The 57,671-nt window shown below is 64.2% G+C and carries 51 protein-coding genes and 1 pseudogene (1 of these 52 running past the window's edge); 22 read left to right on the top strand and 30 right to left on the bottom strand.

The features are described 5' to 3' along the window. On the bottom strand, window positions 1-5,561 hold a 5,561-nt coding region (locus IE88_RS0114580; protein ID WP_162178357.1), incomplete at its 3' end, for an RHS repeat protein. Between the two features lie 329 nt (window positions 5,562-5,890). Next, entirely contained in the window at window positions 5,891-8,170 is a 2,280-nt protein-coding gene (locus IE88_RS0114585) for a Calx-beta domain-containing protein (protein ID WP_238319322.1), read from the bottom strand. A gap of 674 nt (window positions 8,171-8,844) precedes the next feature. On the opposite strand from IE88_RS0114585, the gene IE88_RS0114595 reads away from it, so the two are divergent. The 10 genes from IE88_RS0114595 (at window position 8,845) to gspD (ending at window position 17,370) form a co-directional block, all read left to right on the top strand. Further along, entirely contained in the window at window positions 8,845-10,416 is a 1,572-nt protein-coding gene (locus tag IE88_RS0114595; RefSeq protein ID WP_162178359.1) for a GspE/PulE family protein, read from the top strand. After that, window positions 10,413-11,603 carry a type II secretion system F family protein gene (locus IE88_RS0114600; RefSeq protein WP_031555899.1) on the top strand — a complete coding sequence of 397 codons (1,191 nt, stop codon included), beginning with the start codon at window positions 10,413-10,415 and terminating at the stop codon, window positions 11,601-11,603. Before IE88_RS0114595 ends, IE88_RS0114600 begins: the two co-directional genes overlap by 4 nt. Next, on the top strand, window positions 11,587-12,039 hold the full coding sequence (gene gspG, locus IE88_RS0114605; protein ID WP_202900519.1) for a type II secretion system major pseudopilin GspG: 453 nt from the start codon (window positions 11,587-11,589) through the stop codon (window positions 12,037-12,039). The genes IE88_RS0114600 and gspG overlap by 17 nt, the downstream gene beginning before the upstream one ends. Beyond that, entirely contained in the window at window positions 12,017-12,439 is a 423-nt protein-coding gene (locus IE88_RS0114610; RefSeq protein ID WP_031555904.1) for a pilus assembly FimT family protein, read from the top strand. Before gspG ends, IE88_RS0114610 begins: the two co-directional genes overlap by 23 nt. After that, window positions 12,429-12,773, top strand: coding sequence for a prepilin-type N-terminal cleavage/methylation domain-containing protein (locus IE88_RS0114615; protein WP_031555906.1), 345 nt, complete (start codon window positions 12,429-12,431; stop codon window positions 12,771-12,773). Before IE88_RS0114610 ends, IE88_RS0114615 begins: the two co-directional genes overlap by 11 nt. Window positions 12,774-12,807: 34 nt before the next feature. Further along, window positions 12,808-13,374, top strand: coding sequence for a hypothetical protein (locus IE88_RS0114620; protein ID WP_156032632.1), 567 nt, complete (start codon window positions 12,808-12,810; stop codon window positions 13,372-13,374). Beyond that, the gene (locus tag IE88_RS0114625) at window positions 13,371-14,261 is read left to right on the top strand and encodes a hypothetical protein (protein WP_156032633.1); all 891 of its coding nucleotides are present in this window, start codon (window positions 13,371-13,373) and stop codon (window positions 14,259-14,261) included. The genes IE88_RS0114620 and IE88_RS0114625 overlap by 4 nt, the downstream gene beginning before the upstream one ends. Beyond that, window positions 14,251-14,799 carry a hypothetical protein gene (locus tag IE88_RS0114630; protein ID WP_156032634.1) on the top strand — a complete coding sequence of 183 codons (549 nt, stop codon included), beginning with the start codon at window positions 14,251-14,253 and terminating at the stop codon, window positions 14,797-14,799. Before IE88_RS0114625 ends, IE88_RS0114630 begins: the two co-directional genes overlap by 11 nt. A 7-nt stretch (window positions 14,800-14,806) precedes the next feature. Further along, window positions 14,807-15,250 carry a hypothetical protein gene (locus tag IE88_RS18425; protein WP_031555916.1) on the top strand — a complete coding sequence of 148 codons (444 nt, stop codon included), beginning with the start codon at window positions 14,807-14,809 and terminating at the stop codon, window positions 15,248-15,250. Between the two features lie 89 nt (window positions 15,251-15,339). Further along, window positions 15,340-17,370, top strand: coding sequence for a type II secretion system secretin GspD (gspD, locus tag IE88_RS0114640; protein WP_162178360.1), 2,031 nt, complete (start codon window positions 15,340-15,342; stop codon window positions 17,368-17,370). A 726-nt stretch (window positions 17,371-18,096) separates the two neighbouring features. On the opposite strand, the gene IE88_RS0114650 is transcribed toward gspD, so the two are convergent. After that, entirely contained in the window at window positions 18,097-19,011 is a 915-nt protein-coding gene (locus IE88_RS0114650; RefSeq protein WP_162178361.1) for a hypothetical protein, read from the bottom strand. 322 nt (window positions 19,012-19,333) lie between these two features. Continuing rightward, window positions 19,334-21,979 (bottom strand): hypothetical protein, encoded by a 2,646-nt coding sequence (locus tag IE88_RS0114655; RefSeq protein WP_031555929.1) that lies wholly within the window; start codon window positions 21,977-21,979, stop codon window positions 19,334-19,336. A 135-nt stretch (window positions 21,980-22,114) separates the two neighbouring features. On the opposite strand from IE88_RS0114655, the gene IE88_RS0114660 reads away from it, so the two are divergent. From IE88_RS0114660 to IE88_RS18285, 5 genes are all read left to right on the top strand, one after another. Further along, window positions 22,115-23,152: a DUF2235 domain-containing protein gene (locus tag IE88_RS0114660; RefSeq protein ID WP_031555931.1), complete on the top strand. Its 1,038-nt coding sequence runs from the start codon at window positions 22,115-22,117 to the stop codon at window positions 23,150-23,152. A 285-nt stretch (window positions 23,153-23,437) separates the two neighbouring features. Further along, window positions 23,438-24,205, top strand: a complete 768-nt coding sequence (locus IE88_RS0114665; protein ID WP_156032636.1) for an endonuclease/exonuclease/phosphatase family protein — start codon at window positions 23,438-23,440, stop codon at window positions 24,203-24,205. Between the two features lie 4 nt (window positions 24,206-24,209). Further along, on the top strand, window positions 24,210-24,785 hold the full coding sequence (locus IE88_RS16775; RefSeq protein ID WP_051882327.1) for a DNA cytosine methyltransferase: 576 nt from the start codon (window positions 24,210-24,212) through the stop codon (window positions 24,783-24,785). Window positions 24,786-25,379: 594 nt separating this feature from the next. Then, a complete protein-coding gene (locus tag IE88_RS0114680) occupies window positions 25,380-25,616 on the top strand; it encodes a DUF3892 domain-containing protein (RefSeq protein WP_031555933.1) in 237 nt (78 codons plus the stop codon). A 44-nt stretch (window positions 25,617-25,660) separates the two neighbouring features. Further along, complete coding sequence (locus IE88_RS18285; protein WP_156032637.1) at window positions 25,661-26,188, top strand: hypothetical protein; 528 nt, start codon at window positions 25,661-25,663, stop codon at window positions 26,186-26,188. Window positions 26,189-26,490: 302 nt separating this feature from the next. On the opposite strand, the gene IE88_RS0114690 is transcribed toward IE88_RS18285, so the two are convergent. The 23 genes from IE88_RS0114690 to IE88_RS0114805 form a co-directional block, all read right to left on the bottom strand. Further along, a complete protein-coding gene (locus tag IE88_RS0114690; RefSeq protein WP_156032638.1) occupies window positions 26,491-28,584 on the bottom strand; it encodes a hypothetical protein in 2,094 nt (697 codons plus the stop codon). Between the two features lie 293 nt (window positions 28,585-28,877). After that, window positions 28,878-29,321 (bottom strand): site-specific integrase, encoded by a 444-nt coding sequence (locus IE88_RS0114695; RefSeq protein WP_031555938.1) that lies wholly within the window; start codon window positions 29,319-29,321, stop codon window positions 28,878-28,880. Next, a complete protein-coding gene (locus tag IE88_RS0114700) occupies window positions 29,318-29,722 on the bottom strand; it encodes a DUF2513 domain-containing protein (RefSeq protein ID WP_051882328.1) in 405 nt (134 codons plus the stop codon). The genes IE88_RS0114695 and IE88_RS0114700 overlap by 4 nt, the downstream gene beginning before the upstream one ends. Window positions 29,723-30,035: 313 nt before the next feature. Further along, a complete protein-coding gene (locus IE88_RS0114710; RefSeq protein WP_031555947.1) occupies window positions 30,036-30,260 on the bottom strand; it encodes a DUF2274 domain-containing protein in 225 nt (74 codons plus the stop codon). Next, window positions 30,257-31,297: a TraB/TrbI/VirB10 family type IV secretion system protein gene (locus tag IE88_RS16780; RefSeq protein ID WP_162178362.1), complete on the bottom strand. Its 1,041-nt coding sequence runs from the start codon at window positions 31,295-31,297 to the stop codon at window positions 30,257-30,259. The genes IE88_RS0114710 and IE88_RS16780 overlap by 4 nt, the downstream gene beginning before the upstream one ends. Before the next feature lie 128 nt (window positions 31,298-31,425). Then, window positions 31,426-32,367 carry a P-type conjugative transfer protein TrbG gene (gene trbG / locus IE88_RS0114720; protein ID WP_238319320.1) on the bottom strand — a complete coding sequence of 314 codons (942 nt, stop codon included), beginning with the start codon at window positions 32,365-32,367 and terminating at the stop codon, window positions 31,426-31,428. A 41-nt stretch (window positions 32,368-32,408) separates the two neighbouring features. Further along, window positions 32,409-33,107: a conjugal transfer protein TrbF gene (gene trbF, locus IE88_RS0114725; protein WP_031555962.1), complete on the bottom strand. Its 699-nt coding sequence runs from the start codon at window positions 33,105-33,107 to the stop codon at window positions 32,409-32,411. A gap of 3 nt (window positions 33,108-33,110) precedes the next feature. Then, window positions 33,111-34,466, bottom strand: coding sequence for a P-type conjugative transfer protein TrbL (gene trbL, locus IE88_RS0114730; RefSeq protein ID WP_031555964.1), 1,356 nt, complete (start codon window positions 34,464-34,466; stop codon window positions 33,111-33,113). 125 nt (window positions 34,467-34,591) lie between these two features. Further along, window positions 34,592-35,323 carry a P-type conjugative transfer protein TrbJ gene (trbJ, locus tag IE88_RS0114735; RefSeq protein WP_031555966.1) on the bottom strand — a complete coding sequence of 244 codons (732 nt, stop codon included), beginning with the start codon at window positions 35,321-35,323 and terminating at the stop codon, window positions 34,592-34,594. Continuing rightward, complete coding sequence (gene trbE / locus IE88_RS0114740) at window positions 35,320-37,767, bottom strand: conjugal transfer protein TrbE (RefSeq protein WP_031555969.1); 2,448 nt, start codon at window positions 37,765-37,767, stop codon at window positions 35,320-35,322. Before trbE ends, trbJ begins: the two co-directional genes overlap by 4 nt. Continuing rightward, window positions 37,761-38,063, bottom strand: a complete 303-nt coding sequence (locus IE88_RS0114745) for a conjugal transfer protein TrbD (protein WP_420330141.1) — start codon at window positions 38,061-38,063, stop codon at window positions 37,761-37,763. Before IE88_RS0114745 ends, trbE begins: the two co-directional genes overlap by 7 nt. After that, window positions 38,060-38,386 (bottom strand): TrbC/VirB2 family type IV secretion system protein, encoded by a 327-nt coding sequence (locus IE88_RS0114750; protein ID WP_031555974.1) that lies wholly within the window; start codon window positions 38,384-38,386, stop codon window positions 38,060-38,062. Before IE88_RS0114750 ends, IE88_RS0114745 begins: the two co-directional genes overlap by 4 nt. A 121-nt stretch (window positions 38,387-38,507) precedes the next feature. Continuing rightward, window positions 38,508-39,479: a P-type conjugative transfer ATPase TrbB gene (trbB, locus tag IE88_RS0114755; RefSeq protein WP_051882330.1), complete on the bottom strand. Its 972-nt coding sequence runs from the start codon at window positions 39,477-39,479 to the stop codon at window positions 38,508-38,510. After that, window positions 39,476-39,922 carry a hypothetical protein gene (locus tag IE88_RS0114760; protein ID WP_036767450.1) on the bottom strand — a complete coding sequence of 149 codons (447 nt, stop codon included), beginning with the start codon at window positions 39,920-39,922 and terminating at the stop codon, window positions 39,476-39,478. The genes trbB and IE88_RS0114760 overlap by 4 nt, the downstream gene beginning before the upstream one ends. Next, window positions 39,919-41,964: an IncP-type conjugal transfer protein TraG gene (gene traG / locus IE88_RS0114765; RefSeq protein ID WP_081871714.1), complete on the bottom strand. Its 2,046-nt coding sequence runs from the start codon at window positions 41,962-41,964 to the stop codon at window positions 39,919-39,921. Before traG ends, IE88_RS0114760 begins: the two co-directional genes overlap by 4 nt. Window positions 41,965-42,265: 301 nt before the next feature. After that, window positions 42,266-43,882 carry a M1 aminopeptidase family protein gene (locus IE88_RS0114770; protein ID WP_031555983.1) on the bottom strand — a complete coding sequence of 539 codons (1,617 nt, stop codon included), beginning with the start codon at window positions 43,880-43,882 and terminating at the stop codon, window positions 42,266-42,268. 108 nt (window positions 43,883-43,990) lie between these two features. Beyond that, window positions 43,991-45,943, bottom strand: a complete 1,953-nt coding sequence (locus IE88_RS0114775; protein WP_031555986.1) for a DUF3363 domain-containing protein — start codon at window positions 45,941-45,943, stop codon at window positions 43,991-43,993. A 235-nt stretch (window positions 45,944-46,178) separates the two neighbouring features. Next, window positions 46,179-46,697 carry a S26 family signal peptidase gene (locus IE88_RS0114780; RefSeq protein WP_031555989.1) on the bottom strand — a complete coding sequence of 173 codons (519 nt, stop codon included), beginning with the start codon at window positions 46,695-46,697 and terminating at the stop codon, window positions 46,179-46,181. After that, window positions 46,694-47,182, bottom strand: a complete 489-nt coding sequence (locus IE88_RS17595; RefSeq protein ID WP_051882331.1) for a DUF2840 domain-containing protein — start codon at window positions 47,180-47,182, stop codon at window positions 46,694-46,696. Before IE88_RS17595 ends, IE88_RS0114780 begins: the two co-directional genes overlap by 4 nt. Then, a complete protein-coding gene (locus tag IE88_RS16785) occupies window positions 47,175-47,402 on the bottom strand; it encodes a helix-turn-helix domain-containing protein (protein ID WP_036767452.1) in 228 nt (75 codons plus the stop codon). The genes IE88_RS17595 and IE88_RS16785 overlap by 8 nt, the downstream gene beginning before the upstream one ends. A gap of 159 nt (window positions 47,403-47,561) precedes the next feature. After that, on the bottom strand, window positions 47,562-48,416 hold the full coding sequence (locus IE88_RS0114795; protein ID WP_031555995.1) for a hypothetical protein: 855 nt from the start codon (window positions 48,414-48,416) through the stop codon (window positions 47,562-47,564). Window positions 48,417-48,437: 21 nt separating this feature from the next. Continuing rightward, window positions 48,438-48,710, bottom strand: coding sequence for a hypothetical protein (locus IE88_RS0114800; RefSeq protein ID WP_031555998.1), 273 nt, complete (start codon window positions 48,708-48,710; stop codon window positions 48,438-48,440). 1 nt (window position 48,711) lies between these two features. Then, entirely contained in the window at window positions 48,712-49,206 is a 495-nt protein-coding gene (locus IE88_RS0114805) for a hypothetical protein (protein WP_031556000.1), read from the bottom strand. A gap of 211 nt (window positions 49,207-49,417) precedes the next feature. On the opposite strand from IE88_RS0114805, the gene tnpA reads away from it, so the two are divergent. The 3 genes and pseudogenes from tnpA (at window position 49,418) to tnpC (ending at window position 51,712) form a co-directional block, all read left to right on the top strand. After that, entirely contained in the window at window positions 49,418-49,786 is a 369-nt protein-coding gene (gene tnpA / locus IE88_RS0114810; RefSeq protein ID WP_051882332.1) for an IS66-like element accessory protein TnpA, read from the top strand. Next, the gene (tnpB, locus tag IE88_RS0114815) at window positions 49,783-50,142 is read left to right on the top strand and encodes an IS66 family insertion sequence element accessory protein TnpB (RefSeq protein WP_420330142.1); all 360 of its coding nucleotides are present in this window, start codon (window positions 49,783-49,785) and stop codon (window positions 50,140-50,142) included. The genes tnpA and tnpB overlap by 4 nt, the downstream gene beginning before the upstream one ends. Window positions 50,143-50,215: 73 nt before the next feature. Then, window positions 50,216-51,712: pseudogene (tnpC, locus tag IE88_RS16790) on the top strand (IS66 family transposase). Between the two features lie 653 nt (window positions 51,713-52,365). Here tnpC and IE88_RS0114830 read toward each other — a convergent pair. Further along, complete coding sequence (locus IE88_RS0114830) at window positions 52,366-52,785, bottom strand: hypothetical protein (protein ID WP_031556011.1); 420 nt, start codon at window positions 52,783-52,785, stop codon at window positions 52,366-52,368. Window positions 52,786-53,156: 371 nt separating this feature from the next. Between IE88_RS0114830 and IE88_RS0114835 the strand changes: the two genes are divergently transcribed. The 4 genes from IE88_RS0114835 (at window position 53,157) to IE88_RS0114855 (ending at window position 56,162) form a co-directional block, all read left to right on the top strand. Then, window positions 53,157-53,963: a hypothetical protein gene (locus IE88_RS0114835; RefSeq protein ID WP_156032640.1), complete on the top strand. Its 807-nt coding sequence runs from the start codon at window positions 53,157-53,159 to the stop codon at window positions 53,961-53,963. Window positions 53,964-54,586: 623 nt separating this feature from the next. Beyond that, window positions 54,587-55,366: a hypothetical protein gene (locus IE88_RS0114845; protein ID WP_031556020.1), complete on the top strand. Its 780-nt coding sequence runs from the start codon at window positions 54,587-54,589 to the stop codon at window positions 55,364-55,366. A gap of 78 nt (window positions 55,367-55,444) precedes the next feature. Next, window positions 55,445-55,861 (top strand): hypothetical protein, encoded by a 417-nt coding sequence (locus IE88_RS0114850; RefSeq protein WP_031556024.1) that lies wholly within the window; start codon window positions 55,445-55,447, stop codon window positions 55,859-55,861. A 121-nt stretch (window positions 55,862-55,982) separates the two neighbouring features. Then, a complete protein-coding gene (locus IE88_RS0114855; RefSeq protein WP_031556027.1) occupies window positions 55,983-56,162 on the top strand; it encodes a MucR family transcriptional regulator in 180 nt (59 codons plus the stop codon). 178 nt (window positions 56,163-56,340) lie between these two features. Here the strand turns inward: IE88_RS0114855 and IE88_RS0114860 are convergent, their stop codons facing one another. Together IE88_RS0114860 and IE88_RS0114865 are read right to left on the bottom strand one after the other, a co-directional pair. Then, window positions 56,341-56,976 (bottom strand): hypothetical protein, encoded by a 636-nt coding sequence (locus IE88_RS0114860; RefSeq protein WP_051882334.1) that lies wholly within the window; start codon window positions 56,974-56,976, stop codon window positions 56,341-56,343. 72 nt (window positions 56,977-57,048) lie between these two features. Beyond that, window positions 57,049-57,671, bottom strand: the 3' portion of a protein-coding gene (locus IE88_RS0114865; protein WP_031556033.1) for a DUF2285 domain-containing protein. The gene runs 208 nt beyond the window's last position; the window shows 623 of its 831 coding nt (coding positions 209-831); the start codon falls outside the window, past its right edge; its stop codon occupies window positions 57,049-57,051.

Genomic DNA, 57,671 nt, shown 5'->3' on the forward strand with positions numbered 1-57,671 from the left:
TTGCCGTTCGCGTCATAGGCCGGCGCTGCAGGGCCCACCTTGTCGTACTGGTTGAGCGCGTTCGCATCGTACTCCACCGAACCGAACGCCGCGCCGGCAGCCTGCGGCGTCCACAGCAGGGCGCTGCCGCCGGAGGGCAGGGCAGGCAGGTTGTCGTTCACCGCGCTCGTCAGCAGCTGACCCACCCCATTCGAGGTGAACGACCACGCAGCCGACTCGCCGCTGCCGAAGGCGACGCCGAGTCCCGAGAGCATGCCCCGATCCTCGTAGTCGAAGCTCGCGCTCACGCCATTGCCGTAGGACAGTGTCTTGCGCCGCGAAAGCACGTCGTAGTCGACCGACAGGAGCTCGCCGCGAGCGCCGTAGAGGGTAGATGGCACATCTGTCCCATCGACCCGATGGGGTGCCTCATTCGCCGCGATGATTCGGTTCAGGGCATCGTAGGCGAAGTCTACGCTCCAGTCGTCAGGGTAGGTCATCCTAGTGACGTTGCCCGCCGCATCGTAGGCGTAGGAGACGGACATCTCGCAGTCAGGGTCGTCGAGGCTCGAGAACGCAGTCGGCTTGTGGTGACATTTCTGCACCAGCCGTCCCGCTCCGTCATAGGCGTAGCGCTGCTGCACGCCGCGGTGCTCGTCGAAAACCTTTCGGTCGACTAGATCGTAGCCGAAGGTGAAGTTCTTACTGTCGCTATCATCTCGGACCGGAACGATGCGCTTCTCGAGCCGGTCTAGAGCGTCATAAACATATTCAATCTTATCATTCGCGCGGGTGCGCTTGATGTTGACATTGCCGTTTGCATCGTAGGTCAGCTCTTCGAAGCTGCTGTCAGGGAAAGTCGTTCGCTTGAGGCGATCATGGCCGTCATAGGCGTAGTCCGTCAGATTGCCGTTCGCATCGCGCACCCAGTCGACCTGGCCCGACAGCGTATGATCCTGCTCCCTGTAACAACTCTGCAGGATATCGGCCGCTGCGTTGTACTGGGTGCGCATGGCGGCGCAGTCCAGGGTGGCGCCCGTACCGCCGTCGTTCCCTCGCCAGCCTCTGATCACCTTCGTGACCTGATCGGCAGCATCGTAGACCGTTCGTGTTTTTCGTCCCTCCGCATCGATTGCCACGATGGCGCGGCCTTCCGCATCGTAACGCGTCTGCGATACGTAACCGTCAGCATCGGTCACCGAGGAGGGGCGGCCGACTTCGTCGTAGGAGAAGGTGGTGACGATCCAGAAGTTCTGGTTGGCATGGTTCGCGTTGCTGCAGGAGCCGACGAGATCGGCAGGCAGACTCGTGTCCCGCGCGCGCAGGCAGGTCTTGATGAGGAGGCCGTCCTCGTCAAAGACATTGACGGAGACCGGGGCTCCATGTGGACCGCTCCCGTCTGGGTCGGCGGTTCGCACGTAGATTGGACGGCGCAGGGCATCGAATTCGGCGACCGAAATGTCGACGACGTCGCTGCGGGGCCCGTCGATCTCGATGACGTTGCCGACCGCATCTTGATTGAAGGACGTGCGGTAAGAGAGGGCGGTATCCTGGCAGCCCAAGGTCACCGATCTCACGTCGAATTTCTTCGAAGAGCTGACGCCGCTCGCATGGGGGTTCCAGTACTCGTAGCAAGTCTCCTCGCCCTCCGCATTGATCATCCGCGTCGGCAGATGGAACTGGTGCGGCGAGTAGAGGAGCTGGACAAACGCATTATCCGGCGTGACGGACGAGTAGGCGGTGTAACGATATTCCGTCTCAGGACGCCGGCCGTCCACAGTCGGCCGCAGGATCGTCCTGATGCCGCCATGAGCGTAGTAGAAGATGTTGTAAACGCCCTGCCGCGCATCCGTGATCTGGCGCACGTCGCCATGGCGGCCGAAGGTCGTATCGTAAACTCTCGTGACTTCGATCCGGTCGCTCGGAGTGTCGCTGGCGATCCGCGTCTCGCGATCGACGTTGAAATAGGCATCGTAGCCGAACTCGATGATGCGACCGCCTGGTGATACTTCGCGGTCGGTCAGGCCCAGATGGTTGCGGTGTATCGTTTCCATACGGCCGAGGGCATCCATGTGCCTCGTAGTCCGTGCGCGGCGGTCTGTGATGACTGTGCTCTCGTGCCCCAGGGGATCGATCGAGACGGTTCGGATCCGGCTTTCTCCTGCGCCCACGCCATGGACTGCAGATCTCGTGACGGAGCCGAGCTCATCCTCGATTGAGACGGCCTGCCCGAGGTCGTTGAAGGCGATAGTTGAGGCCGGCGTCGTCGGCTCGCTCGGCTTGAACAGCTCGGTGACTGTCGGCACGTAGAGGAACTCGTCTGCCGTACCGGCGAGGGCGGGCGTGTAGGCCCACGACTCCCCGGCCGCATCCCGATAGGATGTGATCATCGACAGGTTCGTGATGTTGACCGTCGTTTGAATCATCTGGTCGCTGCGCTGGCCAGGCACCGTCTCCCGACTTGCCTCCAGCTTCTTGTCCGTCTCGTACGCAACGGTGCGCCCACTGTCGTCGGCAACATTGATGAAAGCGCCGTCTTCGCTAACGCTGACGGTGATCGATCGGCCGATGGAGTTCGCCATGTGGCGGAGAAGGCCGCCATTGTCCCAAGTGTAATAAACTTCCACTCCGGATCGGAACTTCCACCGGTCGCCGAAGAAGCGTCGTTCGGAGATGGGATAGGATTTCGACACATTGGTAAAGTCGATGATGTCGCCGCCTTTCGATTCAAGACGGAAGGAGATGTCAGTGTAGTCGAAGCTGTACTGCTGAGGCTGGAGAGGAAGCTTCGGCACACCGGTCTGCGTCAGGCGAGCAAGAGTCCCGACAGGCGGTTCGAAAGAGCCGTCCGGCAGTTTCAGATAACTTCCGGGAGCAGGGCCGCCAGTGACATTGACCGCGTTCTCGTAGAGGGCCCCGTCGAACCAGGCGGCGATTGCCATCGACAGAACCCGATCGGCGAAGTCCGGTGACCCCGTGTTCAGGTCGTTGAGCATGCGGATAGCGAGTGCAAGCCGAGCTGCGCCGATCGCGTCGCCACTCCCGAGGCCTCGCTGGGTATCGCTGGTGATGGTTGCAGACAGTTCGACGCTCTGCTTCACGCCTGCGAGCTTTGTCGTGGTGTTGGTTGTGGTGCTCGTAAATCCTGTCTCAACCGTACCTGTTTCCACGGTTTTGGACTTGTCGAAATCCAGAGTCGAGCGGGTCGGTCCGAGATCATAGGACAGGCCATAGGCCAGCGACATCGGAAACTCTCCGGATCCAGTGACCAACGGCGCACCTATAGGAAGGTTCAGGGCGCCGCTCGCAGGATCAATCTCGGCGCGGAAGTCGAACGCCTCCGGATCCTGCTGGAGTTCATGCGCCTCGAGGGCGGCCTTGGCAGGGTCGACGCCGCTCGGAACGCCGGCTCCTCCGCCCTTCCTGACCGCGAACGTGTTGTCGCTGGTGAGCCCGGCATTCATGTAGACGAGACTCGAGACTCGCGCTCCCGGCTCGTACACATAAGCCGGGATGTAGTGAAACTGGTAGTCGAACCCGTCCACGGACCGTCCCACCTCACCTGATCTCGGAACGATGACATCATAACCCGCGGAGAGGAGGTCGCTGAGGTACTGCCTGTGCAGAGAGGTGTAGCCGCTGCCGAGCTGCCCGAGATCGCTGCTCGTCCGAAGCCGAACCAGGCTCTGCCCCTTCGCCGTCGCCACCCGGAAAAGGCTGACGGCGGAGACCGCATCCGGCGCAGCATAGTGGCGCCGGATAGCTCCTCCCTCCAAGGCACTGGCCAACAAGCTGAGCGTCTCGAAGTTGGCGGCCTCTTTGGCTGCGTCACCCTCATGGTCGATAAGGCTGGTCCGACTGATCAGGGTGACAGGAGTGCCGCGCTGCTCCCCGCGGATGTCTTCGATGAAGCCGAACTGACCATGTTGGCGGATACTGACATTGGCGACGCCTTCTTGGAGGCGAAGAAGCGAGCCGGTCTCGCTGTGAAGTTTCTGAGCCGCCAGCGTAGAGTCACGGCCCTCCCAGAGCAGCATCCGGTTCCGGCAAGTGGCGGTGCTGCAACCGATTTGATGATCGCTCTCGGAAGAAAGCTGCTGCTGCAAATAGGTCTCGAGGCCAGTTCCGCCGCGCCCCGGCTGCGCGATCAGTGAAATGACCGTAGGAAAACGGAGGGGGAGCCCGTCACTTCCACGCTCCCAGTCCTGCTCTCCGCCATTGTATCTCTGGACCCAGACCCGAGGATGGAACGTCTGGACAAGGTCGCCGTATGCGCCGCCTCCTGCGGCGTAAGGGAAGTCGACAGCGTAGTGAAGGTAGCGGTTTCCGGCTATGGAGTAGTTGACCGCTGTTCCGTCCGCAATTTTCTTCGTCCCGACATAGAGGCTCGGAAGCTGGGAGGGGTTGCTTGCGCGATAATCGATCTCGGAGGCGGTGACGATGCGGAGCCGTTGGCCGTAGACTTCGTCAAGGAAGAGAGTTGCCGGCAGGACGCCTGCGAAATTCATGTGGATCTTGACTCGGAACTGATCCGGTATGTCTCCGACTGCGGCTGAAAAACCGCTCGCCTTGGTATAGATCCCTCCGGGGCCCGAACCTGGCTCCGCCCAAGCTGCGAAGGCCGCAGGGTCCGACCTTCGGCCGAAGGTTTCGGCAGCGGAACCCCAGTCGGGCTGACCTTTCAGGATGTCGATCAGTTCCATCGACTTCCCATTGAGGGCTGTGTCCACATCGGCGAAGGATACGTTGCGATATTCGGTCGACGAATAGGGGCTTCCAAGGGCCGCCTTGGCCGCACTTGCGCATTGTACGCCTTGTTCCATGCACGGATTGAAGGACTGCGAGCGGTCAGCGATCGTGAGGCTCGGATCCCATGAGGCGCTTCCGCCACCCGTCTCGACCCAGGCGTGGCCGACTTGAATTTGACTCGTGCCGGAAAGCAGCTGGGTCCTGTTGCAGTCTAGGGCAGCGCCCCCCTGCATGGCGATCGGAATGCCGCCATCGGCGAAGGCTCGGCAGAGCACATCCTCGCGGATCTGGAGCGAGGTATTGCCTGATGCGGGCGCAACCTCGAGACCTGCCCAATAGGCAGCGTTGGCGACAGAGACAGAGAGCATCCCGATCGCGATCTTGGCGTCGATGCCTTTCTCGATCAGCAGCTTCTGCAGGAGGTTCGCCTGGTCGAAGGCCGTCCCTGACTGGTCCAGAAGCGTCGCATTCGCCCCCTTCGCCAACCCGAAGCGAAACTCCGTCCCGACATTGTTCAGGACATAGGCATGGGCGTCGCGAATGAACGCCTCAGGCGTGTCGGCCGAGCGCCAGATGTTGTCGGCCAGCGTCGAGACATGCACATCGGCCTGTTCCGCCGCCGTCTGCCCATCCGTATGGGTGGTGCTGGAGCCGAGGCGAGAGTAGGCAGCCGACGGTGTCACGGGAGCCCCCTCCAGGCGCTCGAAGCCAGGCAGTTCCTGCGCGGCAGCCGAACCGGAGACCCCGGCTGCCAAGGCTGCAGACGCAAGAAGAGCGGCCAGCGTTGCGCCGGCGCAGGACAGTGAAGGTTTCGAACGTCTGGTGGCGGGCATCGGCATCTCGTCCTGCGGGGCGACAAGGTTTGGCGGGCGGGTAATGGCTGAGAACACTAACGGCCTCGATCAGCGGGCGGTGGTTCGTACGATGGACGAAGCGAGACCGAACACTTTGGCCGTCGCCGCTCCGGCGCTGCAACCGGACGAGAGTGTTTCGTCACGACCTGGAAGAGTACAATCCGACGTCTCGGCGTCCGTGCCACTGCTTTCCCACCACCGGGAAAGAGCGAGGTTTAGGGAGTCAGCGCCCAGCACCGCCCCTGAACGAAGGGAGGAACGGGAGCCTGCTTCCGACAAGCAGTCATACACGGTCATGGGCACTGCCCTCACTGGAGAACGATCGGAGGCTGACCACCACCACCACCACCACCACCGCCCCCAGAGGGAGGAGGAACCGTCAGTGTCACCGTGGCGGTGTCGGACTTTCCCTTGCCGTCGGTAATGGTGTAGCGGAAGGTTGAAACGCCGTATTCCCTCGCCCAGATCCAGATCGATCCGCTGCCGGAAGGTGCGACACTTCCGTTCGTTGGCTGCGTCACCGACGTGATGGTCAGGCTGTCTCCGTCCGGGTCCGAATCATTGCCGATGACATATCTGTAAGCCTCTTGGTAACGCGTCAGAGTCACCGAATCGTTCCTGGCGACCGGCGGGTCGTTTGGCGGCTGCTTGATTGTGCCCAAGCCACGGCTGTCGGCGATCGTCGCGCCGCCAGTGGCGTTGGAGAGGCGCAGCTCGAGAGTTTCGTTGCCCTCGCTCCAGTTGTTGTCGGGCTGAGTCGGAACCTCGACGACCCGGGAGGTGGTAGTCGGCGTGAAGCCCAAGCTGCCCGACCGCTGGGTGTAGTCGCTCCCGGCCGTGGCAGAGACGTTGGCGGTGGCGTAGCTGATGTGATGATCGCGCTGCGTCGCACCCGTTTTGGTGATGGTGAAGCGTAATCTGCCGCCTTCGGTGACTGACGGGTTGTTGACCGCGAACTTCGGCGCAGGGTCGTCGTTCTGGATCTGCCCCTCTCCGCGACTGTCGGCGATCGTCGCGCCGCCGGTTGCTGAGCTTAGGTTCAGACGGACAGTCTCATTGCCTTCGTAGACGCTATCCTCTCGCGTCTGCACCGTGACGTTACGAGAACTCGTGTGAGGGGGGAAGGTAATCGTCCCCGACTTTGCATCATAGTCGTCGGCGGTTGCGGATGCGTTCGCGGTGGCAAAGTTTACTTTGTGGCTCAATGCGCTGTCGCCGCTCAGCGTGATCTCGAAGGCGAGTTGTCCGCCTTCTGAGACCGACGGATCGCTGACGCGGAAGGCAGGTACACTTTCGTCATCGACGATCTCGCCGATCGCGCGGCTGTCCGAGATACCCAGTCCGTTGGTCGCGTTCGCCAGGTTGACGTTGAAGACTTCGGTAGCTTCATAGACGGTGTCTTGCCGGACATTTACAGCAAAAGTCTTTTCCGTTTCGCCTGGAGCGAAGGTGAGCGTTCCGTTCTCGGCGTCGTAGTCCGTACCAGCCTGCGCCGTCGAGTTGCTGGTTGCGAAGTCGATCTTGTGACTTTTCGAACTGGAGCGGTTTAGGGAGACCGTGAATTCGAGCGAGCCCCCCTCCTGAGCGCTATCGTCACCGACGCGCACCGACACCGGATCGTCATCCGCGATGCGGCCGTCTCCGTGATCATCTCCGATCATGGCGCCGTTGGTCGGAGAACCGATCATGAGGTAAACATACTCGACTCCCTCGTGGATCTCGTCTTGGGTGATAGCCACCCTGACTTCCTTTTCGGTCTGCCCGACCGGGAAGGTCAGAGTGCCCGAGGTCGCCGTATAGTCGTCGCTCGACACGGTCGGGTGGTTCTGAGTCTCGTAATCGACCCTGTGCTCTACCGAGCTGACACGGTCTAAGGTGACCGTGAATATCAACTCACCGCCTTCCGTCGCTCTCGGGTCGTCGACGAAGAAGCTTGGCGCCCCATCAGTGTTCCCGATCGCACCGATCGCAACGGTCTTCGCGCCACCCGGAACGCAATTGGGGGCTTGGTCCGTGAGCTCGATCTCCAGCGTGAGGTCATCCGCATAGACACCATCAACCTTTGTGGAGAGGCCGACGATGACACAGTTTGGCTCGTCGCACCCGATAAGCACGTCGTTCCCATCGGTACCAATGACTCGCCTGCCGGTCTCGGTGAATTCTATGCTGCCGGTCTTGGAGCCAAAATAGTTCGTCCCATGCTTGGCGCTGCCGTCGCTGATCGTGTAGTTCGCAGCGACGGGTGCCTCCTTGCCCCCTCGCTTGACGGCGAAGAGAAGCAACCCTCCTTCTGGAGTGTAAGCATTTTCGACAGTGAGATGGGGGCCCCCGACGACCGCCACTTCTTTCCGGTTGCCGGCCGCATCATAGCGGAAGCTCTTCGCCGGATCGCAGGCGTTACTCGTGCCGCCCTGAAGCCACTCGGTTGAGATTAACCGCCCTAGGGCATCATAGCCGTGGCTAACGACATCCTGCGCATGCGCCGCGCAGGCATGGAGCGACATCAGAGCCGTACCACTCATGACGCTGAAGCGCAGACGCGCCCGCAGCCGACCGCCCCCGCTCGAGCGGATCCACCGTCCGTTCACCAAGGATTTGCCCTCGCCCAATGTTCCCGGAAACAACCATCCGCGAATTCTAAACTGGTTGCAAGATGGAAATCGAAGAACCATAATTGTGCGTGGCAGGGATAGGGTGCGAGATGCGAAATCGAGTGATGGGTGCAGGGGTCATTTGCCTTGTGCTTGGCGCAGGCGGGCCGGCCGCGGCGCAAGCGGCCGGACAGCACGGCTGCGAGCGGCCGCGGGAGCTTGAGCTTTCCGAGCCAGTGGCGAACCAGTCGGAGCTAGAGCGCCTCGAGGCTGTTCACGTGCAGTACAGGAAGGAGAGCACGGCTTACATGAAGTGCTTGTCGGACTTCTTTGACGCAAACTACAGTGATCTGCCTCCGGAAGAACGTGAGGCGTTGGCTGCGGCCTTCCGGGCGGAGGCCGACCACCTAGACCGTAGCGTTCGTCACTGGAACATGCTCGTGCAGAACATTGTGGCGACTGACGAGGGGCAGCCTCGGGACGACTAGAGGAGGCGCTTTGGCAGTCCGGGGCCTGCCGCGATATCGGCGTTGGGAGCCATGCAACCCGTTCGAGAGCGGCAGGCCAAGGGCCCGCTTATGCTGCGCCCGGAGCACCTGATTGAGGGAGCGGCGACACGTCCGAGAGAGGCTTGGAGCACGCAGCGGAAGACTGATATTGTGCAAGAAGGCGTGACGGCATTCCTGAGCGGTTTGGTCGGGCAGGGCTTCCTCACGGACCCGGACCGGACGCGGGTGGAGGCCCTAATTGGATCCACGGACGAGCCTTGGGATCAGATCGTGTGCCGCCTGGGGTTGATGACCGAGGTCGCACTGACCGCTGCACTCGCGAAAGAGACCGGTTTGCCAATCGCTGAACCGCATTCTGAGGCCTATGCAGACGATCGGTGCAGCACCGCCTTCCTGCGCGCTGGCCGGGCCCTCCTCCTGCGAGAAAAAGGCGAGACAGTCATAGGGCTGGTCGATCCGTTCGAAAGCGGAGTCCAGGAGGGCGCATCCTTTGCGCTCGGAAGGGAGTTGATCATACGACTCCTGAGTGCATCCCGCTATGAAGCGCTGCTTCTTACTGTCGAGGCGATGGACAATTCGGAGGTGCTCTCTTCCGAGACGGCCGACGTGGCGTTCGATGCGGAGTGGCTTGCCGATATGGCGTCGAGCGAGCCGGTGGTTCGGCGCGTCAATGCTCTGATCGCCGAAGCCAGCGCAAGACGCGCATCTGACGTACACCTCGAGCCACACGAGGGCGGCTTCGCAATCCGGTCGCGGGTTGATGGCGTCTTGGGAACAGCGGGCCGCATGTCGCGATCGGAGGGGCTTGCGGTGGTCAGCCGGGTGAAGATCCTGGCTGACCTCGATATCGCCGAGCGCCGCCGTCCCCAGGACGGCCGCTTCACCTTCCCCGTTGCGGGACAGAAGATCGACCTGCGCGTCTCGACCGTACCGACCGACTACGGAGAGAGTGCCGTACTGCGCCTCCTCGACCGCTCCAGCGTTGCGCTGGACTACGCAAGTCTTGGCTACTCGGAAGCGCAAGCGACGACGATCCAGTCGTTCCTGCACAGGCCTTACGGCCTCGTCCTGCTGACTGGGCCGACCGGCAGCGGCAAGACGACGTCGCTCTACACCTTCCTTCAGGATCTCGCTGACGGCAGCCGGAAGATCCTCACCGTCGAGGACCCGATCGAATACCGCCTGGCGAGAATCTCTCAGAGCCAAATTGATCCCGCGATCGGCGTGACCTTCGCCAGTCAGCTGCGCTCGTTTCTGCGCCACGATCCGGACGTGATGATGGTGGGGGAGATCCGTGACATCGAGACGGCACGTATCGCCGTGCAAGCGGCCTTGACCGGACATCTGGTGCTGTCGACTCTGCACACGAACGATGCGCCCTCGGCGGTTACGCGCCTACGCGACCTCGGTCTTGAGGATTACCTTCTGGCCGCGACCTTGAACGGCGTCGTCAGCCAGCGGCTCGTCAGCCGCCTCTGCACGGCGTGCACCGGCAGGGGGTGCGGTGCATGTGGAGAGACCGGGCGGCGTGGCCGTGTCGCCGTCGCCGAAGCGCTCACCGTCAACGACAGCGTCGCGGAGGCCATCAGAGCAGGCGCACCCGAAGCCGTCCTGCGCGAAAAAGATTCCCAGTTCGTGCCGATCGCCGCTGACGCGTGGTCCAAAGCCCAGGCCAGCCTCATTGCGGCGGGCGACGCCGCGCGGGTCTTGGGTCAGCCCGTGACTGCCCCATGACCCGCTACGCCTATGTGGCCGAAGCGGCCGGCGGAGCGGTGATTCGCGGCAGGGTTGAGGCGGATAGCGAACGCGCCGTCATCGACGCTCTGTCCGCCGATCGGCTGCGACCGCTTTCGATCAAGCCGTTACGCGGCGAGATCCGTCTCGGTCGACGGACGGCGTCGATGCCGGTGACGACGCAGTCGCGACTCGTCAAGCGGCTGGCCGAATTGCTGAGCTCAAGCATTCCGCTTGCTGATGCGCTGGCTTTGATGGGGCGAGGAGAGGCGCAGGAGGCTGCCACTGCCCGGTCCCTGCTTGCGAGCGTGCGCTCGGGGCAGGATCTATCGTCCTCCTTCGCGCTCCTCGCCTCCCCCCCTCCTGCGCAGCTGCTGGCGCTGGTGGCTGTTGGCGAGGAGACAGGTACACTCGCACAGCAACTCTCGCGCCTCGCGGAGGAGCTTGAACGAAAGGTCGCGCTCCGCCGAGACATCATCGGGCAGCTGGTCTACCCAGCGGCACTCCTGGTGCTGATCCTCCTGACCCTTGTCTTTCTCGCCCACCTCGTCCTGCCTCAGTTCGAGGCGGTATTCGCAGGCTCTGCCGCCGTTCCGCCTCCCGAGACCCGCTTCGTCCTGGCTGCCGGCCGCTTCGTGAGAGAGTGGGGAGCACTCTTTCCTCTGGCGGCCCTGCTCTTGGTCCTAGTCTGCGTCGCTTCTCGCCGCGCCTATCGCGACACGTTCGATAGTCTGCTGCTCCGGCTGCCCTTCGTGGGTCGCATTCTCGCCCGGAGTGAAGCGGCCCGTTTCTGTCGGGCTCTGGGAGCGTTGACAGCCGGAGGGTGCGGTCTCGCCAAGGCTCTTCCTCTCGCGCGCCAGGGCCTGACCTTTCCGGTCTTGCGACGGCGCCATGCCAATGCTGCGGATGCCGTCCGCTCCGGCCTGCCGCTCTCGACAGCTCTGGGACGCGAGACACTGCTTCACGACGAAGCTCTCCAACTCGTCTTGATCGGGGAGCGGACAGGGCGCCTTGGACAGATGTTGCTCCAGGCCGCTGAAACCTGTGAAGCCGAGGTCACTGCAAGTTTGAAGAAAGCCACTGCCTTGACAGGCCCTGTACTGACCGCCCTGATGGGCCTCCTGACGGCGGGCGTGATCGCTTCGGTCATGACCGGTGTGCTGAGTTTGAATGATGCGGTCTACTGAAGAACAGGTGCGGGAACCTCGACGCGCAGTGCAGCAGCACGGGCTGACGCTGTTCGAGCTTCTTATAGTCCTCGCCATCCTCGCCCTCCTCGCGACACTGGTGGCACCGCGGGTCATCGGCTACCTTGGCAAAGCCAGAACCGACGTGGCGCGAACGCAACTGGCTAACATCGTCACTGCCTTGGAACTCTATGCGATCGATATCGGTGAATATCCAAGCGAGGCGCAGGGATTGACGGCGCTGGTGGAGCGTCCGGAAGGCCTATCGCTGTGGACCGGCCCCTATCTGCGTGAAGCTACAGGCCTGACTGATCCATGGGGGCAACCTTATCACTATGATCTTCACGACGAGGGCAGGCTTTTCACTGTCTCCACTCTCGGGCGTGACGGTGAGAAAGGAGGCGAGGGCGACGATGCGGACCTCACCAAGAGCTGAGCATCAGTTTGGGTTCACGCTCTTCGAACTCCTGATCGTGCTGGCCGTACTGGCTGCTGCAACGGGGATCGTCGGGTTCGCCTTGCAGGGCAACGGATCGTCAATGACGGTTCGCGGTGCTGCGGACCGATTCGCCAGTGACCTCTCCCGCGTCGCGACCGCGGCGCGCGCCACGGGAGAGGCAATGACAGTCGAACTCGCCACAGATGGATATACGGCAACGGCGCTCGGCATTGACGTGCGGCTCTCTCGCGGCGTTTCCCTGTCCAGCAGTGCCGGGACGTCTCTGACCTTCTACCCGGATGGATATGCGCAACCTGTCTCCGTCGTGCTGAGGCGGGGCGAGATCCAAAAGGTGGTTTCGATAGAGGCTTATACAGGACGGATCCGTGCCGAGTGAGCGCGGCTTCGCCCTCACGGAGGTGCTCGCTGCCGCTGCCATCGCGGCTGCTGTGGTCGCCGCGTCATCGGCCACGCTCGCCTCGACGGTGAGAGCTGCGGCACGATCGGGCACGATCTATGAACAGGGTCTGAGTCTTCGCAACGCCGAGGCCATGCTCCGCGCGGGTGTTCCCGCGGCCCAGGTGCGGCTCGCTCATCCGGCCGTCGAACTTGTCTCCGCTCCGGATCCCGCCAGCCAGAACGGCTGGCTTCCGCCGGGCGCTCTCGCCGCATGGTCGCTGACATCGACATCCGGCGAGACACTGACCGTCTGGGTGGAATCCCATGACTAGCCTTGGCCGGCAACGGGGCTTGACCCTTGCCGAGGTGCTGATCGCCACCTCTGCATTGGCGCTGCTGGCAGTTGTCCTCGCCGCCGCCATTCAGGGATCTGTTCGCGCTTCCGCTTCTGTCGCCTCAACGCTCGAGGGGCGTGATGAGATACGCACGACCGAACGCGTACTCCGCGATCTCGTTGGCAGGGCCGTCTGGACCGGGGTGTCCGAAGAGCGTTTCGGCTTCGCCGGCGAGCCTCGGAGCCTGTCCTTCGTCAGCCTCGCTCGTGACGGGGAGCTGGATCGGGTTGAGCTCGAGGGGAATGCAGGCCTTCGCCTGCAGGTGACCTCCCTGACTGACGGAGAGGATCTCATCTTCGCAGATGCACTGGCGCCGAACCTGCAGCGAGTGCGCTTCACCTATTGGGGGCAGAAGGGCGGACAGGCGCCCCGCTGGCATGGCGTCTGGAACGGCAACCGGCCACCCCGTCTCGTGCAGATGGAGGCGCGCCGCGGAGATGGCCGCAACTTGCGTTTCCACCTGTTCATCGACAGCGAGATGCCCATGATCTGCGCGTTTGACCCCGTGAGCCGCTCATGCCGGAACGCGACCGAATGAGCACACAACGGAGACTGCTCCGCCGATCGCTCCGCTGGTGGCGTAAAGGCCTCGCCTACGGCCTTCCCGCTCCCCTCGCTGAGCGGGTACGGCCTGCGACGCCGCATGTCGTCATCTTCGGAACAGCGCTATCGGCTGAGGAGCAGCAGCGCCCGGTAGAGGTGAGGCTCGAGGGATGCCATGCCTTCTGGACCGGACTGTCAATTCCTGCGGCGGGAGCGCGGCGGGCGAAGGAGGCAGTTGAACTCCGCCTGGACGAGCTTTCGCCGGTGCCCCGGAGCCACACCCGTTTCGGGATCGGACGCATCGTCAAAGCGGAGGAGGGGCGGCTTTGGGTGCCGGTCGCGATCGCCAAAGCCGATACAGTCGAATCCGCGACAAGGACACTGCCGCTGGCCGGCGGAACTGTAGTCGCTTCCCAGGACGGGCGGCACGTCGTTCTCGCGCGACGGGAAAAGGAGAGGCATCTTGGCACCCGAACCTTCTCCTCGCCCGCCGTCCTCGCCTCTTTGCTCTTCGTCAGCATGTTCGTGGGAGCCGTGACCTATACCGACCGCTGGGTGGACGCTGCCGGGCAGAAACAGGTCCGGCTTCTAGCTCAGCTGAGTGCAGTGGAGGCCGAGGGAGACCGACTGAATGCGCTAGCCGTGGAGCGAGACCATCGAACGCTGCGAACGTTGAGGGATTGGTTGGGCGCCTCGCCTTTGCCGCCGGACGCGATGCTGACCGAGTTCATCGTCGAGGACGGTTCCATCTCTCTCCGGGGACACCTGCCTGTCGGCGCTGATACGGATTCGCTCCGCTCAGCCGGTTCCTTCGAGGCGCGGGACGAACGGCGGCCAGGATGGGAGGCGTTCTTTTACAAAGGAACGAGCGATGGTGAATAAGCATGGGGTCTCTCATATGGCGCAAGCTGCAGCTGCATGGCTGATTTTGGCCGCCGTGACCTCCGGTGCCGTGGGAGCCGGCTTTGTGTGTGTGAACTCGTTCGCCTCGTCCTTGGCGGAGGCGCGGTTCGTTCATATGCGGAATGAGGATCTGGTTGAACGTCTCAGCCGAGCGGAGCAAGGGAGAGCAGCCAGCCTGCGAGGCCTGACTAACGGGCACGACAGGCTGCCGACGCAGAACGATGCTGAGAAGCTGCTCGTGGCTATGTCGGAGCGCTTGGCCGAGATCGGCAGCGACGTGGTGGTCCAGCCTGCTGTGCAGATCGCACAACAGGAGCCGTTCGTTTTCCTTCGCGCTCAACTTGCGCTCCGCGCGCCGCGAGGCCGCATCCACGAGGTGCTCGAAGCCCTTCAGAGCGACGGCGTTCATGTCGAGCGCCTGCGGTTCGAAGCGCCGGAGGCGAGCGGCCGTGTCATTGCGCTCGACGGAGCGATCGTTCTGATCGCGCGAAGAAGTGGCGAGGGGGCCGATGAGTAGGTGGCTAATGGTGCTGTTCGTCCTCGGGCTGCCAATTGGCCTGGGCACTGTTCTGCCGGTGCCGGCAGGGTCGCGCTCAGGGGAGCAGGACGCTCTGGACGCTGCTAAGGTGCGGCCAGTTCTGCCGGATGCGGAAGACCTCGATCTGCTTCTGGCGCGGTTCGACCGCATGGCGCTACCTGCCCAGAGAGACATTCCGCCACCGCCGCCGCCAGCCCCCGATCCAGCCGCGGCGTTACGCCGGGTACAGATCATAGGCATCATCGTTGCTGACACCGAGCCTGTGCTGCTCGCGCGCCATGGCGGCTCGCTGAGATGGCTGAGAGCCGGAGACTCCGCGGCAGGCTTTCGTTTCACCGGCATCGATGCGCGCTCCGCTTTGTTCTCGGACGGCGAGCGCACGGTGCGGCTCAGCCTTCCGGACGCTGCGGCGCAAGGCGTGCAATATTAATCGGGGAGAGCGAGGAAACGGAGCATATGGGCTTACGCTCCGGCTCTCCTCGTGGTTTTATGTCGTCAGGGAACGGGCAGGGCAGTACCGTGCGAACACATCGAGCGATCGCGATCGCCAGCGGACTGGTGTCGGCTTGCGCCTGTGCGAGCGAACCGCATGAGCGCTCGCCGCTGCGCGACGATCCTGTTCTCGAACAGCAAGCGCCTGACCTCGCCGCCGGCTCCAACTCGATTGAGGAGATTAGCGAGACGGCGGAGGCAGGGCTGGGCGACCAGGAGGATCGGGTTCTCTACCGAGATGCACGCAAAGGGACAGTCTTAAGGCCGGGCCAGGACGTTGGCCGTTATCTCGTCTCTGAACTCCAGCTCAACTTCGTCGAGGCACCGGCAGTCGATGTTGCCCGGACTGTCATCGGTGCAGCTCTCGGCGAGCCGGTGGCCGTCGCGAGCGCAGTCGACGGCAATATCACCCTCACCTCACCCGAGCCTCTCCCGGTGCGGCAAGCTCTCGGCAATCTGGAAACCGTTCTCGCAGCCTCGGGCCTGACACTGATCGAGGGAGAATCTGGCTTCCTCCTCACCCGGCTGGAAAGCGCTCAGCAGGGCAGTCAGACCGTCCCCCGAGGCGGCGTCGGCTACGGTCTCACCGTCGTTCGGATCAGTAACGCTGTTCCTTCACGTCTTGTCAGTCTCGTCCAGCCTTTCACCGCGAAGACGGTTCAGGTGACACCCGATGACACGCGGGGGCTGATCATGCTCCGCGGACCTGCTCCCGACGTTGCGCGGGTGGAGGAGGCGCTGCGCCTCTTCGACACGACGGAGCTGACCGACAAGGTATTCGGATTGTTCGAACTGCGCTACACGGAAGCAGCGGACGTCCAGTCGGAGCTTCTTCCTCTCCTGCGGGCCACCGCCGGCAGCGCTGCGGAACTCGTCGAGGTGATCCCGCTGCCGCGCCTCAACCAGCTCTTCGTGCTGACGCGGACCGACGATCAGTTCGAGCAGGTCCGCTCCTGGATCGCTCGCCTCGATCGTCCCGCTTCCGGCGATGAGCGACGCCTCTACTACTACCTCGTCCAGAACACGCCGGCTGACACTCTAGCCAGCCAGCTCGAAGCCGCATTCGAAGGGGGAGGCGGCCTCATCCGCACCGCTGGTGAGATCCCGGGGCGTCCGGAGCCGATTGCACGCGCTGCGCCTATCACGCCGATCCTCGATGCAGAGCGAGGGATCTCGATCGTAGCGGACGTGCTCAACAACGCCCTGATCGTCCGCGCGACCGGGTCCGAATATCGGGAAATCGTCAACCTGATCGAGCGTATGGACGTGCTGCCACCGCAAGTTCTCATTGAAGCGACGATCGCCGAGGTCACGCTCAATGACGAGCTGCGTTTCGGCATTCGGTACTTTTTCGAAGACGGGAAAGGCGCCGCGACGCTCTCCGACAATGCCGGCGGCGGTGTAGGCCCTGTCTTTCCCGGCCTCACTGCCACCTATTTCGACGGCACCGATGCCGGAATCGCGATCGACCTTCTGGCTTCGGTGACCGACGTCTCCGTTCTGTCCGCGCCGTCCATCATGGTCCAGAACAACCAGATCGCCAGTCTGCAGGTCGGCGACGAGGTGCCGATCGTCACCCAGCAGGCTGTCGCGATCGTCGATCCTGATGCGCCGATCGTCTCTACCGTCCAGCTGCGCGAGACGGGCGTCATCCTGGAGGTGAAGCCGCGCATCAACGCGTCCGATATGGTGGTGCTCGAAGTTCAGCAGGAGGTGTCGGAGGTGGCGCCGACGCGAACCGAGGGCATCAACACGCCGACGATTCAACAGCGTCAGTTCCAGTCCACGGTTAACGTGCTCAACGGCAGCACGGTCGCTCTTGGAGGGCTCATTCGCGAGACCGTTACGGATTCGGAATCCGGCGTGCCGGTACTTCGCCAGATCCCGCTCGCCGGGAACCTCTTCAAGTCGCAGAACCAGGCCCGGCGCAGGACCGAACTTATCGTCTTCCTGACGCCGAAGATTGTCCGGACCCCCGGTGAAGCAGACGAGGCTCTCCTCGATCTCAAGCGCGACCTCAGGAACCTCACGGTTCTGGAAAACTATGGGACCGATTGACAATCCTAGTCGCCAGCGAGGTGCCGCGCTGCTCATCGTTCTCTGGACGGCCATGCTGCTCGCAGTTCTTCTTACGACCGCGACCGAGCTTCTTCGAGCGGACTTGGCGGCCGGTAAAGCAGACCGCTCCGTCGCCTCCGAACGGGGGGCTGCGCGCAATGCCATGGCGGCGCTGATGCTCGCCAAACAGCGAGGTCGTGAGCCCGTCGAGGTGGTTGTCGATGAGGGAGCCTTCCGAGTTCGGCAGGGCACTCCCGGTCCCGTTGCGACGCTGAATACGCAATCAGCAGAGCAACTAGCTGTTCAGCTCGGGGAGCTTCTCGATGAGGAGCAGGCAAGAGCAGCCGCTTTCCTAATCGTGGATTGGCGAGATCGGGACGACCTGCTGTCCGATCCCACGGGAAAGGTAAAGGGGACAGAGCGCCATGCTGCAAACCGACCGTTTCTGACCGTCGGCGAGGCCGCTGCCCTTCTGGACCTTCGTGCGGCACAACTCACCTGCGCGCTCTCACGAGCGCTGGGGGAGAGTGCCCCCCTAACACAGAGGTATCCCGGTGACACTCTTCGCATGGAACTCGCTGCCGCTGACGGCGAAGGGCCCGTCCACGTCCTGAGGGCGCGTTATGCGGGAGGACAGAAGGGCAACATCTTGATCTCTCGCTCACTGCGCTACGGCCTGTCCGAAGACGTCTGTATCGGGGCGGCTGGCGCACCGGGGCGAGGGGGCTAGCCTCCGGAGAACCCGGTCGCTGCCTGGAGAACCAGCGCCACCACCAGGGGACCGAGCGAGGCGCCGATGCCAAGCCCATCGCTTCTGCGCAGGGCAGCCATGACTTCCTTGGGGGTCGACCACGCAGCTATGCGGTCCGACAGCAGGACGGCACCGAGCCAGGCTCCGAGCAGGAGCAGGCTCTCAAACAGTGCGTTGAGCGTGCATACCCCGTTGACGTAAAGCTTCGCAGATGTCGCTGTTTCCTCTCTCAGGAGAAGATCGGAGAGTGCCCAGCTCAGGTAAGCGCGGTCGAACATCAGGACGCTGATCAGAAGCAGGGCGGCCAGTGATATCAGCATGCTAATTCTCTCTTGGTGCTGAGACTTCGTTCCGCTCTGCGGTCGACGATCGGCGTAGGCGAGCATGAAGATCACCAGAACGGCACTGGTGCTCGCCGCCATATGAATGCCATTGCTGAGTTCAACGGCCTTTGTGAATCGCCAGGTGGTTGCCACCTCGGAGCCGGGGCTTGCGATGCTCTCCACCCCTCTTAGCATCTCGCTGCTGTTACCTATCGTCAGGACGAAGGAAATGCTGGCAGCAAGCAGCAGGAGGAACAGATTGCTCTCGGGCAGCTCGTCCTCGCGCATATTCTGAGTGACGTAGGTAAACGAGACCGCGAGGAGGCCAGCGCCGAGGGAAGCGCTGACGATCACAGAAGCTGAGAAGATCAGTGCACGTCCCCGTCGAGCGACTTCTGGCAAGTGATCGTTCTCGCCGCGTGCGTTATGAACGTCGACGACCGTGTCGACGTTCATAACGAGCAGGGCGAAGATGAGAAGCAGACCAGCTGCATAAAGGCTTGGGGCGATAAGCATACGCCACGAATTCGGATGCCTTTCCGTTATCTCGTTAGAACCGGCTGACATCCGCACCCCCTTCAACCTCTGCGGCAGGTTAGGCGCGGCAGGTCGCGATAGGCAAATCAGGCATGCTGCCATTTGCGGAATAGGGCGGCGCACCATTGAGTGGAGGATCTCCGATAGGTCCGAAGGGGAGGTGAAGCTGGGCGTCTTCCCTCAGGCGCAGGAGCGGAGCAGCAGTCAAGATCGGCTGCCAGACGCGAAGCCGGAGTTCGCTGCAATCTGCCGCGGACAGATGTACGCTCTGGCCCGCTATCAGGCGGGAGCCGTGAATGACCTGCAACCAGCCTCCAGCCTGGGAGGCGTGAGGGTAGCAGGCTTTGCCCGCTCAGGCAGCGAAATGGCTGGGGCCATTCTCCGTGGTGATCGTAATCAACGAGAGGGGCCTCTCGCCACTTGTCCGTTCGGTAAGCCGTGTGAGAGCATCGAGAAGAATGATCGTCGTCCGGCTCGGGCGGTCGATTGTGAGAAACGGAACCATCGGCTGGATCCACCTTTCATTGAGCGCAGTGAAGGCATCGCCAGCCTCCCGCACGGCCTCCGCCCCAAGGTCGCCTCGCTCGAGAAGTCTACCGGCAGCAGAGAATGCTCGCAGCATGTCGGTTACGGCCTTGCGAGCGTTCTCGATATCTCGTAACACATCTCGTCGAGCGGCACGCTCGGAGGGAGAGGCACTCCTCCTGAACCGGCGTAGCGCTTCCTGTGGGGGGTCGAGCAGCAGGTCGGCACCAGGCGCGGTGTCGGGCCCGTCACGCATTGCCCCGAGAAGCGCGCCGAGGTTTGCAACCAGTAGCTCGTCATGGCGCAGAAGGGCGTTGGCGACGACACGGCGAAAGTCCTGAGGTGAGCGCGCTGCGTAAAGGCAGAGGCCCTCAGAGGCGCGTTCGCCGAAATCGAGTTCCAGTGCGATGTCGCCAGCCAGGCGCATGCGCGGTGTCAGGGTGGACCGCTGTCGCGCAAGGCTGGCGAGCGCATCGGCGACCTGCTCCTCTCCCGCAGCGCCGATGCCGACCAGAGGTCGCAGAAAGTCCGAAAGATCCTCTTCGGTCAGGTTGCGCTCACCGAGGTGCGAGAGGCGGACACGGAGGCCGTCGGCACTGGCAACCGCCGCCTCTATGCCTGCCAATGCACCGGCGAAGCTCGCCACATTGCTCAGCTCGATCTTTCGGGTCTTCCTGCCGGACCGGGCCCGCCGCTCGATCTCGGCCCGCCCGAGAATCGTGATGCCATCGAGCGTCCGCTCGGCCTGGACGTCGACGAGCTGCTCGCCTCCGCCGCTGATGCCGATCGTGGCGAGCGAGAGAGACCAGGAGCTGGTCTCCGCCCGTTGCGTCCGCTGTCTCAGGACCGACCGGGTGAGGTGATCGGCCATGCCTGCTTTGCCTGAGACCGCTGCGGCCGGATCTGACACGAGGTTCTGGAACGCTGTCCGCGAGGCGGCATCGCGCTCGAAGCGATAGGTGGCCAAAGCCACCTCCTCGTGCTGCCGTCGGCGTTCTCTCGCAAGGCTGACGGTGAGAGCGATCGTGACATCCTCACTGGCAGCGTCGAGGATGCGGCTAAGCGTTGCCCTCGCTGCGCGCAGATAGCGGTGTAAAGCCGTTCCTGCGCCTGTATTGCTCTCGTCCGGACCAATTGCAGAGCGGGCCTCGACCGAGAGGTCACCGACAGCCTGGTTCAAGCGCTCTTCAAGTGTATCGAGTGCATCGGTGACGACCTCGCCCACAGAGTCGAAGACGGGCCCGACGATTTCGTCTGCTATCGCCTCGGTGAGGCGGCCCCTCAACGCTGGCACTGCCGCGAGATCATAGACGTCGACAGCATCATCAAGTAGCCTGGTCAGTCCCTTTGCCAGCGTGGCGACGACGGCCTCGCCCGGCACGCCGAGCCGGGCCGCGAGGAGGTCACGAAGATCGGATCCCCCGAGGCGTTCCTCGAGTAGCCGTTCAATGTGTTTTCGTAGCAGGGTACCGGGCTTCAGGAAGCGCTCGACCTCGACGAGCGCTGTGGCACTGCGGTCGAAGATGCTGAGCAGTTCGTGCAACTTGTTTGTCTCGAAGGAGGAGAGGCCAAGCGTGGTCTTCACACCAATCCCGCCACTCCTCCCAAAGAGAGCTTCTGAGCGAAGATCAGCCTGCAGACCGCCGCTTTCGCTCAAGGTGATCTCGAGCCGCAGCATGCGGTCGGAGTCGAATGCCGCTTGACCAGACAGGCTGATCGTCCCTGCCTTGAGGCGCACCGGCACGGTGATGGAACCGGAAGCGGCAAAACGCCGCTCGCGCCTGAGCGTCAACCCGCCGATCCTGACACCGCCGAGGTCGGTGGAGAGCTGGCGTTGGACCGCGTCGAGATCGTCTGGTCGCGCATCGAGTGCGGACAAAACCCGTACGGCGACGCCCGCAGCGCTCAGAGCCGGTTCGGACACGGCAATGGACCATTCCGCGGTCTCGGTGGTTCGCCCCTCGATCGTGGCTCCGAGTGCGGAGCGATCGGGGCCTAAGAGCTGGCGTGGCTGCGCCGAGATGCCGGCCCCGAAGCCCCCGAACATCACCAAGCGAGCGCTCGCGCCTTCTGCGGCGTCGGCGTGATCCTCGTCACCAGCAGGGTCGATGATGAGGAAGACGCCGCCCGATGGCCTGAGCGTCAGGTTGAGCCCTAAGGGCAGGGGAGTGGTGCCGGAACCGCTACCCGTCCTGCCGGCAGTCGGCTCCCCCCGGGGCCACCCCAAGGTTCTCTGAGGGGCTTCCAGCCGCTCAATGTCCTGGTGGGGCTTCAGCCATGCTCCGAGCCGCTCGTCGTCGACTGACGCAAGAAGCTCTGCAAGCGCCGCGCCTGGATGTTCTCCGCCGACCGCCCCCAGCGTGGTCCGCAGGTCGCCCTCAGCCCGCTTCTGCGCAAGTTCGTCAATGAAAGGCACGACCGCGGCGAGTTCAGCCCCCGCGAGCAACCGAGCGCCTTGAGCGACAATCCACATTTCCTCCCCCCTTGAGCAGCATCCCCGATCCGCGGACGCACACCATCGTTCAGCCATATGCTGCGCACTGCAAGCAGTAGTTGCATCGCGGACGCAGAGGTTCTTTCCTTCCGCGCAGCCGACAGGAGGGGTGACATGAAACGTTTAGTCGTCTGCTGTGACGGAACGTGGCAAAGTCTAGACAATGACTGGCCGACGAACGTGCAGCGCATCGCGCAGTTCGTTCTTCCGTCTGCGGAGGACGGAACGACGCAGGTCGTCTACTACGACGCTGGCGTCGGCGTCCGCAATCCCGTCGACAAGATCACCGAGGGCGCGTTCGGTCATGGCCTGGACTCCGAAGTCCGAGAAGCCTACCGGTTCCTCAGCCTCAATTTCGAGCCGGGCGACCAGATCTTCCTGTTCGGCTTCAGTCGCGGCGCCTACACCGTCCGCAGCTTGGCTGGGCTCATCTACTGCTGCGGCATCGTCAAGCGCAACAAGGTGCGGGCGATCCCTCGCGCGATGGAACTCTACCGCGACCGCGAAGTGCATCCGACTGATGACGAGTGCGAAAACTTTCGTCAAACCAACGCGATTCTCGAGGACGATGCGCCGCCAAAGATCACCTTTTTGGGATGCTGGGACACTGTCGGCGCGCTCGGCGTGCCTGACGCAGTGCCCTTCCTTCCGATCGACGACTGGTTCGGACAGAAATACGAGTTCCACGACCTCAAGCTCGGCTCGCACGTGCTGCACGCTCGACATGCGGTCGCCGTCGACGAGCGGCGGAAAGTCTTCGATGTCACGCGAATGCATCCGCCGTCCAAGCCGCGCGAGGGGTACAGCTTGAAGGAGCTGTGGTTTCCGGGCGATCACGGCTGCGTCGGAGGCGGGGAGAGAAGCTCGCGGCAGTTGTCGGACGGTCCGCTGTTGTGGATGATCGCGGAGGCCCGGCAGTTTGGCCTGGAGTTCGATGGCGATGAGATCGACGATTTCACCCATCCCGACCCTCTCGCAGACTTCACCTCCCGCCTCACCTGGCGTCACCACATGACCGGCCAGGACCACTGGCGGGACGGTCCCGTTTCGGCCGAGGCGGTTTCCGAAGAGGCACGCACCCGCTGGGACCGCCATCCTGGGGGGTATCGGCCTCGGACGCTTGAGCGAGCGCTCGACTTGGCTGGGAGATGAGAGAGGTCACCTCTCCAGGGGGCGCACAGCTCAGAGAAGTGGTCATATGCACTGGCTGGTGGCAGAGAGCCGGAAGAACCGAGAGTGTTCCGTCGCTTCATCTCGTCTTTAGTCTCTGTTAACCTCAATTATGGGACGCCAGGTTTGGGAGCAGGCTTCTACCGATGCGCAGGCGGCGGTGGGGTCTGAATCCCCATAACCTGCGGATCCTCGACAAGCCCGATCTCTAAGAACACTCCGTTCCCTTTTCCGGTGCGGTAAGCCAGACCGGCTACCAACCGCGTCATGAGACTCGTCGTTTGGAACTGCGCCATGGCGCTCGACAGGAAGTGGCACGCGCTGACGGCGCTCCGTCCTGACATCGCCATTCTTCCCGAGGCCGCTGCCCCGAAAGTGCTCGAGAGGAAGGGCGTCGAGCTGAGCGACGTCTCGACCTGCTGGGTGACGAAAGAGGGCGGCAGCCGGAACAAGGGCCTGCTCGTCGCTGGCTTCGGCGATTACAGCGTCCAGCGCATCGAGGAGGAGGAGCGGCTCTACGACATCTTCCTTCCCGTGCAGGTGGCGGGACCGGTGACCTTCGAAATGATCGCTGCCTGGTCCTTCAACCATCGCAGCGTCGGCACGGATGCGCCGCTTCACGCTGCCCTCGACCGGTACGCGCCGATGCTCGAACGCGGGGCGCTGCTCGCCGGCGACCTCAACAACAATGTCTTATGGGATCGGGGTCATCCGACACGTGACTTCCGCGGTCATGTCGAGCGTCTAGCGGCACTCGGTCACCGCTCGGTCTATCACGATGCGACCGGAGAAGCTTTCGGCGAAGAGCAGGCGCCGACGATCTACTGGCGCGACCGAACCGAGAACGGCCCGCGCTATCACATCGACTTTCTCTTCGAGCCTGAGAGCTGGCGGGCTGCTCGCGAGCGCTTCGAGGTCGGCGGCTTTGCAAACTGGGTCGGGAACAAGCTCAGCGACCATTGCCCGCTGATCTGCGAGTGGGATGAGGCGCTGCTGCCGCAGTCCCTCGCTGAACCGATTGCGTCGACTGCGTAGGAGAATGTTCGCCGCCCGCGCCGTCGACTACGGCGTGCCCCAGCTGCGCGAGCGCGTGTTCCTCATCGGCAGCCGGGGCGGCGTACCCTTCCGCTTCCCCGAGTTGACGCACGCGGACCCTGCGAAGCTCGACATGCTCGATGACCGCGAGCCGTGGCGGACGGCGTGGGATGCTCTCGGCGACCTTCCCGACCGGCCGAACGAGCCGGGGCTCGAGATGGGCGGCGCTGCTGCCTTCGATTCCCGGGGGCGAGAACTACCTCTGGTACACACCACGTGGTGGGACCTGAGCCTCTTCGGCTGGCGAGCTCGCTACTGGTCCTTCCTCCTTAAGCTCTCTAAGCGCATGCCGTCCTGGACGATCCAGGCGCAGCCGGGCTCGGCCATCGGACCGTTCCACTGGACGAGCCGCAAGCTGTCGAGCCGCGAGCTGTGCCGCATTCAGACCTTCCCCAACGACATCGCCTTCGACTGCGGACGGACCGAGGTGCAGCGCATGCTCGGCAACGCCGTACCCTCACTCCTGGCAGACGTACTCGCTCGCGAGATCCGCGTGCAGCTGCTCGCCGAGGGGGCGTGAGGGAACGCCAGGTGTCCTGCTCCGCGCCCTCGGCCTACTCCCACGCCTCGTTGAAGGCCTCGAGCCACGCGGCGTACGCCGCGCCGGTTGGGTCACCTGCGACCAGGATCGTCACGCCCGCTCGCATCGCAACCAGAAGCTCGTCCGTAGACATGCTGCAAACCGGGGAGATGGTGGCGATGAAAGTCGGAAGCGGTAGCTGAGCCGGTGCGTCGCGCGGCGGGCGTTCATCTTGTGCTTCGGGGCCGCCCTGCGGATGCGGCGCATGAGGGCACTGCGTTCGGCAGGGCTGAGACGATCACTTACGTCCGTAGCGAGCGCTCTTCCGCCGGCACGCGCAACGGTCATCAATCTACCCGCGCCACGTGTGATCCTTCTAGGTGTTGTGGATAAGTCTTCCTGGCGACGCTAGGCCTAGCGTCGCCAGACTACGCAGGTCCCGCTTGACTATGCTATAATGGGACACGGCCCGGGGTGGTCCTGGGCCGAAGTTCAGTCCGCCGGTAGTCGGCTGTGCGCATCCAACGCGAGGGCGTCTTCGCCCAAGTGGTGCGGCGCGACAACCGGCGGACGCATTGCGAAAGGAGCTTCGCTGTGTCGAAGCAACGTAAGGTCGTCGGCGCCCGAGCCGATAGCGAGGGTGACATCACGCACGTCCGACTTGAAGGCAATCAGCGGTTCACCTCAATAAAGAAGGCGATGGAGTTGGCTGATAGGGGAGAGCTGTCGAACGCTCACTCCGTGAGGCGCGGCAACGCTAAGCCGCACCTTCGGACGAACCCGGACAGCCGGACGAGGAACAACCTCGACCACATGGCCGGCGACACTTGACAAGGGGAGGGGGCGAAGGTGCTGCTCTCGCCCCCTGAATCGTTATGGACCGAGAAGAGTGGTATCGAACCCGTCATGACCGAGAGCTTGATCGACGGGCAGCTCTCATACGCGGTGCCAGTGTACCAGCTGGCATTGCAGGGGGTTTCGGTGCGGCCGCGTACAACGCTCTGGTCGGGATCAGCTGGCCTCTAAACTTCTTTGACTGGGCGAAGGTCTATCCGATCGTCGTTGCCGCCAGCTATTTAGGGCGAGGATATTTCAGACTTGCGCGGGTCTTTACAGTTTGGGGGTTACACTACCCAGCGGTTCCAAAGCTATTCAAAGACTACTACGATAAGCGACTTGCATATCATAAGGGAAAAGATGATGCCGATCCTTCGGCTAAGGCTACAGAAGATTGGAATCATATACTTGTAGACGATCTAATCGAATGTGCATCCGATAACTTCCGGGAGAACGGTGAACTCTCTGAGGAGCTAAACCGAGCCAAGGTTGATGTCGTCGCAACTGGATGGTGGCTTTCAGCCGTGTACGGTATTATTGTGATCGAAAAGATCTTCACCGGATAGCACCCGTAGGGGGGTTCAGGATGAGTAAGGATGAGAACAAGCAGCCCAAACCGGAGGAGCGTGAACGCGACCGCGAGACAGATCGTCCCCGTCGAGAGTATGTCAAAGAGGATGTGAACAAGCCCACTAGGAAAGGCGGCCAATGAGCAAAGATACCGAAAACACGCCCGAAAAGACCAGCGAGCAAAACTCCCCGCCAACGGATGATCGCCCGCCTCGCACTTTCCAGCGTGATGATCGCCTCCCGAGTAAGAAGTAGCTTGTTGCAGCTTGAACGGGCGGTGGCTCATACCACCGCCCGTTCAAGCAGGCGAGATGACGTCGGCGGCTTTCATTAAGAGGGCTCTTAACGCATCGCGGTCCACCTCCCTCGCTTCACGTCCAATCGACGAACTCCAGTGCTGTTGACCGGGGTTAACTGCCTCTTCCCTCAACTCCCGAGCAGTTCGGTCCCGAACGTCCGGTTCGAGATTCGATACCTCCGCGAGAGCGGCGCGGAGACAAGCTAGCATCTCTTCGGGTTCCGCATCATCGTCAGCAACTACAAGGACCGCGAGCGCGCACGTTCCCCTCGGCAGAATCGCCCACCCCTGACCGTTCGCGCCGCCTTCGACGGTCCACTTCAGAAGAATCTCGCGCGCAGCGGATGCGACATCGGCAGCTCCGCGCCGCTGCGCTTCGAGCGTCGCCTCGAAGAGCGTTTTGGTCATCTGGAAGGCCTCGACGCGGTGGACCGTACCCTCACTACGCGGAACCCAGGAGAGAACAGAAATCAGCCAGCGAGCGTTCCGTCTCAGTTCGGCCCGAACGTGATCACTACAGGCAGACGCATTGGACAGCGCGACGAGCACTCCCGTCATGCTTTTGATGCCACTCACGAGGTGGAAGGCCAGTCCGGACTCACGCTCAAGCGCTAGCAGAAGGAGTTCCTTGTAGGTCCGATACATGCCGTCCGACCACTGCGCGAAGTTGCGAAGGATCTTGCGAGCCTGCTCATCGTCCGCCCGGGCGGCGATCGCGGCGTTCGCTAGCTCCACGACTTGAGCATGCAGCGCTGTCGGTGAGGTCATGGAGTAGTAGGGAGCGAGATAGTCATCGTGCTCCCGTGCGGGAGGGGCCTCAGGGACAAGCTTCATCATCGTCGTTGCGACGAACGCCACGTTGTCTCTAAGGCGCTGACCCGCGTGCTTCACATCGTGGTGCGGCGTACGGAGGAGCTGCATCGTGAGGCGGGCGAGCTGCTCCATGCCTTCAAGGGTGGCGGGGCGGTGGTCGGGCTTCACGACGGCAGCTGCTGAGATGCTAGTGATCTTGCTGGCGAGTGTGGTGATTGCGTTCGGTCCCTCCACGACTAGAAGAGCGCCGGCCGATCGGCCCATCAGGCGCAGGCCCTCCATCAGGACATCAGGCATCGCCTTCAGTAGGACACGCTCGACCTCTCCGGTCAGGTACGCCGCCGCGAGATGGGCATGCGTCCGGGTAGCCATCTCGTCGCCGTAGTCGATCTCCAGGTAGGTATGAACGAGGCCGTGGAGGGCGCCGAGGATCTGACGAACAAGCTCTTCATCCCCTGCGTCCAAGGCCGCTCGTGCATCCTGCCGCAGCTGCTCGAGCGACAGGTTCACAAAACCTTCCGTCGCAAGCGGGGTGGGTAGGAACGGGTTCTGAGGGAAGAACGTCCGACCGCGTGCCCGCACGTAGGCGAAGTTGATCTCGATGATGAGCCGCAGCGCCTCGCGGGACACTTCGTGATCGCCTTGGCCGGCATACCGACGGGCCAGAACGGCCGCGTAGGACACTCCTCGCTCAGCTGTTCCCGACCATTCGGGGTTCAGTTTGAAGAAGGCGAGGCGGGCTGGGTCTGTCCCTTGCCTGCGCAGCTTCGGAAGCTCCTGATCGTTCGCTTCCATCACGAGCGCAGCACGTGAGGCTCTGCGTCCCCACCGGCGCGCCTCCCGCGCAACGTCCCGACGAATGAACGCGAGCTGCTGGTGGGGACTGATCAGGGCTAAAGCGCGCCGGTAGGTGTAGAGGAATAGGAAAAGAACCACGGTCGCTGCAGTCAGAGCGACCGCGAGTACAATCGGCGCCGCAGCCGGAGAGACCAGAAGTGAGGAAGTCGCGACGGCTAGGGACAGCACGAAGGTGGCGGCGAAAGCCCATAGGAGGCGAGCGTCTGCCCCGAACCGCCGGAACAGGCCGAACGGCATCCGCTCCACGTTCACCTGCATCGCGAATAGGACGAGCGACGACACGATGGCCGAAGCTCCTAGAAGCGCCGCGCCCGAAGAGACGAGTAGGGCCCGGACAGCCTGCACATCGACTTCGCCGAACACATAGACCGCATCGATGATCGTTGAGGTCCACAGGACGATCAGGGGAACGCCAATAATCATGAGGAGCAGCCTCGTGATCCAAAGCAAACGCCGACGACCGGTTGCCGCTCGTCGAAAGGCGTAAGCAGCTCGAAGGCCCGCAAGTTCAGCTCGGGCGGAGGTTCGGGAAGCAGCGGTAACAAGCGCCGCGATGGGAACCCGTGCTTGGCTTACGATGAGGCGACGCATAGCAGACCCGCGACGCGCGGCGGGCCAAACTCGGGCGACCCGCTTCCGAATGCTTGATCTTAGTACGAGGACGGACCGAAGGAGTCGACGCACCTAAACCATCACCCGCTCGACCTCGTGGAGCGTCACCTCGTCCGCCCGCCGATCGTAGAGCTGGGTCGTCCGCGTCGAGGCGTGCGCGGCCCCCTTCCGCTCGCGGCGGGGTTCGTAGGCAGGACGTGCGCGAGGACGAGCCGGTCCAGAAGGTGCCGCACGGCCGCCTGCTCCTGCTTTACGGTCGGCACCGCGTAGCGCTCGGCGAGCGCCTCGACATGCGCGGCCACGTGCATCGAGCGGACGTCGCGGAAGTCCGTTACGCCGCGCGCCTCCAGGAACGCGAACAGACGCGCCCCTGCCCGGGCGTAGGCCCGCCGGGTATTTGGGTTACGGATCGTCGCCGTCACGAACTCGGCATACGCGCAGGCTGCGTCCTCGTCGGCGTCCGCCACTAGACGTGGGACGAGAGGTGGGGGGTCGGACGCGACCGGGGCGGGCAGGGGGACGTCGAAAGGGAGGAGGGCGGTCGTCATGCACCGCCCCTCAGGGCCGCGATGCTCGCCGTGACGGCTGCCGTCGAGACGGCCGTGGCCGCCGCCTTCCACGTCTCCAGCGCGGCCGTGCCGCCGACCTTGCCGACCGCTTCCTTCGTGCTCGACCACACGCCTTCGTCGTGGATCGTGTCGAGGAAGTCGTGGCCTTTCCAGGTCAGCTCGACAGGATCAGAGACCCGCCGCGCCAACCCCCTCACGGGAAGTTCGCTTTGCCGCGGCCGTTCTATCTGAGGAAGGAACCCAGCTTGCCGAAGCAGCGTCAGATGGTGGTCAATCTCGTCTCGTGCATACCCGTCGATGTTAGGCATCCCGCGCGCGATCGGGCCTTGCGCCTCGATCGCAAGGAGTAGCTGCCGTACGAGGTCCATGTTGCGTTTCATGGCTTGCCCCCGAGCGAGCGAAGCAGGTCCTCGCCGCTCGGCGTTAGCTCGTCAGCAATGTGCACTTTCGTCCCTTGGAAGTACGTTGATGGACCAGATACGTGCCCCTCGGCGATCAGCCTCCCGACCTCCTCGTTCACTGCCGCCCCGCCGTCGTCCGGCCCGATGCCAATCAGGTCCGGCCGGCTTTTGCTGCGGCGAGCCTGAGCGACCTTCTGAAGAACGGGGAGGGTGAGGGGGCGAGTGCTTGTCATGCGTCTAATTCGAGCACGTCCTGACCCGCCGATAAAGGACGTTATCGGCGGGTTGTCGCTCAGCTAGCTTGGCGTTTTGCCGCCTTGAAACCCGGATCGCTCGCGAGAAACGCTCGTATCATGTGCGGGGCGAGCTGTGACGGCGTTTGCGTCTCGCCGTACTCTCGCTCGTAAGCTTCGGCGTAGAGCTTCAGCTCTTCGGCGAGGTCCGGTCCGATCGTGAAGGTCAGGCGGACGGGCTTGCGGGCGACTTCGCGGCCGAGGCGGAGGGTCTTCTTCGTCATCGTTGGGTTCCTTCGTAGGGGGGCAGAGGGAGGGCGCGCTCGACGACGAGCGCGAACTCGAAGCCGGCGCGGATGCGCAGCGTGGGTTGGGCCGTGGCGCCTTGCTGAACGAGGGTTTGGCCAGCGGCGTTGGTCGTGCCTTGCAAGGCCTCCCGGACGGCTTCGGCGGTTCCGCCGTCGCCGCTCACCGCCAACTCGCTACCGACACCGAGCAGAGAAGAGAGCAGGCCGGCGCGGACGAGGCGTCCGGTGTGGCGATCGACTTCGTCTTCGAGCCCGGCGGCGCCGGTCGGATCGAGGGCAGGCAGATCGGACAGAAGCACCTCTTCGCCGTTCGGGAAGACGAGGCGGTTCCATCGGACGTCGGCGCGGGATTGGAACGCGCCGACCTCACTTCCGTAGCGACCGATCAGACGAGCGCCGCGCGGGATAAGAACGGCCGCGCCGGTCTGGCTGTCCACGACATCCTCGGTCACCTGCGCGACAGCGGTGCCGGGGAGGTCGGAGTTCACGGCCGTCAGCAGGCTCGCGCGGACGACCGTCCCCGGGGCGAGGTAGGTGCCCGTCGGGGTTGTGACATCGTCAGGCATGGCGGCAGCAGAACTGTCGCCGGCAACGAGGCCGGTAAGCCTCTCGACCTCCGTTGTCCCGCCGCGGCTGCGCAGAGTGAAGAAGACGTCGGCCTCGCGAGCCGCCGTGGTGATCCGGGCCTGCCGAATGCGCTCGACGCGCGCTGCTTCGCTTTCCGCATCGGGTAGGAACGGCATGTCGGTTTCGTCATAGGTCGGCAGCTCCGCAGCGGCGTCGATGCCGAGCGAGCGCTCGGTCTCGATCAGCCCGCCGCCGAGATCGCCCGGGAGGGGCGGACCGAGTTGCGGCACGCGGGCAGGCATCGGACCGGACGGTAGTGGCGCTGCCGCTTCTTCGTAGCTTCGCGGTAGGCGATCGATGGCATCGGTCGTCGGCTTCGCCGTTGTCGTCGGTAGTAGGGTCGGATCGGCCGTTCGCACGCTCGGCGGCTTCAGCGCGAACAGCATAGCGCCGAAGATCAGGCCGGTCCCCGCAGCGGACCCGCCAAGTATCGCCTTTCGCGACAGCCGCACGACGGGTCGTGGGCGAGCACGTAGCGTCAGGCCCTCGACGGTCTCGACGGTGGCGGCCGCACTCATCGCTGACCTCCGGTCCGCTCGATGCGGACGCGCTGCTGGCGCTTGCCGCCGAGGCGCAGTTCGGCGGCATCGAAGAGGCCGTCGACGACGTAGGACTGACCGCGGACGCGGTAGTTCACGAGCGAGGGTTCGTCCTCGTCCGTCAGGACGAAGAGGGGTGGCCGGACGGCCGCTTCGCCGCCGTCCGGCATCTGGACATAGGTTCGCGTCCCGTCGTCGAAGGCGCGTAGCGGACGCCAGGCGGGACGGTCGCCGCTGATCCGGTAGGCGAAGTTGAGCGAGCCGACGTCGACGCGCTCTGCGACCGTGTTCGCTGCCTCACGTTCTGCCGCGGCAGCCCGCCCGCGAAGGGCGAGCAGATCATCCTGCGGATACCGCCAGGACAGGGCGGCCATGTAGGTGCCGTCGGTCGAACGAAGCTCGAGGTGATAGGCGCGGCGGTCCGTCGTGACGACGAGGTTCGTCGTCAGATCCGGACCGGTCGGTTTGACGAGGATGTGCGTGCGCGCCCCTTCCTCACTCCCGGACGTCGTGTCGCCGAGCACCCAGCGGAGCGTGTCGCCCGCGGACACGTCGACGAGCCGTTCGCCCGGCTGCAGGGCGATGTCCGTGATCTGCTCCGGCGCAGCGTAGACCTGGTAGAGCGCACCGGGGGCGTAGTCGTAGACCTGGATAGCGTTGAGGAAGCGATCACCATCGGGCTCCACGCGCGCTGCGGTCGTTCCGGAAAGAACGGCGGGGGCGCCGGTCTCGGCCTTCGCCGCGGCTACGGCTTTCGGGCGAGGCTTCAGCTGCCCTGGCAGGGGGAGAGGCTTCGGGACCTCGACGATCTCGATCGCTGGCGGCGCCTCCTCCGCTAGCGTGGCCGGGACGAAGGCCGGCGCAGCTTTAGTGGAAGGGCTCGGCGTGGTCGCACAGGCGGCCAGGGCCGTACTCATTAGCAGCGCGGTAGACGTTGCCATATCGTTCTTAGAACGGATCATCGGGTTTCTCCGGTGGTGAAGTCGCGGGACCAGTCGAAGGCGTCGACGAAGATCCCGAGTGGGTTGGCGGCGAGGTCGAGTTCGGTTCGGGGTTCGCGGCGAATGATCGTCAGGACGGCCGAATAGGGTTCTCGACCTGTGAAAGCGCCGTTCTGGTGCGTGGTCTCGGTCCAGCGCAGCTGGAACGATGAGGGCGATGCGCGCACGACGCTGACCACCTCGACCGTGACCGTCTTCTCGCCGACCTTGGCGAAGGGGTCATTGCGCAGTGCGTAGTCGTTGAGCGTTCGCGCGGCCCGGTCGGTGACGTACTCGTAGGCGTCGAGCCAGTTCTGCCGGACGACGATTGGGTCAGTGCTCAGGGAGCGGACCTTCGTCACGAACTGGCTGAGATGGTAAGCGACCTGCGCATCAGTCGGCTCGTAAGTGCGGGCGGCAGCACCGACGGCGCGGACGGCGCCGGAGGCCGCGACCTCGACGACGTAGGGCGCGACGCGGGGCTGGTTCGCCATCACGGCCATGCCCATTACCGCGATCGCGGCGCAGGCGGTGCTGCCGAGGGCGGCGATGCGCCAGTTCTTCGCCTGTACGCGGGCCGAGCCGATGCGCTCGTCCCAGACCTGCGCGGCCTTCTGGTAGGGCGTGACGGGTTCGGGCGTCGCGCCGTAGCGCACGCTGGGTCGTTTCCAGATCATGGATCAGTCCTCCTGCTTCAGGTTGGGGTTCGCTCCGCTGCCGGGACGATCGCCGTCGGCGATGGTGCGGGCGGTCATGGAAGTGGCGTCACGGGCGGCACCTGCGCGCCCTGCCTTGCGCGCCCAATCAGGGGTCACGTCTTGGCTAACCGGGCTCGCTACGGACGACGCGGTGCCGCCGATCGAACCGGTGGATGAACTGCCGCCGGTCGCGGCGAACGCTGAACGCTCGCCGGCAGTGAATGACGATCGAACGCCTTCGGTCGCACGGGTCGCGACGCCAGATGCGCCGCTCGCCACACTGCCACCCGCTGCTCTAGCGACGCCGGTGAGACCGGCAGTGGTCCCTTTCAGCCCGGATGCGCCGGACGCGACTTTGGCCATGCCGAAGGCGGCCGTCGCGCCGCCCATCGCGCCAGCAGCAGCCTTCGCCGCGGCGCCCGCACCGCCAGCGACGACGCCTGCCCCAGCCGTCGCGCCTCGGGCCGTGCCTGCTGCAATGAGCCCGCCGCCAATGCCAACGGCCGCCGCGGTACCGACCGCTGTACCCGCCCCGAGCTGCGGCGCGCCCGAGACGAGGCCGTTTGCGATGCCTGGGCCAAAGATCCCGAGAGCGAAGAGGGAGAGGCTCGCGAGCATCATCCCGAGGCCGTGGTCGAGGGTGATCTCGACACCATCAGGAGGGAGCATTCGCTCGAAGACGTTGGTGCCAATGCCGACGATGATGGCCAAGACCATGACCTTCACGCCGGAGGCGACGACATTGCCGAGCACTCGCTCCGCGAGGAAGGCAGTCTTGTTCCAAAGAGCGAAGGGGATGAGCACGAAGCCGGCGAGCGTCGTCAGCTTGAATTCGATGATGGCGACAAAGACCTGTACGGCGAGGATGAAGAAGGCCGCGACGACGATAAGCCAACTGAGCAGCAACGGGACGATGACGAAGAGGTTGGCAGTGACCTGACGAAACCCTTCGAACTCAGCCACGGCGTCGAGGAACACCTCGGCCGCTGCGGCGCCGGTGTTCGCAACGAAGCCCGGTGACAGTAGCTTCATTGGAGTGATCGTGCCGCCTGAAGCCGTGATGCCGAGCTGCGCGAAACTTCGAAATACGATGTCAGTAAGGGCAGAGAAGTTCCCGATGACGAGCGCGAAGAAACCGACGTAGAGCACCTTCTTCACGAGCGATTGGACGACGTCCGTGCCGGCGCCCCACGCCCAGAAGAGCCCGGCGAGGGTGATGTCGAGCGTGACGAGGAAGGTCGTCAGGTAGGCGACGTCCGGCTGCAGCAGGCCGAAGCCGCTGTCGATATACGTGCTGAAGGTCTTCAGGAACGTGTCGATGACGCTAAGGTCGTCCATGATCTTCGGTCCGTAGGCAGAGGGAGAGCGTGGCGTCGCGAGCGGACGCGAAGTATGCGGGGCGCCGGGGGCGCGGTGTCTGGGAGTGAGAGAGCGGAGCAGCAACCAGCTGCTCCGCAACCGGGTCAGCCCGACGGGGTGTAGCGGTTGCCGTCGCCGCGGAAGCGAGCGAGCCTGGCCTTCGCAGCGGCTGCCTCGGCAAGGTCCGCGGCCTGCGCCGTCGCATCCGCTCGAGCCTGCGCTGCGAGGAGCGCCTGCGTCTGCATCTGCTGCTTGATGGCAAGCGCCTGCATCTGGTTGCCGGCTTGCAGAGCCGACAAGTTGCCGGTCGCGCCCTGGCTCTCGCGGAAGAGGTCTTCGAGCGTGATCTGGTCAGCGCGCAGCGCGTCGATTGTCCGGACCTGCGCGCGAAGGCTGTCCTCGACTGCCGCGTGGTTAAGCCCGAAGCGCGTGGTTGCGTCTGCCGCGAGCGAGGCGGCGGTGACGACATTCGGATCGTAGCTCGCGGAGAACACGGTGCCGTAGGCATCGTCAATGCCGACCGCGTCGTAGGCGATACCCCTCGCCGAGCCGATCAGGGTCTCCAGTTCGTAGAGGTCGCGGCGAAGGTCGGACATGACCGAGGTCGGTAGGGTGCGTAGGTCGTTCGCCATGTTCTGCAGCATGCGCGCCTCGTTCGCGAGCTGGCGCACCTGGTTTTGGATCTGCCGCAGCGTCCGCTCTGCGGTCAGGACGTTCTGCGCGAGGTTGGTCGGGTCGATGACGATGTCGCCGACGCCGAAGAGCGCGTTGGCGGACGGCAGCGAAGCGATGCCGAGGGCGGAGACCGCAAACAGGGCGGCGAGGGTCTTCTTCATGCTGAGGCTCCTTCGGTGGTGGCGGGGAGGCAAAAGTGGTCGGTGAGCAGGTCGGCCGCCCAGAGCAGGCCGCGCCCGGCGAGCCAGTCAGCGGCGAAACCGTCCGCCCCTGCGTGAGCGAGAACACGGTCGATCGCGCGCTGGTCATCCGGGGAGGCTACTGCGCAGAGCGCGAACGCGACCGGACCGAGGGCCAGGTCGAACAGCCGGTTCCCGCGCGGCGACTGGTAGTAGTAGTGCCGCTTGGGCGTCGCGCTGGCGACGATCTGGACCTGACGGTCGTTGAGGCCGAAGGCGCGGTAGGCGCCGAGCGATTGCGCCTCGGTTGCCCGCTCGTTCGGAAGGAAGATGCGCGTCGGACAGCTCTCTGCGATGACAGAAGCGATCGGGCTCGACTCGATGTCGGCGAGCGACTGCGTCGCGAACACGACGGAGACGTTCTTCTTACGGAGCGTCTTCAGCCAGCCTTTGATCCGGTCCGCGAAGAGCGGGTGGTCGAGGAAGGTCCACGCCTCGTCGAGGATCAGCAGCGTCGGCGAGCCGTCGAAGCGCGCCTCGAGCTTATGGAACAGGTAAGCGAGGGCGGGCGGCACGACAGCGGGCGCCTCCATCAGCGCTTCGGTCTCGAAGCACTGAACGCTGGCACCGGCCCCGCCGAAGCGGTCCTCATCCGCATCGAACAGCCATCCATAGGCGCCATCGATGGTGTAGGGGCGCAGCGCGTCCCGAAGGGTGCTCGACTGCAGCGTCAGCACGAGCCCGGTCATGGTGCGCTGTTCGTGCGGCGCACCGGCAAGGCTGCCGAGCGCGGTCCAGACGGCATCGCGAATGTCGGGCGTGACCGGCAAGCCCTGCTCTTCGATCAGGCCGCGCAGCCAGTCCGCTGCGAAGGTTCTGCCCTCGGGCGTGTCGATCGCGCGCAGGGGCTGGAAGCCCTGATCCTCGCCGAGCCGGTAGTGAGCGCCGCCCATAGCGAGCGTTGTCGCACGAGCGCTGTTGCCGCGATCGAAGGCGAAGACCTGCGCACCCTCGTAGCGCATGAACTGCAGCGCGATCAGCGACAGCAGGACGGACTTGCCTGCGCCGGTCGGGCCGACAATCGCGGTGTGGCCGACATCGCCGACGTGAGTGGTCAGGCGGAACGGCGTCTGGCCTTCCGTACTAGCGATCAGCAACGGTGGGCCGCCGAGGTGGTCGTTCCGTTCCGGCCCCGCCCAGATCGAGCCAAAGGGCATAAGGTGCGAGGCATTCAGTGAGCTGACGAGCGGGCGACGGACGTTTGCGTAGGCGTGGCCCGGTAGGCTGCCGAGCCAAGCGTCCACCGCGTTGAGATCCTCATCGATCGTCGCGAAGCCCAAGCCCCCGAGCGCGCGCTCGACCAGCTTCGCCTTCTCGGACAGCCGAGCGGCGTCCTCGTCCGCGATCACGACGCTCGTCGTCAGGTAGCCGTAGCTCGCGTAGTCCGCGCCGAGCTCCTGCAACGCTTCGTCCGCGTCGGCGGCCTTGTTGTCGGCGTCCGTGTCGACGAGAGCGGACCCCTCCTGCGTCATCGCTTCCTTGACGAGCGCGAGGACACCCTTGCGCTTCGCGAACCACTGACGCCGCAGCCGGGTCAGCTCCTTCGTCGCCTCCGCTTTGTCGAGCGGCAAGAAGCGGGTGGTCCAACGATGTTCGAAGGGCAGCGAGGCGAGGGCGTCCAGTAGGCCAGGCTCGGTGTGCGGCGGTAGGCCGAGGATGGTGAGCGTCTTCAAGTGTCGGTCACCGAGTGTCGGCGCGAGCCCGCCCGTCAGCGGCGTGTCGATCAGGAAGGCGTCGAGGTAAGCAGGAACGTTCGGCCGCCGGATGGGGTGACCCTTCGTGCTGACACAGCCGTGCAGGAACGTGAGGGTCTCGTCGTCGTCGAGCGGCGCGAACTCCGGACAGAGGTCGGCGAGTAGGTCGAAGGTCCGGTCCGTCTGCGTGCGGAAGCTCGCGAGGTAGTCCCAGTAGGAGGGTCCAGCGGCCTTCGCCTCGTCGGACCGCTCGATCAGCAAGCCGGACAGCTTCCGGCTCGCCTCCGACGGCGGCAGGTAGGTCAGGGTTAGATAGGTCTCGGTCGCGAAGTGCTCGCCCGCCGCTTCGAACTGGCCGCGCCGCTCTTCGTCGACGAGCCAGGCTACAGGGCAGTCGAAGGTGCTATTGGGGTAGCTCCGAGCTTCCCGGCGCCGGGCCTCGAAGTGGATGGCCCACCCGCTGCCGAAGCGGCGCAATAGGTTGTTGATGCGGGCGGTCGCTTGCACGAGCCCTTCGGGCGTCGTGCTGCCGAGGTCCGGTCCGCGGTAGCGGGCCGTGCGCTGGAAGCTGCCGTCCTTGTTCAGAATCACCCCCGGCGCGACGAGGCAGGCCCAGGGCAGGTAGTCCGCGAGGATTGCAGGCCGCGCTCGGTACTCGGCGATGTTCAGCATGACAGGTATGCCTTGTGCTTCAAGTGACGGGTGGCGACGGGGACGAAGTCCGGGTCGCGCTTGGTGGCTCTGACGGCGGCGCCGTGGCCGAGCGCCCAGATCAGGAGGCCTGGCACGAAGAGCTGCAGGCCGATGCCGAGCGCGGCCGCGAGCGTGCCTATCGCAATGGCGAGGCCCCGCGGCGCGCCGCCGAGCAGGATCGGATCGCTGAGCGACCGGTGCACCGGCACGCGGTAGCCGTCCGGCAGGGCGGCGCTGACCGCGCCGCCCCCTTCGTTTGTGCGTCCCCCGCTCAAAGGACGAGCGCTCCGCCGCCGAAGCTGAAGAAGGACAGGAAGAAGCTCGTCGCCGCGAAGGCGATCGACAGGCCGAACACGATCTGGATGAGCTTGCGAAAGCCGCCCGACGTCTCGCCGAAAGCGAGCGTCAGACCGGTCATGGTGATGACGAGCACCGCCATGATCTTCGCGACCGGCCCTTCGATCGAGGCAAGGATAGACGCGAGCGGCGCCTCCCACGGCATACCGGAGCCGGCTGCCTGCGCGCCGCTCACGAGCATGGCGACGCCAACGCCGAACAGGGCACTCGCGATCGCGACGTTGCGGATCGCCAGCTTCATCTCGGGCGGCGTCGAAGCAGTATTCGTTGCCGGTTTGTTCTTTCCCGGAGCGAGGGAGGGGAGGGTGGTGTCCATAGTCGGTCCTTCTTCGGTTGACGTCAGTTTGGTTGGGACGGGGGCGTCAGGCAGCGGCCTGTCCGCCCTCCGGCCGGAGGCTCACGCAGGGCGCGAGGTCGTAGTCTCCGTCCGGGGTCAGCCCCTGCACGGTGACGATCTCGTCGAGGCGCCGGTGCCGACCGCGCCCCTTCAGGAAGGCAAGGGCGTGAACGGTCTGTGCGATCATGCCGCGCGGCACGTTCATGGCCGCCTCACCGCAGAGCTGCTCGAGCCGGGTCAGTCCTGCTCGCGCGTTGTTCGCGTGCAGCGTCGCGATGCCGCCGGGGTGACCGGTGTTCCACGCCTTCAAGAGGTCCAGCGCTTCCGGTCCCCGAACCTCGCCGACGATGATGCGGTCGGGGCGCAGGCGCAGCGTCGAGCGAAGGAGGGCAGTCAGATCCGCGGTTCCTTGCTTCGTACGTAGACGGACGGCATCCGCCGTATCGCAACGCAGCTCGCGCGTGTCCTCGATCACCACGACCCGCTCGCGTCGCCCCGCCACTTCCGCGAGTAGGGCGTTCGCCAGAGTCGTCTTGCCGGACCCCGTGCCGCCGACCACGACCACGTTGCGGCGGTGTCGGACGAGGTGCTGAAGCACGTCTGCCTCGCCTTCGGACATCACGCCGGACCGGACGTAGTCAGCGAGCGTGTAGATGACCGAGGCCGGTCGTCGGATCGCGAAGCACGGGGCCGTCACGATCGGCGGCAGCAGCCCTTCGAAGCGCTCGCCCGTGCCGGGCAGCTCAGCGCTCACGATCGGCGAGCTATCATGCGCCTCGGCGCGGACGTGGGATGCCACGAAGCGGACGATCCGTTCTGCGTCCGCCGCCGGTAGGACGCGGCCGAGACACTGGCGACCATCGCCGTGCCGGTCGACCCAAAGTCGACCGTCGGGGTTCTGCATGATGTCCGTGACGCGTTCGTCCTGTAGCGCGGCCGCAACGTGCGGACCGAGGGCCGTCAGGAACATGGCGTGCTGGCGCTCGGCACTGCTCATCGGCTCGCCTCCTTCTCAGTTCCGAAGAAGTCCGCCGCGGTCGGGGTGAGGTCCTCTGCCACCTCCGCGGTGAGGCCCCCGCCGCCACGCACCCGCTCGGTGACGCGTTCGATGAACTGCTCGAAGCGCTTCGCGCCGGTCTGCTTCGCGAGCCGCTGTGCCTCTTCGGACAGGGCAGGCGTGACGGACAGGTAGTAGCGGACGAAGAGCGCGATCATCTCCGCCGTGATGCGTTGGTCACGACCGATCCGGTCGAGGCGCTTGGCGTGCTGGTTGAGGCGCTCCAGCACGGCGTCGTCCTGCCGCTCCGGCGCGCAGTAGTGCGCGATCGCGGCGTCCACGACCGAGCCTTTGCTGACGCCGGACCGACGAGGATGCCGATCCAGCATCTGCAGCGTCTCCGGCAGGACACGGACGTTCATCTTCGGCTTGACCTGCTTCATCGGAACAGCCCTCCGCCGATGCCGGGACCGTCTTCGCCTCTGGCTTCGCCGAGCGTGTGCTCGCGTAGGATGCGGTCGGTAGGGTTCACGAGGTTCGCGTCCGTTTCGTCGTCGGGACCGAGGAGATCGTCCGCCAGGGCGCGGTCGATCTCTCCGCCGGCGTCCCGCTCATCGTCGGGACGGCGCTCCTGGCTCTTCTCGCCGGACCCGGCTTCGTCGTCGCCGCCATGGATCTCAGTCGCCGCCCGAAGCGTCGGTGCAACGCTGGCGGTCAGACCGTGCCAGTCATGGGTCGGCTGCGGCCGGTCGGGCGCGGGGAGGGCGGGCGCGCCCTGACCGGCCTGCAGCCCTTCGCCGGTCGGTGGGGGCAGCACCTTCCGGACGAAGCTCGAGTCTTGGTAGTAGCGGAGCTTGCGCGCACGGATCGGCGGGGTGCCCGCGACCATGACGATCTGCTCGGCAGGCGGCAGCTGCATGACCTCACCGGGTGTCAGTAGCGGCCGTGCTGTCTCCTGACGGCTGACCATGACGTGGCTGAGCCACGGTGCGAGCCGATGACCAGCGTAGTTGCGCTGCGCTCTGTGCTCTGTCGCCATGCCGAGCGCGTCGGAGATGCGCTTCGCCGTCCGCTCGTCGTTGGTCGCGAAGGCGACGCGGACGTGGCAGTTGTCGAGGATGGCGTTGTTCTCGCCGTAGGCCTTGCTGACCTGGTTCAGGGACTGCGCGATCAGGAAGGCGCGCACTTTGTAGCCAGCGAGGAAAGCGAGGGCGGTCTCGAAGAAGTCGAGGCGACCTAGCGCTGGGAACTCGTCGAGCATGAGAAGAAGGTCGTGCCGCTTCGACTGGTCGCCTGGCAGCTCTTCGGTCAGTCTACGGCCGATCTGGTTCAGGATCAGGCGAACGAGCGGCTTGGTTCGGCTAAGGTCGGACGGTGGCACAACGAGGTAGAGGGACATCGGCCGCTCTCCGTGCGCGAGGTCGGCGATGCGGAAGTCGGACGAGGCTGTGTTCGCGGCGACGACCGGGTCGCGATAGAGCGAGAGGAAGCTGGTCGCGGTCGAGAGGACGCCCGACGCTTCGTTCGGCGACTTGTTGAGCAGCTCGCGAGCGGCCTGAGCGACGACCGGGTGAACACGCGGGCTGTCATCCGTGCCGAGGTGGTTCGTCGCGAGCATCGCGTGTAGCGTCTCGGCGAAGGTCCGGGTCGGGTCCGACAGCACCTCGGCGACACGAGCGAGCGTCTTCTTATCCTCAGTGTACAGCACATGTAGGATGGTTCCGACGAGAAGGGCGTGGGCCGTCTTGTCCCAATGGCTGCGCCGCTCGAGCGAGCCTTCGGGGTCGACGAGGATGTCCGCGATGTTCTGAACGTCACGAACTTCGTGCTCGCCGCGCCGGACTTCGAGCAGGGGATTGAACCGAGCGGAGCGAGCGTCGGTCGGATCGAAGCGGACGACCGCGCCGCGTTCGGCACGGGCGCCGGCCGTCAGCTGCCAGTTCTCGCCCTTGATGTCGTGGATGACGGCGGAGCCGGTCCAGTCCAGCAGCGTCGGCACAACGAGTCCAATGCCCTTGCCGGACCGCGTAGGCGCGAAGGCCATGACGTGCTCGGGGCCACCATGACGAAGGTAGTCGCCGCCATGCTTGCCGAGGACGACGCCGTCTCGGGCGCGCAGTCCCGCCTTTCGAACTTCGCGGGTGGTCGCCCAACGCGCCGAACCGTGCGTTGTTGCGGCTTTTCCCTGCCGTCCGCGGAAGACGGATGCCGCGACCGCGACGCCGATCCCGGCGAAGCCGCCCGATGCGGCCACGGTACCGGCGCGATCGAAAACGTGCGGGGCGTAAGCGTCGTACGCGTACCACCATTGGAACAGGCGCCAGGGCTTATAGACCGGTACGCCCGCCGCCTCGAACCATGCCGGACCGAGCGCCGCCTGGTGGCCGAGCGCATCGGCCGCAACCTGCGTACCGCCCCAGATGCCGGCGAGCGCCGTGCCGAGCACTAGCGAGGCGGAGGCGACGTTGATGCGAGCGTTGGTCACAGGCGGGGCTCTCCGAAGCATCGAACGGAGGGCAGAAGATCAGGAAGTCAGCGGATAAATCAAATGCACAGTTTTACCTGGTTTTTCCTAGTGTGAAGTCGAAAGTATTTCAGTGAGTGATAGGAGTAGAACAGTGCTAAATTGTGTAGGCAAAAAAGTTTGGTGGGCAGGGCTTGGGTATCTGCTGAGCGCGGTCGCGGGTCACGATTCCAGGAGAGACCCGCGACCGCGCTGAGCTCGACTTGCACAACGAACTTTTGCCGAAACAGGTCCGTGGTAGGATGGTTCGGATCTGAGCGAATCAGCGGTCCAAATCCGGCAATTCCGGCAGACGCGCCAGCAGCGCGGCACCACGCGCTGGCGGCAGTAAAGCCTCGCACCTGAACGGTTCAAGACGGGTTTCGTCCTTCACGATTAGGACCAGTTCGCCTCTCTCATCGCAGACGTTCTTCATGGCGTTGTATGCCGCCACACCGTCCGCCGCGAAGGAGATGCCTTGCACACCGACAACATAGGCATCGTGGAGGAAGCCTGGCTCGCACAGGTCGGGCAGTGCGAAGCGATAGCCGTCTGACTCGCTATAGAAGCTGATGTTCCCGCCGCAATGCGCTCGTTGCAGGGCTGCCATAGCCTCTCGGCCGACGGCCGGGCCGTCTTCCGATCCTGCCTCGGCCCAGCTGACAGTCAGATCCACCGCCTCAAGCGCGTCGGCGACCGCTTCAGCCTTGCCATCCCCGGAGGCGGCGAGGAGAGCGTCCGCAACGGAGGTGAAGTCCCGGCCGCCCCTTTCCGTCGCTTCTTTTAAGAACATGGCGCTGTCATACTGATGCGCCTGCGCCGACTCCACCACGGCGCGCCACAGATCGAGGGCGTCATCCCCGTCCCGGCGGAGTGAGGCGATCTCAGCAGCGAGTTGCAGAGTGAAACCGCAATCATACGGGACGGCCCCATAGACCGCACCGTCTGATCCATCGAGTGGGCGGTTCCCGAGATTGGCCAGACAGTCCGTCACGTGCCGCGCGGCTTCCGCCTGGAAGGTGACGCGGTCAAGGCTGAGACGATCTGCGAGATACTCCGCCACTCCCTCGTGCAGCCAGGGTTGCTCCGCGTTCTCCGCCGTATCCCAGACTTCGTTCAGCCAAATGTGGACTGTCTCGTGCGCGGCGAAGGCGGCTAGTTGCGTCGCGCGATCCTCATCCCGCTCGTCTAGGTTGGATTTCATCACAAGGCGTAAGGTTGCGCCTTCAAAGGTGCCGCCCTTCAAGCTGAGCGCGTCTCCCCGCGGAGGGTAGCTCGCCAGGATTGTTGGCGGATGCAGGGCCGGAGCGCCAAGGCGGTCTTCTAGAACTCGCGCGACGCGGCCCGCATCCTCGACTAGTGCATCAGCGACCCATTCGGGCAGTTCGGGCCCGGCAACCAGTGTCATGTCGCCTGGGCGCACCAGTCCGGATGGTCCGACGTAGGCGACGCGTCTATCATCGCTGTCCGTCGTCACGACGGCGTGCACGCCGCCCCCATGCCGAGGCAGACGCAAGACGGCGTCGTCTCCGAAACCCTCAAATCGAATCTGGACAGGTTCGTCTTTTCCCCCGAAAGCAGCGAGGTAGATGGACCAGCCGTCCCCGATAGGACTGGAGACAACATAGCGGCGGTCATGTGCTCGCGGGTCCGGAGCGATCCGGAGTCTGAACGTATCGAACGCCTTTCCATCAGCGCGGACAACCGTTTCGCCATCGAATGTCCATCCCTCGCCCATAGGCGCCCAAGCGTCCGCCCGCTGCGGCGTGTCGTTCGGCGCGAAGTGATACGCCTGCGTCGACTCCTGCAGGGCGAACGTGGCAACTAACGTCTCGTCTTGCGAAGGCGTGATGGTGATTAGTGGGCCAGCAGCGAGCAAGACGGCGATGGGTGGCAGCATCGTGTGGTCATTCCCTCGTTTACAGGGAGGTTATCCACTTTGCATCGAGCAGCAAGTTCTGCAGAGTTCTTGTCCGCTAGCGCTCGTCGACCTTCCGAACCAAGCCAATCAGCGAGTAAGCCCTCGATCCCTGTTCAGCGTCCAGGACATGGTTCGGCCACGCATTACGCCACTGACCACCTTGCCGCGGTTGCGTTCCAGCACGTCCCGCCAGGGAACGAGCGCGAAGGCCCGTTCGGTCTCGATCATCGCGAAACGTCCGGAGGCGAGATCCAACGGGCGGCGATAGACACCCTCGACGGTCTCACCGGGTCGAGTGTCGCGAAAGGCCTTGCCGCTCGCTGCCGACAGGCGCTCTCCGACCGCGCGTAGCTCGTCCCTTTCGAGGCACCGCAACATCTCCCTCGCTGGAGTGAACCGTCCCGCCGCGTCGCGCGTTGCGTAACCTTCGGTGACGAGCCAGTCCCGTCGCTGCGCGAGGGCCGTCGTGACCTCTGCGCCGAAACCTCCATCGCGACTCGTTGCGGGTAGGTCGCGCACGACGATCCGGTCGAGCCAGGTCGCGCCGCGCGTCCGCGTTTGCTCGGCGACCGAAAGCGTGGCCTCGACCTGTACCCGAACGGGTTCTCGAATGGCCTTCGCTCGAAGTCCGTCCTCGACGCGGTCGATGTAGTCGGGCGGGACGGTCCACGAGCCATCGCGTTCGCGCGTGGCGTTGCCGACCCGCCGCTCCGCTTCCAACCGGCGGACATGAGTTCGCAGGAACGCTTCTGAGGCACGCCGGTCCTGTTGCGCGTGCAGGATCGGCGAGTAGCGTCCGCAGTTCTGTGCTGCGACAGCTGCGATGGTTCGGTCGGCCTCACTCGCGACCGTCCGCGCGGGCGTGACGCTGACGACGTCGCCTCGGCGGAACGGCCGGTCGTTCGTCGCCCCGCCGAGTTCGACATGCATCGCGCGGCCCTCGGTTGTCTCGATGACGGCATAGCGTGCGCTCTGGAGCTCGTCGGACAGGCCGATCGCAGCGACGCGGCCCGTCACCGGTTGCCCGCGCTCCCGCTCATAGAGGGCGTAGTCGTGCGGGGAGGGGGCGTTTGTTCGCCCTGAGAAGGCACGTTCAATGCGGGCGAAGCGCTCCTCACGCGTGGCCAGAGCGCGCAGCTCGCTCGTGTAGCTCGGCACGACTCGCCAGCCCGACCCATCCATCCGCTCGGCAAGCTGCAACGCTTCGAGCCGCTTCAAGCGTGCGACCAGGTGGGCCGGCGCGAGGACCGACCCTCGCTGCAGCGGAACGAGGGTCGGAACGATGAGTCCGGAAGCGTCCGCCTGGCGCTCGATGAGCCGGTCGATCGGACCCGGTCGGGTGCGTTCGATGTCGGCGGCGATCTTCCGCAACTGCGCGTCCGGAGAGGGCGGGCCGAGCGTTCGGTCGAGCCGCGCCTCCGCTGCTTCGCGGATGCCGCTGGCGATGTAGTCACGTGGCATGCGCAGATCCGTCTCGCGATCCGTCCGTCCGCGCATGACGAGATGGGTGTGCGGGTGCTCGGTGTCGTGGTGGTCCATCGCGACCCAGTCGAGCTTCGTGCCGAGATCGCGTTCCATGTCGGTGACGAGGCTTCGGACGAACGGCTTCAGGTCCGACAGCTCCGCGCCGTCCTCGGGCGAGACGATGAAACGGAATTGGTGTCGGTCGCCCTCGCAGCGCTTCTGGAAGGCATCCCCATCCGCGTCGTCGCTGCGCGCGTCGTAGAATCGTCCGTCTTCGCCATCCCGGCCCGCCCCGTCGCGCTGTAGATAGCGAAGGTGCGCAGCGGCTCGATACGCGCCGCTGCCGGCAAGACGATGGACGCGCGCCTTCACGACGACCCGTCGGCCGCCGGCATAGGGCGAGCGGACCGAGCGTGATGCGCCCCCTCGGCTGCCGCCGAGCCGGCCTCCTCGCGCCGCGGACTTCGCGGCGGCCTGCCCGATGCGGTCGAGAGTCGGTGCGATACGCCCGCTGCGATCCGTCCCGATCCGCCCCGGACGGGGGCGGAAGTCATCGAAGTCGAACTCGCCGCTCATACCGCACGTCTTTGCACGGAAAGACACGATCGCCGTTTGGCGCCAGCCGCAACGCCAAGTGCCGCCTGGCGTTGAGCGAGGTCAGCGTGTCCAAGCCCCTCCCATCTTGGACACGGGAAAAGGACGTGCAGACAGGCGCCTAACGCCATTTGGCGCCGGGTCTTTATCTTGCCGTTGGCCTTCTCCGCTTCGCTCCGCCGTCCAAGCTGCACGTCTCTTCGCATTGGCGCCGCCCTCATGAGCCGAACAGCGGCCGAGCCTCGCCCCTTATCGAGGTGAGGGAAACGGGTCCGAAGTAGCGGCCGTCGAGCGATCGATCGGTGTCAGAAAGCAGGAGCAAAACCTCTCCTGCGGACAGCGTTCGGCAGCCCTGCCAGCGAGGCATGACCCAACCGGATTGGTCCATCGAGAGAGACCGAACGGTGGTCGTTTCCCCATCTCGGAGCTGTATGTCGAGCGTATTATCCGATGCACAAACCTTGTCGCCTTCGAGCGCTGCGATGCGCTTGATGAGGGGTACATCGGGCGGAAGGTAGCCTCGCCGTTCTGTTAAACGCGCGAAGGCTGGAGGGGGGTCCGCAAGGACGAGGTCCCCGTGTTCGTAGCGCACCTTCTGACTCACGACGTACCAGCCGACCGGTACGCTTCGGCTGCCGTTGTAAACGAGCCTCGGCGCCGTATCGATCGATGCGGCGACGGCTATGGCGGCGACGCTGCTGACGGCAGCGGCCGCGATGAAGCGCCTGCCAGTCATCGTTTCGTCTCTGCGAGGGGGAGCGCGGCTGACCCGTCAGATCGCTGGAAGGGTGGAGCAGGCTTGCGCCCGTCGAATGCGACCTGAACGGCTTGCCAATAGGCGTCCGGCACGGTTGTCAGAGCCGCGCCTTCCTCGACGATCTCGTCCATGACCGCGAGCGCCTTGCGGACGTAATGCGCCGTTCCCGCTCGAAGCAGAACGCGCACCCCTGGCTCCACGCCTTCCACTCTATCGAGCGTTTCGCCAGGTCGTCCGCTACGGCAAACGACCAACGACCACTGCTTCGTGCCGTAGCTGCCCGCCTCCCAGACTACGTAACAGAAGGTGTAGTCCGGCTCGAAGAAGGCGTAGCTCACGCCTCGTCCGGCCGGCTGCCGCTGCATCGGTTCGCCGAAGAAGATGCGTCGTGAAGCACGCTGGTGCTCGTAGGAAAGCAGCACGCGGGTGAGGTGCAGGGGCGTGTCGAGCCGAGCGTCAGTCATGGTCGCACGCGACGCGGGTGCCTTCGGACCAGGCCAACAAGTCCGTCAGGGCGTAGCGGACAGACCCGCCATGCTTGCGGTAGGCAGGCCCACGGCGCTGGTAGCGCATGTTGCTGAGCGTGCGTTCGTTGATCTTCAGGAAGTCCGCCGCCTCGCGCGACGTCATGAACTCGTCTGCTTCGGTGACGGCTTCCTCTGAGTCGGAAAGGTAGTCTGACACGATGCTTCTCCTCGGTCCGCCGCGGGAATGCGGCGTGGTCGAGGGTGCCGAAGCGGGAGGTCACGGGGAGGGGACGAAGATGGGCGAGGCGTTTTCGTCCCCTCCTCCTCGACTGAAGCTCTACGTGGCTCGCTTGATGCATTCCGCGCAGATCAGAGCCTACGCGCGGCTTAATGCCGCCAGCACAGCGACCACCAATTCGGGCTTACTGGCGCCGCGCCGCTGCCATTCGAAATGGCCTTGGCCTAGGTCTCGAAGCGGCAGCTCGCCCGCGCGCTCGACCTCGCTGGCGAGAACCGTAACGACCAGCTCGCCGGCTCGAGATTCGCCAGGATAGAGGCCGAGCCGAGCCTTTCCGCCGTCGTAGAGCGTGATGCCTTTCGCTGTCGTCCTGGGTTTGAAGCCGTGGCTCGATGCGGCGTCCAAAGCTGCGACGAGGATCTCGGAACAGCCGACTCGCTCTGCGACGCTCATGTAATGATCGATCGATGGGGTGGGCTGCCGCGCGTTGGGCCGCTTTGGCGTTGCGGAGGGAAGGGGAGTCGCCTCGACTCTAGGAGCTTTGCGAGGTCTGCTCGACCAGATCGTCTTCACGCGTTCGCCCGTCCATACCCAGAGCGCCACGTCGACCTGATCGTGGGCCGCTCTACGCTGGACCATCTGCTTCAGTGCGTCGACGCCGCTCGGTGTCGAGCGCCCTACTAGCACGACGAAGAGCGGGACCTGCTTCCGGTCCCAGACGTTGCGGAGAACCGACGCGGCTCCGTCGCCGCTTCGGTCTTCTATACTCGTAAGGGTGCCAGCGAGCTTGTCCTCGGCGTGACCGACTTCGTTCGGCCTGAGCTGGGTCTTCACCTCGATCATGTGCACGCGCTCGCCGATCAGCCCGACGCTGTCGAGCCGCGCCCCGCCGTGCTGGTAGAGGTCCGAGAAGCGCTCATCGTAGCCGCGTTCGGCCTTCAGCCAAGCGACGGCCTCTTCTTGAATGCGGTACTCTTCTTGTTGAAACGCCACGGCCGTTCTCCTTGCTGTTAGTCAGTGGTTGTCGCGGCGGCGGCGCAACATGCGCCGCGCCTGTTTCGGTCGTGCACGGTATGCTGTCTTCACGCAGTCGCCATCGACCGCGGCGATGAAGCCGACGAGTTGAGAGGCGCGTGCGAAGGCAATCCCGTCTAGAGCTGCAGCGTCGCGGCGGGTCATCAGGTAGCCGCCGCGAACCTCGGTCCCGTAGGTGCAGACGAGCGCGAGACTGTTCTGGTCGATTGCGCGCTGCCTCATGCGGGCTTGAGCGTGATGGGTCGCGATCATCTCAAGCTCCTGCCTGAGCTCGGCGGCGAAGCTCGCTCGCGGGGATCCATTCGTCGTCGCCGCCGCGAAGGCGCACTTCTAGGTCACGCCAAGCATTCCTAACCGTGTTACCTGCGACGTAAGAGGCGAACTCGGAAGGCGACATCGCCATGCCGCTGTAGAAGAGGCGGTTATGCTTGACCTCGGCGAGGTACTCCTCGCCCTTGTACGTCATGCGGACCTCGTCGCCATTGAGGAGTTCGACGGGACCCCAGATATAGCCGGTTTGCGGGTCGCCGTAGGTTCGATCGTAGTCCTGCGCGAGGCTTCCTTGACTGGCAGCAGCTTTTAGCGCTGGCCAGACATCAGCGTCCGTACTCGTGTCGGAAAGGTAGTTCTTCAAGACTTGACCAATCCGTGCGGGCGCGTCGCCGGATGGGCCGAGGCGGCGGACCACTTCGTCATACAGCGCCCGCTCAATGGGGACGAAGAGGGGGGCGTTGTTGCTGACTGCCATATGTACCTCCTTGCTCAGTAGATAGTAGGCAAGCTACTGAGCAGTAGGCAAGGGAGATCGATGAGATTCCCAAACACGGACAATGTGAGGCGCCCGGAGATCGGTTTGGCGGTCGTGTGCGATGGTACGCGTCCGGGCATCACCGCCTTTCGAGGTCTGAGCGAGTGAGTAGTCAGGAGAAGTTCTCCTGTGCAACTTGCGAGGTCTCGGTTTGGAAGGGCATGTCATTATCGAGGGCCAGCGCCGCCGGGTTTGGCCGGACGAGCTGAAGCGGCAGATCGTCGAAGAGAGCTACGACCGGGACACGACGGTGCTGGAGGTTGGTCGTCGGCACGAGGTCGACCCGGCGCAGATCTACGCGTGGCGGAAGAAATTCACGGCTGAGGTACCGGAGCCAACTCGGTCGTTTCTTCCTGTCGAGATCGGCACCGCGTCATCCGCTCCCGAGGAGAGGCTGGCTGCAGCGTCGGCGGCGACCGAGCGCCTCGAGATCAGCTTCCCCGACGGCTGCCGCCTGTTCCTGCCCGCAGAGACGCCGGTGAAGAAGGTCGCGGCCTTGATGGAGGCGATGCGCTCGTGAGCCTGAGCTTCCCGCCGGGGAAGAAGGTGTGGCTCGCAGCTGGAGTAACCGACATGCGGCGCGGCTTCGACGGGCTGAGCGCTCAGGCCGCCACGGTTTTGAAGGAGAACCCGCTTTCGGGGCACGTCTTCGTCTTCCGGGGCAGGTCCGGGGACCGGGTAAAGGTTCTCTTCTGGGACGGCCAAGGGATGTGTCTGTTCTACAAGCGCCTCGAGAAAGGATCGTTCGTGTGGCCGCGCGCGAAGGACGGGAAGGTCTCGATCTCTGGCTCCCAACTCGCCACGCTTCTCGACGGTATCGATTGGCGCCTGACACGGGTGCCGCCGGCTGTTCGCCAGCCGACCCGGGTTGTATAGCCTCACCGCTTCGTCACCTTGCTCTTTGACATCGTAGATTCCCAGCGGGGCCGAACAGCGGCATGCGGATCTTATGCCGACGAAGCCGCCCTCCGATCTGCCCAAAGACATCGGAGCCTTACAGGGTCTGGTCGTCTATCAGGCGCTCGAGATCGAGAAGCTCAAGCACCAGCTGGCCATCCTTCGGCGACACCGGTTCGGATCGAAGCGTGAGGGTCTCGATCAGCTCGAGCTCGGTATTGAGGATCTCGAAGAGACAGCTGCAAAGGCTGGTGCACCGGCCGCTGCGGATGATCCTGCTTCTGCTGATACGTCTGGTCCAAAGAAGAAGCCGAAGCGCAAACCGCGGCCTGATCACCTGCCGCGCGAGGACGTGGTTCACGAGCCGGAGAGTGCTTGCTCGGACTGCGGCAAGCCGATGCGGCGCCTCGGCTAGGACGTCCGCGAGGTCTTGGACTACGTCCCCGGACGCTTCGTGGTGCACCGCCATGTTCGCCCGAAGCTCTCTTGTAGAGATTGCGGAACGATCGCTCAGGAACCGGTGCAGAGCCTGCCCATCGTGCGCGGCATGCCGGGTCCCGGCCTTCTGGCCCATGTCCTGGTGTCGAAGTACGCGGATCACTTGCCGTTATATCGCCAGTCCCAGATCTACGGGCGTGAAGGCGTCGATCTCGACCGCTCGACCATGACGGACTGGGTGGGCCAGTGCTCCAGATTGCTCAGGCCCCTTGTTGATACGATCGGTAGACATGCCCTCGGCGGCAAGGTGCTCTTCACGGACGATACGCCCGTGCCGGTCCTCGATCCCGGGCGAGGCCGGACCAAGACCGGGCGGCTGTGGACCTACGTCCGCGACGAGCGGCCCTGGGCGGGACCGGCACCGCCCGCTGCGTTTTATCGCTACTCACCGGACCGGAAGGGCGAGCGTCCGAAGGACCATCTTCGGGGCTTCGAGGGGTACATGCATGCCGACGGCTATGGCGGGTACGACAAGATCTACGGCAAGGAGATCACAGAGGTCGCGTGCATGGCGCACGCCCGCAGGAAGCTGTTCGACATCGCCAAGAGCACCGGCTCGCCTATTGCGAAGGAGGCCGTCGAGCGTATCGCAGAACTCTGTGCGATCGAGAAGGAGGTCCGCGGCAAGAGCCCTGCGACCCGTGTCGAGCTATGCAAGGACAAGGCGGAACCGATCTTCGACGACCTGGAGGCCTGGCTGCACCAGACCCTGCCGCAGCTGCTCGGGAAGGGTGAACTGGCCAAGGCCATCCGCTACACGCTTGGACGTATGAAGCGCATGCGGAGCTACCTCGAGCACGGGGAATGTGAGTTGGATAACAACACCGCCGAGCGTTCCCTACGCGGCATAGCCGTCGGACGGAAAAACTGGACCTTCGCCGGGTCCGACGCTGGCGGCGAGCGTGCCGCCGCGATCTATACCCTCACCGAGACCGCGAAGCTCAACGGCGTCGATCCACAAGCCTGGCTCACCGACGTCCTCACCCGCATCGCCGACCACCCGGTGAACAAGGTCCACGAGCTGCTGCCCTGGCACTTCAGCCCGGCTTAACGGTCACCACCGGACGGACACTTCGAGCCGGCGGTGGCACCGATTCATTGAGCAGCGCCCACTCCTCCTCGCTCGTATCAGTTGAATAACGCAGCCCCTTCCGATTGGGCTGCGCGCGGGGGGGGTGGCGTCCACCTTGCGATCTCTCAAAGGCTTCAGGCACCTCTACGAATCACGTGGCTGCTAGCCACTCAACCTGACTTCTCGCGCGGGCTCTGAGTTCTATCGCGGCCCTTGCGGCCTACCGACTGCAGACGCGCACGCTTGCGGACGTTCCATTCGGGCGCTCTGGCTTTGGCCATCTGACGTCAGATAGATGTTTGCAACGGATTTACGCCGCCCAGTTCACTGTCACACTTGCAACGGGAGAGCCGTTCATAGCGGTAGTAGGTCTACTCCATGATCCCGGTTTGCTGAATCAGGTCCGCTACCGGCATCCCCATATCCGCCTGCTTCACCACAGCGGCGATCTGCGGGGCCGGGTGCATCTTGCGCTTCACGGCGACCACCTTCTCCCACCGGGAACTGTCCGGACACTGATCGGCTATCTTAATCACTTTCAAGATCGCACCAATCACGTGCCGCTACTGGATATCCCCGTGCATGGCGAGGCCTGCACCTGTCGCTGCAGGCCTCGATCTTCACACTAAACGCTAGTCAGTGAATTTCAATTCAAAAGAGAACTCGCCGGTGAAGGTATTCTTGATAGCATTGGTGACTTCGCAGTCGATACCATCCCAGCCGATATTGTCTTCAGCATCGGCTGTGAAAGACCAGGCGCCAGTGCTGGCATCTTGGTACTTGGAAAAATAGAGATCGCACTCCCTATATTCGAGGCGGCCAGCGGTGACCGTATCATATGCAGAAATGTGGTCGAGGTCGTCGGTAAGACCTGCATAAAGCGGGTCCTGTGGCGAGGGTGAAAAGTAGCCTGCGCCCCCATCGACCCGCTTGATCTCGAGGTCGACGGAACTGTCGTTCACGACCTTGATCTCAGTGAGTTGCGCTGATGCGGTTCCCATGAGGCCGATAGCAGTCGAGGCAAGAGCGCTAATGATCTTAGTCTTGTTCACGTGTAGTCCCTTCTACGATTTGAGACAATCAACGGATGCGACGATGCAATCCAAGATTGCGGCCACGATTGAGAGGCCATGACAATACTCACTGGTGGAAAACTGCCCAGGCACACGCTCGACGTGCTGCGACTGGAGCGCTCAGCCGAAGCATGAAGTCAAGACACGGAAGAAACTGAATTCTTGCTTCCATGCTCGCACGTCTAGCGTGCATCAGAATATTTCTCTCTGCAAGCTATAACGAGACTGTGAGAATAATTTTTCGCGGAGGGGCAGGATGAGCAACTTCTTGGTGAACGGGTCCGAGGAAGTGCATAAACCCGAGCTTAAGAACTGGTCATTAGTATGACACCGACATCTTGGAGGTGCTCATGATTGGCCTGACGACCTCGTACTTCACGGCACCAACTCTCGGTGCCGCCGCCACAGCGCCTCAGGGAACTTCTGTCAAAGCCGTGCCCGCGGGCGGCTCTTCCTCGACAGAGCCGCCTGCCGTAATCCTCGACCTATCCGAAGAGTTCTTGGCGGAGGCGGCCAGGAGCACGAGCGGCGCTCGAGTCGACGCGCTGCTCGGGAGCGATCTCACCGCAATCACACGAAACCTCTTCGGCGATGTATCTCCTTACCGCGAGAACCTCGCGACCAAACTCGATGATCCCTCCGTGCCGCGGGAGGAGAAGATGGCTGCCTCCAAGGCCATGGTCGACCGCGAGCAGGCGGCGTGGGGGCATCTCAAGGGGTCGGCGCGCGTCAAGGCGCAGATCCAGTACCTCGACACGCTGTCGCCGGAGGAGATCAACTCTGACCGCTACCGGGGGCGCCGTGCGCTCCTGGTTGGCACCTATAATCAGATGATGGCGAACGAGGGGAGGCCGGCCGAGGACCTGACGCAGACGCAGAATGCACTCCTGGCGCTGTTCGAGGCTCTCGATGTGGCGGAACCGAATGCGGATGCTCTTCGTGAGGTGCATGCGCGGTTTGAGTCTCGTCTCGCCGCTTCGGAGGATCCGCGCACGGATCCATTCCTCAAGGAGCTGGCCGAGACCGTACACCGGCGCATGGACAGCTTCATAGCAGCCATCGACGCAGCGAAAGCGGGCGACGCGGCCGCGCTGGCGCAGTTGCAAGACTTCGCTGGCGGCGCGGTGTCGGGCGACGCGGTCGCCTCCTCCACATGAGCATAATCGGGGCAGGTAGCGTTGGCGACGATTGCATAAGCTCACGCTGTGCATGTCCACATGGCGTAGGCCGTGCGGCCCCGAAGGTCATAAGATCAGCGCCAATCAACCGCGAGTTGGTGCTTCACCTGCGCGATCTCGAGCGGCTGATGGACGACGTGGCCCTATGGGACTGACGTCCTGCAGTAGATCGTAGGGCGGCTCCGACGAGGAGAGGGGGCGCCATAAAGCGCAAGAGGCACCCGGCCCTGCAGATCGCCGTCGTGGTGAAGCAGGCGGAGATGGGGATGCCGGTAGCGGACCTGATCCGGCTTCTGCGTTTCGTGCCGATGCGGCTTATGCCCGCCGCGCCGCCGGCGAAAAGCGTCTCGGTGGAGGCTTTCCAGCTGCGCGGGGACCGCCGGCCTTTCCTTCCGATGGTTGCGGCCCTCACGAACCGATCGTCCGGCGAGCATCTCCGGTGCTGCTGATCCTTCTCGTGCACCTCCGGCCTCGAGCCCAAACGCCGCGCCGACCCGCCAGCCTCGTCGGGCGCGGAAGAACGGCGGCGTCACCTTATCCTGTTCTTAAGAACGGGCGGACAGGATGGGCTGCGCGTTCCGCGCGGCGATGGAGAGGGGCCGATGACATTTCCGATCACGCCGGGCGCGATCGCGCTCGAGGCAACGCTCGGCCTTCTTCAGCGCGGCGGGTTCTCGAACCTCGCGCCATCCGCCTCCGTAAGCGAGCGGGGCCAGTCGCCAGCTGTCACCTATGGCGGTCGGCAGCCGGCCGAAGTGCCGGGCTACAGCCAGGCGACGGCGATCCAGTCGATCGCCCGGAATTGGGAGGCCGTTCGCCCTGGAGCGCTGACCGCGCAGTTCGGCCAGCCGAGTGGCGACGTCATGGCCTCCTTCCAGGATGCGCTCGGCAGGTCACAGGCCGCGGGCGTCTCGCACGGCATCACGATCGATAGCATAGCTTTCGACGCCGGCAAGGCGGTCTATCTCGGTGACGACAACCTGAAGATCGTCACCGACCGGATGAACGAATACAATCCGTCACCCACCGAGGCGAGAGCGCGGATCGGCGAGCTGATGCGGCGAGCGGCGATGCAACCGGACGCTCCCGAGCAGGTCCGGGCGGAGTACGAGGCCTTCATGAACGGAACGCTGAAGATGGTTCCGCTCGAGGAGCTGGGCATCGAGCGGAAGGTGACGGTCACCACCCACTTCAATGCTGACGGTGTCTATCTCGGCGGCGGCTCGCGCGTCGAAACCAAGGGCCTGCGGGAGTATCATCAGCAGCACATCGTCCGTCAGGAGGACGGCTCCCGCATCGATCCCGAGACCGGGCAGTGGACCAACTACATCGCGACGGGCGCCGTCGCCTATATCACCTTCCTCGACCGGCCGGCGGGCTGAGCCGAGAGGCAGTGTGCACCTCGAGGGCCTTGCGGTGCTGGCGTCTTCTGCCCGCATATACCAGTGGAGGGGACGACGATGATCACACTGCTAGCTTTCCTGCTGACAAGCCCCGTCTACAACGAGCTGCCGTCAACTTTCGGCGCCCTCGCCGAGCCCTGCTCCGCCTGGACCGAAGCGGTCGAGGCCGGGGACGCGAAGCGGCACGAATTCGAGCAGGCCGTCTTGGGCTTCCTGTCGGCGGGCGTGGCCATGGAGGGAGAGCCTCTGTCCGAGTTCGACTATTTCGTTCTCGAGCGGATCCACGGGCGGGACGTCGGGGAGGTGGTCGTCGACCGCGCTCTGCAGCGGTGTCGGGAGTTGTCCGGCCAGCCAGTGGTCTACGAGGCGGCCTTCACCGCAAAAGCCATGTTGAGGGACGATCTTGGCTGGTGGCGGCAGCTCCCCCAAGAGGAGAGGGAAAGCTACTTTCCTGAGCGGTTGAGAGGGCAATGATTGCGGCGATGCCGGCCAGCCATCCGCCTGCCGCTCCCGTCGGCAGATTGGCACCCGCTTGACTTGACCGGGAGGAGCGTTGCACGCCACGAGCGCTCCACTGCCCTTGAGGAGGACATGCGTGGTTGAACAGCAGCGAAAGCCGGTCGGGATCGACCAGACGGAGACGATCCACCTGACGTCGGACATCGTCTCCGCCTTCGTGGCGAACAATGCGATCCCGGCCTCTGAGCTTCAGGATCTTCTGCGCAGTACCTTCGCGACGCTGACTCATTCAGGTCTCGCAAGCGAACAAGTTTGAGCCGTTCGGATAAGCTGACCTGTGGGGGTAGAGGCCGGCCGTCAAAAATGCTTTTGGGGCTAGAAATGCATGATGATGCAGCCGAAGTCGGCGAAGACAGCTCAATAGAAAGCTTAGGGCATACCACATAGAATATAGGCTCAGAGACAAATTCTATCTCTGACCAGATTTGGCAGCATCAGAGTTTCGCACCGTGGCGAACCCATCCTTCGTTCGTCAGAACCAGCTCGTCAGTATCTTCGGCGGGACCATCTGCCGCCACCCATATCCCTGGGAAAGCGGCTCTCACAGCGTCCCGCGACGCCCAATCCGCGACGTAGGATAGTTCGTAGGAGTAAGTCACGGAAGTGACCTTTGCGCCAACGGCGTCAGCTGGTTCCGTTGAACGCAGCACTGCCGTGACCTCCCGGTGACCGTAGCAGAACTGGCTCGCACCACGCCGCCCTCGGCCGGCCAGCGCTTGCGGCGCGAGAGCTGCACGCCCCATTTCGGTCAGAACATATCGCCGCTCCGCTTCGGGCACGGTGTTACCCGTACGGAAGTCGGGGGTTTCGATGTCGACCGTCCGGACGGTTAGCAGGCCGGCCGATACCAGCGCGTCTAGCTTTGCGGTCTCACGGTTCTGACTAGCCTCAGCTTCCATCACCTTGAAGACGACTCCGTCGTCGTCCACCGGCCGTCCCACCCGCACGCATTCCGGGTTGTCAGCGTAGTAGGCGTTCAACGCGGCAGTGTACTGTGCCGTCTCGTCCCTCTCGCCCTCCGCACAGGCCGATAGGGCAGTGAGGGCAAGGACGAGAAGGCGGCTACGCATTCGGTTCACCTCGGTCTAACGCCCCGCTCACAGGGTAGCGGCGTCGATCAGCTGGCGACAAGATCATCTGACTCACCGTCCGCGCAGGATGCGCCGGTAACCGCCATCTACTAGGTCACCCGCATTCGAGATGAGTCGCCGCGTCCGCGCTCTCAGAGGTCCGTCGCGACCGTCCCACTCCGTAGCGACTTCCTGTTCGCCGTAGAAGGCTTCGGCGATCTCACGGTCGGTCATGCCTTGCTGCTTGCCGTCGTAGGCCATGAGCATGCGTTGCCACTTCGCAGTCTGCTGCTCGGTCTGGTCTGCCGTCTTCTCGGACAGGAAGCCGTCGTAGAACTCCGTCAGCTGACCGAACGTCTTCAGCGTGATGGGCCAGTCCGCGCGATCCTGGACTTCAAGGACGAGGTTCACGTCCGGGTCCATGACGAGCGGACCAGCGCAAGCGAACTGAATGGCGCGTAAACGCTCGGACAGGAGGACGTGCTGCGTCCGGTTCGGATCCATCAAGAGCCAGATGCGGCACGGCAGGTAATCGATGCGGATCGGCGACTTGATCTTCTCGTTGGGATCGGCGCGCGTCACGCGCATGCGAAGCACGGCTTCGTAGGTCTCCGGTAGCCAGAATACGGGCGCGTCGTCGCCGCGAAGGCCTGGTTCGACGAAGGTGAGAAGACCGAAGGGGCGGGCGTGCTGGC

This window comes from Parvularcula oceani (assembly GCF_000733125.1).
Classification (GTDB): Bacteria; Pseudomonadota; Alphaproteobacteria; order Caulobacterales; family Parvularculaceae; genus Parvularcula; species Parvularcula oceani.

Coding starts and splice junctions, on each gene's coding strand:
- IE88_RS17595 (WP_051882331.1), bottom strand. CDS start 47,182: ATGACTGACGCTCGGCTCGACACGCCCCTGCACCTCACCCGCGTGCTG.
- trbB (WP_051882330.1), bottom strand. CDS start 39,479: ATGAGCAGTGCCGAGCGCCAGCACGCCATGTTCCTGACGGCCCTCGGT.
- IE88_RS0114750 (WP_031555974.1), bottom strand. CDS start 38,386: ATGAAGCTGGCGATCCGCAACGTCGCGATCGCGAGTGCCCTGTTCGGC.
- IE88_RS0114780 (WP_031555989.1), bottom strand. CDS start 46,697: ATGACTGGCAGGCGCTTCATCGCGGCCGCTGCCGTCAGCAGCGTCGCC.
- IE88_RS16775 (WP_051882327.1), top strand. CDS start 24,210: ATGTTCGCCGCCCGCGCCGTCGACTACGGCGTGCCCCAGCTGCGCGAG.
- IE88_RS0114800 (WP_031555998.1), bottom strand. CDS start 48,710: ATGATCGCGACCCATCACGCTCAAGCCCGCATGAGGCAGCGCGCAATC.
- IE88_RS0114610 (WP_031555904.1), top strand. CDS start 12,017: ATGCGGACCTCACCAAGAGCTGAGCATCAGTTTGGGTTCACGCTCTTC.
- IE88_RS0114850 (WP_031556024.1), top strand. CDS start 55,445: ATGATCACACTGCTAGCTTTCCTGCTGACAAGCCCCGTCTACAACGAG.
- trbF (WP_031555962.1), bottom strand. CDS start 33,107: ATGATCTGGAAACGACCCAGCGTGCGCTACGGCGCGACGCCCGAACCC.
- IE88_RS0114660 (WP_031555931.1), top strand. CDS start 22,115: ATGAAACGTTTAGTCGTCTGCTGTGACGGAACGTGGCAAAGTCTAGAC.
- IE88_RS0114845 (WP_031556020.1), top strand. CDS start 54,587: ATGACATTTCCGATCACGCCGGGCGCGATCGCGCTCGAGGCAACGCTC.
- IE88_RS0114690 (WP_156032638.1), bottom strand. CDS start 28,584: ATGATTATTGGCGTTCCCCTGATCGTCCTGTGGACCTCAACGATCATC.
- gspG (WP_202900519.1), top strand. CDS start 11,587: ATGATGCGGTCTACTGAAGAACAGGTGCGGGAACCTCGACGCGCAGTG.
- IE88_RS0114655 (WP_031555929.1), bottom strand. CDS start 21,979: ATGTGGATTGTCGCTCAAGGCGCTCGGTTGCTCGCGGGGGCTGAACTC.
- trbE (WP_031555969.1), bottom strand. CDS start 37,767: ATGCTGAACATCGCCGAGTACCGAGCGCGGCCTGCAATCCTCGCGGAC.
- IE88_RS0114625 (WP_156032633.1), top strand. CDS start 13,371: ATGAGCACACAACGGAGACTGCTCCGCCGATCGCTCCGCTGGTGGCGT.
- trbG (WP_238319320.1), bottom strand. CDS start 32,367: ATGAGTACGGCCCTGGCCGCCTGTGCGACCACGCCGAGCCCTTCCACT.
- IE88_RS18285 (WP_156032637.1), top strand. CDS start 25,661: ATGGACCGAGAAGAGTGGTATCGAACCCGTCATGACCGAGAGCTTGAT.
- trbL (WP_031555964.1), bottom strand. CDS start 34,466: ATGGACGACCTTAGCGTCATCGACACGTTCCTGAAGACCTTCAGCACG.
- IE88_RS18425 (WP_031555916.1), top strand. CDS start 14,807: ATGGTGCTGTTCGTCCTCGGGCTGCCAATTGGCCTGGGCACTGTTCTG.
- IE88_RS0114650 (WP_162178361.1), bottom strand. CDS start 19,011: ATGTCAGCCGGTTCTAACGAGATAACGGAAAGGCATCCGAATTCGTGG.
- IE88_RS0114835 (WP_156032640.1), top strand. CDS start 53,157: ATGATTGGCCTGACGACCTCGTACTTCACGGCACCAACTCTCGGTGCC.
- IE88_RS0114860 (WP_051882334.1), bottom strand. CDS start 56,976: ATGCGTAGCCGCCTTCTCGTCCTTGCCCTCACTGCCCTATCGGCCTGT.
- IE88_RS0114805 (WP_031556000.1), bottom strand. CDS start 49,206: ATGGCAGTCAGCAACAACGCCCCCCTCTTCGTCCCCATTGAGCGGGCG.
- IE88_RS0114600 (WP_031555899.1), top strand. CDS start 10,413: ATGACCCGCTACGCCTATGTGGCCGAAGCGGCCGGCGGAGCGGTGATT.
- IE88_RS0114710 (WP_031555947.1), bottom strand. CDS start 30,260: ATGACGAAGAAGACCCTCCGCCTCGGCCGCGAAGTCGCCCGCAAGCCC.
- IE88_RS0114700 (WP_051882328.1), bottom strand. CDS start 29,722: ATGAAACGCAACATGGACCTCGTACGGCAGCTACTCCTTGCGATCGAG.
- IE88_RS0114630 (WP_156032634.1), top strand. CDS start 14,251: ATGGTGAATAAGCATGGGGTCTCTCATATGGCGCAAGCTGCAGCTGCA.
- IE88_RS0114760 (WP_036767450.1), bottom strand. CDS start 39,922: ATGAAGCAGGTCAAGCCGAAGATGAACGTCCGTGTCCTGCCGGAGACG.
- IE88_RS0114695 (WP_031555938.1), bottom strand. CDS start 29,321: ATGACGACCGCCCTCCTCCCTTTCGACGTCCCCCTGCCCGCCCCGGTC.
- trbJ (WP_031555966.1), bottom strand. CDS start 35,323: ATGAAGAAGACCCTCGCCGCCCTGTTTGCGGTCTCCGCCCTCGGCATC.
- IE88_RS16780 (WP_162178362.1), bottom strand. CDS start 31,297: ATGCTGTTCGCGCTGAAGCCGCCGAGCGTGCGAACGGCCGATCCGACC.
- IE88_RS0114665 (WP_156032636.1), top strand. CDS start 23,438: ATGAGACTCGTCGTTTGGAACTGCGCCATGGCGCTCGACAGGAAGTGG.
- IE88_RS0114770 (WP_031555983.1), bottom strand. CDS start 43,882: ATGCTGCCACCCATCGCCGTCTTGCTCGCTGCTGGCCCACTAATCACC.
- IE88_RS0114775 (WP_031555986.1), bottom strand. CDS start 45,943: ATGAGCGGCGAGTTCGACTTCGATGACTTCCGCCCCCGTCCGGGGCGG.